The sequence below is a fragment of the Streptomyces sp. AcH 505 genome (assembly GCF_000818175.1).
Lineage (GTDB): Bacteria > Actinomycetota > Actinomycetes > Streptomycetales > Streptomycetaceae > Streptomyces.
Genome location: NZ_JTIY01000002.1, coordinates 1,403,525 through 1,447,173, shown reverse-complemented (window position 1 = coordinate 1,447,173; position 43,649 = coordinate 1,403,525). Strand labels below are relative to the sequence as shown.

The 43,649-nt window shown below is 67.2% G+C and carries 37 protein-coding genes; 6 read left to right on the top strand and 31 right to left on the bottom strand.

Going from position 1 to position 43,649, the window contains the following annotated elements:
- Positions 1–17: 17 nt before the first annotated feature.
- The 6 genes from HY68_RS36355 to HY68_RS36330 all read right to left on the bottom strand — a co-directional run bounded on the left by HY68_RS36355 (position 18) and on the right by HY68_RS36330 (position 8,196).
- Positions 18–3,134, bottom strand: coding sequence for an RHS repeat-associated core domain-containing protein (locus tag HY68_RS36355; RefSeq protein ID WP_347560681.1), 3,117 nt, complete (start codon positions 3,132–3,134; stop codon positions 18–20).
- Positions 3,135–3,975: 841 nt separating this feature from the next.
- Complete coding sequence (locus HY68_RS36350) at positions 3,976–4,185, bottom strand: hypothetical protein (RefSeq protein WP_042000167.1); 210 nt, start codon at positions 4,183–4,185, stop codon at positions 3,976–3,978.
- Positions 4,186–4,861: 676 nt separating this feature from the next.
- Positions 4,862–6,334 (bottom strand): UvrD-helicase domain-containing protein, encoded by a 1,473-nt coding sequence (locus HY68_RS36345; RefSeq protein ID WP_241778885.1) that lies wholly within the window; start codon positions 6,332–6,334, stop codon positions 4,862–4,864.
- Positions 6,328–6,804: a hypothetical protein gene (locus HY68_RS36340; RefSeq protein WP_052457507.1), complete on the bottom strand. Its 477-nt coding sequence runs from the start codon at positions 6,802–6,804 to the stop codon at positions 6,328–6,330. The genes HY68_RS36345 and HY68_RS36340 overlap by 7 nt, the downstream gene beginning before the upstream one ends.
- A 112-nt stretch (positions 6,805–6,916) precedes the next feature.
- Complete coding sequence (locus HY68_RS36335; protein ID WP_157874530.1) at positions 6,917–7,762, bottom strand: DUF6083 domain-containing protein; 846 nt, start codon at positions 7,760–7,762, stop codon at positions 6,917–6,919.
- A gap of 170 nt (positions 7,763–7,932) precedes the next feature.
- A complete protein-coding gene (locus HY68_RS36330; RefSeq protein WP_042000162.1) occupies positions 7,933–8,196 on the bottom strand; it encodes a helix-turn-helix transcriptional regulator in 264 nt (87 codons plus the stop codon).
- Between the two features lie 666 nt (positions 8,197–8,862).
- Between HY68_RS36330 and HY68_RS39850 the strand changes: the two genes are divergently transcribed.
- Positions 8,863–9,252 (top strand): hypothetical protein, encoded by a 390-nt coding sequence (locus HY68_RS39850; protein WP_052457506.1) that lies wholly within the window; start codon positions 8,863–8,865, stop codon positions 9,250–9,252.
- Positions 9,253–9,394: 142 nt separating this feature from the next.
- On the opposite strand, the gene HY68_RS43140 is transcribed toward HY68_RS39850, so the two are convergent.
- Both HY68_RS43140 and HY68_RS36320 read right to left on the bottom strand, forming a co-directional pair.
- Positions 9,395–9,823, bottom strand: coding sequence for an SsgA family sporulation/cell division regulator (locus HY68_RS43140; protein WP_157874528.1), 429 nt, complete (start codon positions 9,821–9,823; stop codon positions 9,395–9,397).
- A 1,142-nt stretch (positions 9,824–10,965) separates the two neighbouring features.
- Positions 10,966–11,931, bottom strand: a complete 966-nt coding sequence (locus HY68_RS36320; protein ID WP_241778884.1) for a hypothetical protein — start codon at positions 11,929–11,931, stop codon at positions 10,966–10,968.
- 111 nt (positions 11,932–12,042) lie between these two features.
- Here HY68_RS36320 and HY68_RS36315 point away from each other — a divergent pair, with 111 nt between their 5' ends.
- Positions 12,043–12,228: a hypothetical protein gene (locus tag HY68_RS36315; RefSeq protein WP_241778883.1), complete on the top strand. Its 186-nt coding sequence runs from the start codon at positions 12,043–12,045 to the stop codon at positions 12,226–12,228.
- Positions 12,229–12,943: 715 nt separating this feature from the next.
- Here HY68_RS36315 and HY68_RS36310 read toward each other — a convergent pair.
- The 6 genes from HY68_RS36310 to HY68_RS36280 all read right to left on the bottom strand — a co-directional run bounded on the left by HY68_RS36310 (position 12,944) and on the right by HY68_RS36280 (position 16,642).
- A complete protein-coding gene (locus tag HY68_RS36310; protein ID WP_042000157.1) occupies positions 12,944–13,669 on the bottom strand; it encodes a hypothetical protein in 726 nt (241 codons plus the stop codon).
- A complete protein-coding gene (locus tag HY68_RS43135) occupies positions 13,666–14,496 on the bottom strand; it encodes a hypothetical protein (protein WP_157874527.1) in 831 nt (276 codons plus the stop codon). Before HY68_RS43135 ends, HY68_RS36310 begins: the two co-directional genes overlap by 4 nt.
- A gap of 221 nt (positions 14,497–14,717) precedes the next feature.
- Positions 14,718–14,939, bottom strand: a complete 222-nt coding sequence (locus HY68_RS45930) for a winged helix DNA-binding protein (protein ID WP_042000149.1) — start codon at positions 14,937–14,939, stop codon at positions 14,718–14,720.
- Positions 14,929–15,129: a hypothetical protein gene (locus HY68_RS45925; RefSeq protein WP_042000146.1), complete on the bottom strand. Its 201-nt coding sequence runs from the start codon at positions 15,127–15,129 to the stop codon at positions 14,929–14,931. Before HY68_RS45925 ends, HY68_RS45930 begins: the two co-directional genes overlap by 11 nt.
- Positions 15,130–15,413: 284 nt before the next feature.
- Positions 15,414–16,097: a hypothetical protein gene (locus HY68_RS36285; RefSeq protein WP_042000143.1), complete on the bottom strand. Its 684-nt coding sequence runs from the start codon at positions 16,095–16,097 to the stop codon at positions 15,414–15,416.
- Entirely contained in the window at positions 16,094–16,642 is a 549-nt protein-coding gene (locus tag HY68_RS36280) for a sigma-70 family RNA polymerase sigma factor (RefSeq protein ID WP_241778882.1), read from the bottom strand. The genes HY68_RS36285 and HY68_RS36280 overlap by 4 nt, the downstream gene beginning before the upstream one ends.
- 1,514 nt (positions 16,643–18,156) lie before the next feature.
- On the opposite strand from HY68_RS36280, the gene HY68_RS36275 reads away from it, so the two are divergent.
- On the top strand, positions 18,157–19,014 hold the full coding sequence (locus HY68_RS36275) for a helix-turn-helix transcriptional regulator (RefSeq protein ID WP_042000141.1): 858 nt from the start codon (positions 18,157–18,159) through the stop codon (positions 19,012–19,014).
- A gap of 47 nt (positions 19,015–19,061) precedes the next feature.
- A complete protein-coding gene (locus HY68_RS43130; RefSeq protein WP_157874526.1) occupies positions 19,062–19,658 on the top strand; it encodes a hypothetical protein in 597 nt (198 codons plus the stop codon).
- 260 nt (positions 19,659–19,918) lie between these two features.
- On the opposite strand, the gene HY68_RS41365 is transcribed toward HY68_RS43130, so the two are convergent.
- The 12 genes from HY68_RS41365 to HY68_RS36205 form a co-directional block, all read right to left on the bottom strand.
- Positions 19,919–20,116 carry a DUF397 domain-containing protein gene (locus tag HY68_RS41365; protein ID WP_198533523.1) on the bottom strand — a complete coding sequence of 66 codons (198 nt, stop codon included), beginning with the start codon at positions 20,114–20,116 and terminating at the stop codon, positions 19,919–19,921.
- A gap of 454 nt (positions 20,117–20,570) precedes the next feature.
- Positions 20,571–21,281, bottom strand: a complete 711-nt coding sequence (locus HY68_RS36260) for a hypothetical protein (protein WP_042000138.1) — start codon at positions 21,279–21,281, stop codon at positions 20,571–20,573.
- Positions 21,281–23,449: a hypothetical protein gene (locus HY68_RS36255; RefSeq protein ID WP_042000136.1), complete on the bottom strand. Its 2,169-nt coding sequence runs from the start codon at positions 23,447–23,449 to the stop codon at positions 21,281–21,283. Before HY68_RS36255 ends, HY68_RS36260 begins: the two co-directional genes overlap by 1 nt.
- The gene (locus HY68_RS36250; RefSeq protein ID WP_042000971.1) at positions 23,449–24,084 is read right to left on the bottom strand and encodes a helix-turn-helix domain-containing protein; all 636 of its coding nucleotides are present in this window, start codon (positions 24,082–24,084) and stop codon (positions 23,449–23,451) included. Before HY68_RS36250 ends, HY68_RS36255 begins: the two co-directional genes overlap by 1 nt.
- Before the next feature lie 659 nt (positions 24,085–24,743).
- Entirely contained in the window at positions 24,744–25,388 is a 645-nt protein-coding gene (locus tag HY68_RS36245) for an HNH endonuclease family protein (protein ID WP_042000134.1), read from the bottom strand.
- 589 nt (positions 25,389–25,977) lie between these two features.
- Positions 25,978–27,402: a hypothetical protein gene (locus HY68_RS36240; RefSeq protein WP_157874524.1), complete on the bottom strand. Its 1,425-nt coding sequence runs from the start codon at positions 27,400–27,402 to the stop codon at positions 25,978–25,980.
- Between the two features lie 54 nt (positions 27,403–27,456).
- Positions 27,457–28,035 carry a hypothetical protein gene (locus HY68_RS36230; protein ID WP_042000127.1) on the bottom strand — a complete coding sequence of 193 codons (579 nt, stop codon included), beginning with the start codon at positions 28,033–28,035 and terminating at the stop codon, positions 27,457–27,459.
- Positions 28,036–28,045: 10 nt separating this feature from the next.
- Complete coding sequence (locus tag HY68_RS36225) at positions 28,046–29,056, bottom strand: hypothetical protein (protein ID WP_052457504.1); 1,011 nt, start codon at positions 29,054–29,056, stop codon at positions 28,046–28,048.
- A gap of 140 nt (positions 29,057–29,196) precedes the next feature.
- Complete coding sequence (locus HY68_RS36220) at positions 29,197–29,868, bottom strand: ATP-binding protein (protein ID WP_052457503.1); 672 nt, start codon at positions 29,866–29,868, stop codon at positions 29,197–29,199.
- Between the two features lie 134 nt (positions 29,869–30,002).
- Positions 30,003–30,812 carry an ATP-binding protein gene (locus HY68_RS36215; protein WP_042000124.1) on the bottom strand — a complete coding sequence of 270 codons (810 nt, stop codon included), beginning with the start codon at positions 30,810–30,812 and terminating at the stop codon, positions 30,003–30,005.
- A gap of 338 nt (positions 30,813–31,150) precedes the next feature.
- Positions 31,151–32,746: a Mu transposase C-terminal domain-containing protein gene (locus HY68_RS36210; RefSeq protein ID WP_157874523.1), complete on the bottom strand. Its 1,596-nt coding sequence runs from the start codon at positions 32,744–32,746 to the stop codon at positions 31,151–31,153.
- 71 nt (positions 32,747–32,817) lie between these two features.
- The gene (locus HY68_RS36205) at positions 32,818–33,390 is read right to left on the bottom strand and encodes a hypothetical protein (RefSeq protein ID WP_157874522.1); all 573 of its coding nucleotides are present in this window, start codon (positions 33,388–33,390) and stop codon (positions 32,818–32,820) included.
- Positions 33,391–34,555: 1,165 nt separating this feature from the next.
- On the opposite strand from HY68_RS36205, the gene HY68_RS36200 reads away from it, so the two are divergent.
- Positions 34,556–35,527 carry a hypothetical protein gene (locus HY68_RS36200; RefSeq protein ID WP_241778881.1) on the top strand — a complete coding sequence of 324 codons (972 nt, stop codon included), beginning with the start codon at positions 34,556–34,558 and terminating at the stop codon, positions 35,525–35,527.
- Between the two features lie 118 nt (positions 35,528–35,645).
- On the opposite strand, the gene HY68_RS46135 is transcribed toward HY68_RS36200, so the two are convergent.
- The 5 genes from HY68_RS46135 to HY68_RS36180 form a co-directional block, all read right to left on the bottom strand.
- Entirely contained in the window at positions 35,646–35,777 is a 132-nt protein-coding gene (locus HY68_RS46135; protein ID WP_277816787.1) for a hypothetical protein, read from the bottom strand.
- Between the two features lie 93 nt (positions 35,778–35,870).
- The gene (locus HY68_RS36195; protein WP_042000118.1) at positions 35,871–36,152 is read right to left on the bottom strand and encodes a DUF3892 domain-containing protein; all 282 of its coding nucleotides are present in this window, start codon (positions 36,150–36,152) and stop codon (positions 35,871–35,873) included.
- Between the two features lie 129 nt (positions 36,153–36,281).
- The gene (locus tag HY68_RS36190) at positions 36,282–37,304 is read right to left on the bottom strand and encodes an ImmA/IrrE family metallo-endopeptidase (RefSeq protein WP_042000115.1); all 1,023 of its coding nucleotides are present in this window, start codon (positions 37,302–37,304) and stop codon (positions 36,282–36,284) included.
- Complete coding sequence (locus HY68_RS36185) at positions 37,301–38,221, bottom strand: hypothetical protein (RefSeq protein ID WP_042000112.1); 921 nt, start codon at positions 38,219–38,221, stop codon at positions 37,301–37,303. Before HY68_RS36185 ends, HY68_RS36190 begins: the two co-directional genes overlap by 4 nt.
- Before the next feature lie 69 nt (positions 38,222–38,290).
- Positions 38,291–39,214 carry a hypothetical protein gene (locus tag HY68_RS36180; RefSeq protein ID WP_241778880.1) on the bottom strand — a complete coding sequence of 308 codons (924 nt, stop codon included), beginning with the start codon at positions 39,212–39,214 and terminating at the stop codon, positions 38,291–38,293.
- Between the two features lie 870 nt (positions 39,215–40,084).
- Here HY68_RS36180 and HY68_RS36175 point away from each other — a divergent pair.
- Positions 40,085–43,384 carry a HEAT repeat domain-containing protein gene (locus HY68_RS36175; RefSeq protein ID WP_042000109.1) on the top strand — a complete coding sequence of 1,100 codons (3,300 nt, stop codon included), beginning with the start codon at positions 40,085–40,087 and terminating at the stop codon, positions 43,382–43,384.
- Positions 43,385–43,649: the final 265 nt, after the last annotated feature.

Below are 43,649 nucleotides of genomic sequence, written 5' to 3'. Positions count from 1 at the left end.
TATCTGAATGAGATTTTCTAGACCTTGGGAAGGGAGACTAGGACCCCTGCAGCCACTGCGCCGACCCCACCCCAAATTGCGCATGACTGGAAACTCTGGCCCACACTACTGCCGGAGTTCATTTCGCTGGCGAAAGCCCCAAGGCATCCTCCGGCGCCACCTCCTACGACGGGGCCGCCCAGGAGTGTCCCTACCACCAGTGCTGAACCACCGATAAGTGCAGCGCCGAAGTTTCCACCCAGACTGAAGAGACCCGTCGGATCCACTCCGTTGATGGGGTCGGCGGCGGCGTAGAGGTAGGGGTTGGTTTCCTGGCCCGAGGGGTCGGGCTGGGTGAAGCGGGCGAGGGTGGGGTCGTAGTAGCGGGCGCCCATCTTGTACAGCCCGGTCGGGTCGACGTAGGTGCCGGCGTACCGGTAGGGCTGGGGGGTGGATTCGGTGGGGGTGGTGCGGAGTGTGCCGGTGGGGCTGTAGGCGTACGTATGGGTGCGGGTTCCGGCGTCGTTGACGAGGCCGAGGACGTTCCCGGTCGCGTCGGTGAGGTAGTAGTAGCTGTTGCCGCCGGCTCGCATGGAGTTGAGGGTGCCCGCCGGTTCCCGGATGAATCCGGTGTCGGCGCCGCCGGTCGTCGTGCCGGTCATGCCGAGGGCGGTGGTGTGGAAGGCGGTGGTGCCGAGCTGGGTGCGCTCGCTGCTGTCCGTCCCGGCGTACTGGGCCGGGTAGGAGGTGCCACCCGTGGTCAGGGTCTTGAGCTGGTCGTAGTCCGTCCAGGTTTCCCCGGTGCGCGGGGTGGTGGAGGCGGCGGCGGTCTCGTTGCCGGCCTGGTCGTAGCTCCAGCCGGTGGTGGAGCCGTCCTTGGCGGTGAGTTCGGAGGCGTCGTTGTAGGTGTAGGTCGCGGCGGGGCAGGTCGTGGACGCTCCGCTGGTGGCGGAGAGCTGGTTGCCGGCCTTGTCGAAGCAGTACAGCCACGAGGCGAGGCGGGTTCCGGCGGTGTCGGTCTCCTTGGCGTAGGAGAGCCGGCTCTGGGAGTCGTAGGTGTAGCTGATGGTTTTGTTCGTGGCGTGGTCGATACGGGTGCGGATCTTCGTCCCGTCCGTCGCGGCGCCGGTGCCGTATCCGTAGGTGTAGCCCAGGTCGACCAGGGTGGTGCTGCCTGAGACGGCCTTGATGGCGGTGGGGCGGCTGGACTTGTCCAGGGTCACCGTCTGGGTGGTGCCGCCAGGGTAGGTGGTCTTGGTCCGCGCGTCGTTGTTGTCGTACGTGTAGTTGGTGGTCTTGTTCGCCGGGTCCTTCAGGGTGGTGAGGCGGCCCGCGTCGTCCCAGGTGTAGTCGGTCGTGCCGTTGGGGTCGCTCGCGTAGTCGAGGTCACCGCGCGGGGTGTAGGCCAGGACCGCCTCGGTGCCGTCCTGCAGGGTCCGCACGCTCTCGCGGTTGAGCGGGTCGTACTCCCAGGCCGTGGTGCCCGTGGGGTCGGTGCGCGAGGTCAGGTTGCCGTCCGCGTCGTAGGTGTAGCGGACGGTGGAGTTGGTCGAGGAGACCGTCTTGACCCGGTCGCGCTTGTCGTAGACGTAGACGCTCTGGATGCCGCGGCCGTCGGTGACCGTCTCCGGGCGCCCGAGCGCGTCGTAGGTGTAGGTGGTCTTGCCGAGCGGCGTGGGCGGGGTGACCTCCTTGAGGTTGCCCTTGGTGTCGTAGCTGAAGGACGTCGTCTTGCTGTTGGCGTCCTTGCTGGTGCACCGCTGGCCCTCGAAGCCGCCGCAGGTCGGCGAGGCCGGGTTGTACGTGGAGGAGCGGGTGGCACCGGCCGTGCCGGTGGAGGCGACGGAGAGAGTGTTGCCGCTCGTGTCGTAGGTGTAGTTGTCCTTCTCCCCGTCCGGGGAGGTGAAACTGCCCGGCAGATCAGCCCCGGCCACCGTCTGATATCCGGTCAGCGCGGAGGTCGCCCCGGTGGGGAGTTTCGCGGAGGACGGGTTGTTGCGGGCGTCCCAGCCGTAGGTGGTGACGTTGCCACCGGTACCGCCGCTGCCGGTGCCCATGGCGTCGCTGGCGGTCTGCACCAGGTGGTTCATGTAGCTGCTGGAGCGGATATGGCCCAGCGGGTCGGTGACCTTGGTGACCTCGTTGTCCGCGTTGTACGTGTACACGGTCTTGTCCCGGTCGGGATCAGTTTCCGTGGTGGTGCCCGCGTCCGAGGGGGTGGCGCCGGAGTAGTCGTAGGTCCACGTCGGACCGTAGCCGAAGCCGTCGGCGACGCGGCGCATCGAGGTGACGCGGCTGTCGCCGTCGTAGGTGAAGGTCGTCACCCGGCCTCCGGGCGTGGTGACCTTCGTGATCCGGTCGTTACTGTCGTAGGCGAAGGCGGTGGCTTTGCCGTCGGTGTCGGTCGACTTGACGAGGTTGCCGTCACCGCCGATCTCGTACACCTCGGTGCGCCCGGCACTGTCCGTGGCCCGCCAGTGCGTCGCGTCGCTCTTCACCAGGTCGATGCTGCGCCCGGATCGGGTCTCGACGGCCTTGAACCCCTGGTAGACGCCGCCCACTTCATGCTGGGTGATCGTCAGGGCACCGTGGTTGCGGTCGGTGATGCGGGTGAGGGTGCCGCCGGCGTCGAAGGTGTCCTTGGACCCGGACTTGCGATCCGTCAGGGTGAACGTGCCGTCGGTGTTCTTCTTCAGGTCCTTCGAGTACCCGGCCGGCGTCGTGTACGTACCCCCCGTGGCCAGCGGGAAGCGGATCGCGTCACCGGTGGTGTCGTAGAGGACGACCTCGTCGGAGCGCACGTCCGCGTACTCCTCGAAGCCCTGCAGCCAGCGCGGCGTCATCACCCCGTACGGCGCGTCCAGCGAGTTGTACGTCCGGGTCAGTTGCAGCTTCTGCCCCACCCCGGCGATGTCGAAGTCGGTCGCCGCGAGCATCAGGTTCCCGTCGGACAGATCAACCCGCGCCACCAGCGCATCACTCAGCCGCGTGTCGGAGAACTTGTGCCAGGGCACCTCCCCCTGACCCTCCGGCACATACTCCGACGTCGCCGGCGACACACCCGACCGGGAATTGCCGGCAGGAGCCTTGGTGAAACGTTCCTTCTGCGCGGCGCGCCACTGCTCCACCGCCGCCGACGGTGCCTCCTGAGCCACCGACGGGCCGGGAGTGTTACTGCCCGCCGGCACTACGGGCGGCTGGACGGGGTGATCGCTCTTGCCCCACCCCGACGACGCGGTCGCAGGGTGCGGGTCGGACGGCGCGGCCAGCGCCGGCAGCGCCGTCGCACCGAGCGCCGCCACCACCAGAGCGGCCAGAGTCGAGCGTCTTACACGAGTGCGGGCACGCCGAGACGGCGCGCCAAAGGCACGGGAGCCCATCAACTTCCCCCCAAGGAAGACCAGAACCAGCAGCCACACCGACCACCAGAAACCCACACACTGTCACGGAACCTTCACGGAAAACGCACCTCGTGCGCGATGTTCATCCGCGCACCGACCGGAATAAGCCCCACCGCGCCGCACAAAACCCCCTGGAATAGGTGCCGATGGCAACAGTTTCCCTACAGCACCAGGTCGAACGGTTATGCAAACTGGCCTGAAAACACCTCTGCCTCACAACTCACGCACGCCTCAGTACACCCAGAGGCAACCCGCCATTCATCACGTCGTGGCTTTGGACGCAGGGTCACTCAGTCAGTGATAACGAGCTGGTTGAGGTCGCCGCCGAGGTGGTCCCAGAAGCTCGGTCATCGGCGCCAGGTGCCACGCGTCGTCGTCGCATCGGCCACGGGCACGGCGCGCTTGGTCTCCAGCGAGACCCGCTCGCGCTCCTGACCGGTCGACTACTCACCGGCCGGCGCCACGAACCAGGTCGCGGTGTTCGTGCTCGTTCCGTCGCCCATCCGCACCTGGGGTCGCTGTCACTTTTGGGCAGGCCCCACCTCTTAGCGCGAGCAGAGCCGCAATCTGGGCTCACCCGAAGTACCACGTCGCCTCAGTGACTCGACTGGGTGATACCGGAAGCCAACTGCCCCAAGACGTTCACGATCCCCTCCCCCAGCCGTGTGGGCGCGATCAGTACACCGAGAGCCAGAACGATCACCACGGTCAGCTGCTCGTCTACCCGACTCCTGGCCTGCGTACGGCGCCGTAGACGCACAAAGACGATGACCGCCAGCAGCACCGCTACGTTGATAGTCAGCACCGACCTGTCCTCCCCGACCAGACGACCCCGTGAACGAGCAGCACTGCATACGCTCACCTCCCCTCCGGTGTAGCCAGCACCTCAGGGCCAGGGCAGCAGATCGGCGAACTGCGGCGGAAATCGCCCCCCGACCGGCTGGGAAGGCGCCATTGCGGATCGTCAGATCGCAGCTTGCTACTACGCGCTCCGGGTGGCGAGTTCAAGCAGGTACGTCGAGCCCGGGGCGCCCGGCACCCGCAGAAAGCGCACGAATGCGTCCAGCAGACCTTCGCCTGCCTCCGCCGGCCGGCTGCACACCGCCGCGGGGGCAAGCGCGGGGATCCCCACCTGGCCCTTCCCCCAACCGCAAGACCCGGGTGCGTGGCTACGGCGGCCGCTCAACCGCTGAAAGAACCCCGTACCGTCGCGTCGCCTTCGGCGACTGGCGTCGACGACAGAGAACGCAGCACTCACGGACAGCACGGCACCGGACAGTGACTACGTCACGCTGCAGGTCAAGGGCCGGGCGCCGCGCGACGTCCGCAGAACGGTCAGCTCGCCGAAGAAGCCCGACCGAACCTGTCTCATGTCCTGGCATCCGCTGACGTCGGGGAAGCTGGTTGGTTGCGCCGACGTGCGTCGGCACAACCAACCACCCAGATGCCATCAGCCCCAGGACGGGGAGTGGATCCCCTCATCACCCGCCTGCGGGGTTTCCGTCAGGGTGATCGTTGATCCAGTTGATGCCTTGGGTGTCGAGGCGGTGGCGGGCGCGGGTGACGGCGACGTAGGCGAGTCGTGCCTCGGTGTTCTCGACGGGTCCGGGTACCGGGCGGCCGGCGGGGTCGCGCTCGTCGGTGTCCTTGGGCGGGCTGAAGTCGTCGGCGATCTGCACGCTCGCCCATTCACGCCCTTTGGCTTTGTGCGCGGTGGAGACAGTGACCTCGGCACTGGTTTCGTCGGCGAGCTGGTCCACCGCGGCGAGAATACTGTCGGTGCCGTGCTGGTCGATCAGATCGACGAACGGCCGAAGATCCCCGCCAGCGGGGTCGTGTTCCGCGTAGTCCTGCAAGTCGCCCCAGGTAGGGAACAGGAGCAGTTCGGGATGCCAGGTGCGGCGTCCCTCCTGCAGGTCGCGGGCAGCGGTGGCCAGAGTGCGCAGGCTTCGCCCTCCCCCGGTCAGTGCCACCTTGCGGCCGTCGGCAAGGTGGTCCATGACGGCGCCTATGGCGCCGACGTTGGTCCGGCACAGCACCGCGTCCGGAAGGTCGACCGGTCCCAGTTCTGTGGGGATGGTGTCGGTGCCGGCCAGCCGCAGAGGTGCGCCGGCGATGCGCAGCCACCGGTTGGCTTCCTGGGCGAGGCGGGGGCCGAAGCGGAAGGACTGTGACAGGGACAGGGCGGTACCGTCGAAGCCGGTCATGACGTCGCGGGCGCCGCGCCATCCGTAGATGGCCTGGGCCGAGTCCCCGACCATCACCACCTGGGCGTGGGCGCGCTGGGCGAGGACGACCTGTTCGAGGACCGGATTGGTGTCCTGGGCTTCGTCGAGGAGGAGGAAGTCGGTGTCGATCCGCGGCTCGGACAAAGCCCAGATCTTGAGGTAGTGGTCGTGCTCGAAGCGCACGACCCCTTCCTCGGGATGCTGGAGATCTGCCCATGCCTTGCGTGCGAACGGCAGGACGGTCCGAGCCAGTTCGGCGTGGAGGTCTGGGTCTTCGAGGCCCCGCAGGCGCGGGACATGGTGGCGGGCCAGGCTGCGGTCAGCAGAGTTGCAGTAGTGGGCCACCGTGCGCAGGACAGCGTGGGACAGGGCGGTCTGCGAGACGTCCCGCTCGCCGATGCGGACGGCCCGGGCGATGCCCAGGGCCTGGCCAGTCCTCCAACCGGGCTGGCGGGGGCCGCCCAAGCGGCGGGCGTAGCGGTGGCCGGTGGCTGCGAAGGCCAGGGCGTGGGCGGTGGTGCAGCGCACCGTGGTCGGAAAGCGGGCGGCCGCGGTCCGTGCGAGGTCTTTGTTGTAGACGAGGTAGCGACCACGACGCCCCGTGCTGTGAGCGAGGAGGGCCAGGGTGCTGGTCTTTCCGGTACCGGCGCCGGCCTGCAGGGCCAAATGCCGTCCGTGACGGAAGGCGTCCGCGGCGTCAGCCTGTTCACCGGTGGGCCTCAGCATCCGGGCATCCCAGGAGCGGAGTTGAGCCTGCGGGCGGCCGCTGCCAGCAGCTGCTGAGGCGTATGCGTGGTCAGCACATGGTCGAGTGCCCTCTCGAGATGCCGGGTGTTCTCTCGATTGACCTGATCCGTAGCCCGGGTCACGGCGTCGCGGACATAGCTGGCGGGCGGTTGCCCGGCACGGGTCGCAGCGTCCTGGACAAAGGCGTACTCGGCGGGGGGGAAGGCCACGTTGAGCAGCACTCTTCCGGCGGCGTCGGGAAAGTGGGTGCTCAGCGTGTCGAGGGGCAACAAGGGCTCCAGAGCTCGGCGTGTCTGCTGTAGGGCGCGGTCAATGGTTTTAGCCCGGACCACGGCCAGCAACCGCGTGCGGTCATGGTTGGTTGCGAGCCGCAACACGTCGACCGTTTGGGCCAGTTCACGCCGGGTGACGGAGCGGGACAGGGTGATGTCGACAGCATGGCTGCGCATTCTCATCCCTTCCTTCGTAGGTACGGCAGTCCGACGGAAGTCGCAGGAGAGGCCCGAAGGTGGGTCTTCCGGTGTACGCGGGTGGAGTGCACGGGGCGCCTGGGGGCGGGGTTCATGCGTGTCCTCGCGGAGTACGGAAAGGGTGGGCGGGAGCGGGCAGAAGGGAGACGGAGGCCTCCCAGTCCGCGCGGACCAGGTCCGCGGCCGCCGGTGCGGAGGCGTGCCGGGCGCAGCGCTGGATGCACCGGCGCTCCCGCTCCTTCTCCAGCAGTTCACTGAGGTCGCAGACGGCCATGAGGATGTCGGGCAGGGTGCGTTGGCCGGTGAGCGGTCCGGTGGACATCAGGCTCCAGATCCCGGGTGTGTCGGGGTGGAGGAGGAAACGAGTACGTCGGCAGCGGGTCTGGGCCACGCAGCAGATGTCCTCGACGAGACGGGCCGCAAGGTAGCGGGCGTTGCGGAGTTGCGCGACGGGGCGTGCCGGCCGGCATCCGGCGGATGCCGCTGGGGGGACGAGCGGGGCCTCGTCGGCACTCAGGGCGGTTCGTGTGTCGATGTGGCGGCGGGTGCGCGGGGCGAGGTGGCAGCGTAGGTCGGCCAGTTGCTTGGTCAGTCCGGGCGGGTGGGGGCGAGTGGGGCACAGGAGCGGGTACGGGATGCGGCACCAGGGGGTGCCGTCGCCTTGGGGGTGGGTGATGCCGGAGCTGACGTGCCAGCGCAGCGGTGCGGGGACCGCGGTCGTGGGCAGTTCGTGGGGGTGGAGGCTGATGGGTGAGTGGCCGGTGCGGTCGAACCAGTCGATGGCGTTGCCGCAGCCGGTGCAGCAGGCGCGTAGCCCAGTGTGCGGGAGGCGGGTCGGGCTGGTGGAAGCGACGCCCAGCGGCCGGGTGTGGTGGACGCGGGTGCGGGAGGGGGAACCGTCCCAGCGGCGGGAGTTCGGGGCGGGTGTGGGGTGCATGGCGGCGAAGGTGCCAGGCGGCACGCCGGTATCGGGGTGTCAGGGCCGCGGGTGTCCCCCGGACAGCCGCTTCGGTTGCAACACGCGTGCGGGAGGCGGGTGGCATGTTCGGGTGTCGTCACCGGTTGGGGTGATCTGTGTTGCAGGTGCCGCAGGGGTCGTCTGGTGGTTCAGGTGCCGGGTTTGCTGGGTGGGGTGTGGCCGGTGCACAGGGTGCCGAAGAGCTCGTCGAGCGGGGCGTCGAGCGCATGGGCCAGAGCGTGCCAGGTGGCCAGGGATCCGATGGTGCGGCCCTGTTCGATCTCGATCAGGGTGCGGCGGGACAGGCCGGTACGGCTGGCGAGTTCGTCGTAGGTCCAGCCGCGCTCGCCCCGCAGGCGTGCGAGCTCCAGGCGCAGCGCATCCAGGTTCGGGTCGGGCGGCAAGATCGTCACCCCACCATCCGACGGTGCAGAACCCTGCCCTGTCAGTGCAGACCTCTGCCCTATTTGCGAGGGTGCTGGGCCGAACGAGGGGGCAGAGGTCTGCACTACCGTGTGCCGACTCGCCCTCTCCCTCACCCGCCCACGGGCCGGACAGGGAGCGGGGATCCGCGCGGCACAGGCAGGAGGAACCCACGGCCCATGAGGCTGTGCACCACACCCACGACAACGGTGCGACGCACCTGGACCGTCGAACTACGCCCCCAGCACGACGGGCCGGCGCTCCACTGCCCGCACTGCCCTGCAGACCACCGGGCTGTCGCTCCCGGCATCTCAGGCAGGTCCGCGGCGCTGGCCCACCTCGCCAGCCACGCGCGCAGGGACATCCTGTCGCCGTATCTGAGGACGTGCCAGTGCCACGAGAGCGGCTGCCGCTGGCACTCCCGCCGCCGCAGCTGCGACGGGCCGATCCTGCTCGTCCTCACCTGCGAACGAAACGGACGTCTCTGGCGTCTCGCCGACACCTGCGCCGCATGCGCCCGGGCAACCGCACACGCCGCGGTCGTGCCCGATACGCTGCTCACCCCTTCGTCGACCGAGCTGCCCTCAGGCGCTCCCATCCTGGGCAGGGCGGGGCAAAGGAGACGGTCCGGTAAGCCTTCCGTCCTCGTCGAGGGGATGCTCTCCTACCTGGCCGTTTCCCTGCCCCCACAGACCAGCCCCACAGCACGGCTCCTCGCCCTGCAATGCGCCCTGCGAACCAACAACCGAGGCCGCGTCGCACTGCCCAACGGGCTGCTGTGCGCCATGCGCCTGCTTCACGACCCCTCCCCCTGGCAGGACCTCGAGCAAGCCCACTGGCTCCACCGCCCGCCCCTCATCAGACAGTTGCCCTTTCGCGGGGTCGAGATGCAGCTCCTCGACCCGACCGTCCTCTCCCAAACAAGCAGCCGCAACCACCGGATCCAGGCAGCCGACTGGGCGCTACGAGCCTCCTACGCGAAGCGGCTACGCCACCTCGATGAAGCAGGCCGGTTACTCACCCTCTCTCTCGCCACCCGCCGCTGACCGGCCGGCCGCGCCGAGTATGGCCGGTTCAGCCGATCCGCGGTCTTACAACATCAAGGCTGGACGCCACATCCGATCGCCTCACCGATACCGAAGGCATCCTCTCCGTACGAGTCGATCCGGTTTCGCGAACCTCCAGCCATCAGTCACCCAGGCCCCCACAGGTCAACTGCACAAGTTCACCGTCGAGATCGTTGAGTTCACCGTCCAGGAACTCATGCTCGGTTCCCGTCGCAACAGCCCGGAGTGTCACAACGACATACTCCTGAAGATGCGCTCGTGGCGCCGAGAGAAGAGCTGTTCCTTCATCGGAAACCAGCCGGATGAATATGCTCGACTCCCGTGTTTCGCAAGAAGGACGTCGATCGTGCCACACCATCACGTCCCCCTCGCCGGCGCTTCCTTCGAGTCCATCCACAAGCAGATCGCGAGCGAAGTGCCATACCTTTTCGCTCGGGTCCCCCGGATGAAAGACCGCTTCGATGGCATAGGGATCGTACGGACGGTAAGTGAATCGCGCAGCAACCGCGTGCCCGAGGTCCGTTTCAGATCGGTGGACTCGCATGCGCATGTCTGCGTGCCGAATTGTGTGCCCTCTGTGCTGCTCGGCCCACATGCGCAGTTGCGGGAACTGCGCGGACTCGCGCGAGGGACTAGCGGTCCCACTTCCCAAGAAGACAGGGAATGACACTTCTCCTTCTGCGATAGACCGAGATGTGAAGAGTTCCTGCAGACTGCAGGCTCGCCGAAACTCTCTGTCCGCAGATGCCACGGCACTCGATGCGGGCCGCCTGAGAGCGCGCGGCAAGCAAATACCGTCAACGGAGACAGGGGATGCAAGCCTTACCAATTCGGCCCGATCAAGTCCTACTGGTAGCCACAAACAGAACGGCTCTCCTACAGAAGGGGATGACACTCTGCCCGGATCGAAGACCCCTGCGGCGTTCCAATACGACTCGAGAAGGTGGCGGCCACCAACCGAAGAGGCGCTCAACCTTTGCGGCAGTATGGGCACGGTGCGCTCATCAAGCAGACGGTTGTGCCGGCGGACGATATCCCTCATGAGGGCTGCCGTCCTCAGAATGCCCCTCTCTATACCAGGGGGTACGGCAGGGTGCGGCCCGAGGCGAGGGGGTGTAACGATCGGAACTGCCGACCGGGACAGGTCGGACAGTGCCGAACCGCTCCAGCGTGGCAGCGCGACACCGGGCCGTGCACAAACAAACCAATTGCCGATCCGCGCAGGCTGAGGAGAAAGCAGGCGCGGCACTCTCGGCACGGCCGGGACATGCGGCCAGGTCGAGTCGCTGCAGCGCAGACTGCTGCGCCAGAGCATGGGCCCGGAGGGTGTATTCCGCGAGCAGGAGTCGCTGGTGTCGAAAGTCGGCCCCGTTAGCAAATACAGCTCCGTCCCAAAGCCGTCCCGCCCCCACGTCGGCGTTCTCAAGGGACGCGGAAGTCCAAGGAAAAGCGGCAACAGACCATGGTCAGCGGCTGGTTCGGCCGCGTTTTCCGACCGCCCGGCTTCCACTGCGGACCGCGTGTTCCGCTCTGGGGCCGTCGCCTTCGCCAGTCGACGGAGCACGTCGGCCGGCAGTGACGCGTTCTCCGCCAGAACATGCGGGGCGCCGAGGCTGGACGCGTCCAGCAGTGCGTCGAAGTCCTGGTCGTCAGTCGCGGCGACGTTGCTCATGATGTCGTCCTTCCGGACCGTCATCGCGCTCCTCCCTCCCCCAGTTCGAGCTTCCACATTCGGTTTTCAGTGATCTTGACGCGGATCCGGCTGAGCCGACGCTCCAGCGCCTTCTCCGTCAGGCCGGCCCGCTCGGCGGCCTCGGCCTGGGTGTAGCCCGCGGCGCGCAAGACGAGGCCCTCGAGGGCCTGGGCGTCGGTGACGAAGGGCAGGAGGCGGGCGACGGCATCGTGGGTCGCCGCGGTGCTACACGGGTCGAGGGCGCGCTGGTCCGGGATCTCCCCCGGCATCGTGTCGTGTGACACGTCGGTGACCAGTTCGGCCTGATGTATCTGCCGGGTGCGGTACCACGTCTTGTACACGGGCCGGAACGTGCGGATGGTCGCGCCGACGAAATACGTCGTGAGGCTGGCGCCACCGTCCGGGCGCCACCGCCCTCGGACAAGGCCGTACTCACGGAAGAGCTTCAGTCCCTCGATGATCGAGTCGGTGGCGATCTCTCTGCGGTCGTCGGGGGTCCACAGCGTCGTGATCATGTCTGCCGGGACCGGGCGGCCCGCGAGACGTGCCTTGCGGAAGATCTCACCTGTGCCGGTCCACTTGATGATGACGGGCCAGCCGTACTGGACGAGGCGGGCGGCAAGCTTCTGGTAGTCGGGGCCTTCGAAGTTCTCGTCGGCCAGCAACTCGACGATCCGCCGATCGCGCTCGAGTCGTCCCGCACGGACCTGGATTGGTTCGCTCTGCGGGCCGCGGGCTGCGAGGTCGTCTTCGAGCGCGAGGAGCCCTGCGGGGGGCAGCTCTGCGATGACCTGCTCCCTCTCGTGCAGGTCATCCGCTGAGGGGCATCCTCCCCCGGCCTCATCCGGCACATCCGCTCCCTGCCTCGTCGCCGCGTGTGGGCGTTCGCCCTGTTGCCTCACATCTCCCTCATAGACGGCCCGCACCGTCCTCCCCCCGCTCCCCGACAAGATTCTTTTCTGCACGGGGCGTGATTCACATCACGCGGGGGGAATCGGGGGCCCTGCCGCTACAGCATCAACGACACACCGTCACCTGCAGCCCGGCGGATCCCCTTAATGAACAACGGAGTTGACGTGACCCAGAACAATCCCCTGCTCTCTCAGCGCACCGCGGTCATTCTTCTGCTGGGTGCGCTGGTCGGCACGGCGGCGGCCGTCCTGACCGTCATGGGCGGCGCCGCTGTACCTGGCGGGCTCCTCGCGGGTGGCGCCGCGTTCGGCGCCGGCGTCCTCTTCTTCCACACCATCATCGCGCCGTAAGCGCGGTGCGCAGCCGGGGTCGGGCTTCGGCTGGCCCCGGCTGCGCATAGGGAAGCACTTCTCACCGGGGCGCGGCGTGGCGGTACGACCTCCGCTCTCGCCCCGTACGAGGGGGTTAGCCGGACGGCGATGTCCCGGAGCACCGTCCGCGGGCTTCGCTGCGTCCGTGCGGAGGGAGGAGTTCTCGCGGTGGCACCGGTCCTGGAAGTGCCGGTGAGATGCCTGAAGACGTCGTCGAGGCGGATCGCAACCCTGGTAGCACGATCGCCCTTGGGATGACATGGAATAGTTGACGCCGCCGGAATCGACCTGCACGAAACAGTGTGCGTCGACGACGTCCTCGATCGGCACCGTGCCCGCCCCCGGACATCGCGGCTGGGGCAGTCGTGACTGTGATGGCCGGGAGTCCCGCTAGTCGACTCGCGGTCCTCGGTCTAAAGGGCTGCGCGACGCGATGCGGAGCGTTGGGACCAGACACCGATCAGGCAGCCCCGGCAGCCGGCATGTCGCAGGCATCCGTCGGAGCGCTCAGCGTCTACGGGGAACAGCGAGGGGCTCCTCACCGGGACCGAGCTCCGCGCCGACAGCTCCAGTGACTCGCGATCCTCGGAGCTGACCAGGCAGCATCAAGACTGCGGAGCCCCAGAGTTCCGGGGTCACAGCAAGCACGGCCGGGGCGGTCGCTGCGGCGACCGTTCACAAGGGCCGAGGCGGTTCACATGCCCGATATCCACGGAAAGACGCGTCGTGTCGTTTTGCCGATCTCGGCGCGCGCCGATCCGTGCCGATCCGCGACGGCAACGGGGGCGGTGACCGTCACGGAGGAGTTGTCGCCGGTGATGATGCTGATGTTCTGAAGGGCTTGAGCGACCTGGTCCGGTGTCGGGTCATGCTGGCCGTACGGCATCGCGGCCCGCAACTCCCCGACCAACTCGACAAGTCGCGTGCGCACTTGGTCGAGGACGCCTTCCAGCGCCGAGGGATGCACAGCCCAGTACAACCTGAGCACCTGTCGGGAAGGGTCCTGGCTCATGATTACGGCGAGCTCGGCTGCCATGGCAGGCGCGAGCTGCACACTCTGGTCTGGCCGTCTGGCGCTGAGCGACTCGATTTGGCCCACGCTCTGGCCAAGACGCAGCACATCGCCCAGGGCCTCGCGGGCAAAGTCCGGCAAGTCGAACACGCTGACCGGCTGTTGCCGGAACCTGAATCGTCCTGCAAGGCCGTCCATCACCAGAGGAGCTGGGATCCTGCGGTAGTCGGGGATGGGCACATCCGTGCCCTCGTAGCCTTGGAGTTCCCTCAACGCCCACGTCCGCAGCGGCTCGGAATGGGCGTGCCCGCCCAGGGCGATCACCTGCCTCAGGATCGGGGCGAGCGGGCGGCTGGCGTCGAGGACGTCGTCCTCCAGCCGGTCGACACGGCTTCGGCGGGGCCTCATTTCACGACCACGGTGGCGATGACGCCGGCGATCGTCCCCAGCGCGGCGACGGCGCCCCAGATGACCGAGCTCCGGTGCCACCAGGGCTGGGGGGTTGCGGCTGCTGGTTCGTTGATGTTGGCGCTGGCGGTGCCTCCACGCTCGGCCTTCGCGTTCGGCGCGACGATGTGGAAGGTGGACCCGTTACCTCCGGTGATGTTGAGGGCCTGCTGTGCGGCCGAGTCGATCTGGCCGGGGTTGGGGTTCTGCTGGCCGGGGGGCATGGTTGCTCTCACTTCCGCGACGAACTGGGTCAGACGTGTTCTGATGTGATCGAGGACGCCTTGAATGCCGGCGACGGAGACGTCCCAGTGCAAGGACGTGATGTCGGCGGCTTCGTTTCCCTCAGCGTGCTGTTGCTCCGTCATCTGTATGACGTACTCAGCTGCTCCGGGCGGGCTCAGGCGTACGGCCCCGTTGCCACGGGCGGCTATGACCTCGAGCTCACGGACTCCTTGCCGGATCGGTGCGCTCTCCCCGATCCCGCGGTCACGAGCGTGCTGGGGCAACATATGCGTGCTGATTCGCCGAGTGTTGCCCCGGACGATCTGGCCCGGGAGGTTGAGATCGACCGTCACTTCGAGTGCTGCCGGCAGCTTCCGGTAAGAAGGCAGCTCATCAGACGCCTGGTATCCCTGCAGTTCCTTCAGCGCCCAGTCGCGCAGTTCCTCGTGGTGAGCGTATCCGCCCAGCATGAGGCACCGCCGAAGGGCAGAGGCGAGAGATGCGGTGTCGTCCAGGACAGCGAGCTCAAGCTGCTCCAGTCCCTGAACGTCGGGAGGCGTCACGGCATCCAGTCTGCCTTGCCCCACTGACAACCCCAGCCATCCCGTCTTCAGCCACTGGCCGGCACCCCGCTGTGGGTGGTCACAGGGCCAGCGTGCGAAGGGCGACGCGCACCCGGCTGAATACCGCTTCCGCGACCGGCGTTGGCCACCGCGCCTAGCCTGTCCCGGCATCCCATCGATCGATGCCCCCGGTCCCATGGTGCTGGCCAGGTGCCCTGCGGTCAGCTGCCGAGGCGACAGGAGCACCGGCGACGGCCGGTGCGGCTGATGAGACCGCGCTCCTCCAGGCGTCCGAGGTGGTAGGCGACGGAGCTGGTGCTGGAGAGACGGACCCGCTTTCCGATCTGCCGGATGGACGGGCCTTTGCCATGGTCTTCGATCCAGGTCCGGATCACCCGACGGATCTGAAGTTGGCGATCCGTCGGAGCGCCGTCATCCTTCACTCGCCCCCACCTCCTGCAGGGCGGTGCCGGGCTGCTGGCGTAGCCGCAGGATGCGTGTCGACAGACGCAGCAGCCGACGGCGCAGGACCGTGTTGCCGTGCGGACTGGGGGACGCAACGAGTGCCCGGTAGGTGATGGTCCGCTCGCGTTGTGCCCGCGCCAGGGCCTCGGTGGAGGTGGTGCTGCCCATGACCGCATTAGATCACTTGTTCGAATCTCATGTCGGTGACCATCTCCACAGCACGAACGAGGCTCTGGGCCGTAGCCCGCTACGAGTCGATCCAGGGCGGGGCGGTGCAGTGCGTTACCTCCGATTGGTCGTCACCGCCCGGACCCGTCGGTCTGGGCCGTACAGCTCGACATGTGCCAGACGAGGTCTCCCGCCTCCTCACCCGCACCCCGGCCGAACCTCACATCGGCCACTGAGTAACCGAAACCGCGCCCTGCGGTGTGCCCGCGGCGCGTCCGCCAGTTTTACGCCCTCGCCTGGTCGGGGACCGGGGTCGGGCAGTCGGTGTCGTTGAAGATGTGGGCGATGCTGTCGAGGGTCCAGCTCAGGAGCAGGATCAGCTTTTCCGCAGTCGAGATGAGGCGTTCACCGACTTGCTGGGTCTTCGGATGGCTCGTCGTATTCAGGCATTGCTGGAATGCGTCGCGGAAATTGGTGATGTTCGCGACGGCTCGATTGTGCAGAGTCATGGCTTCTTGGCGGCTGAGGTCCTGACGGAGGAGCCCTAGCTTGAGCCGAGCCAGATCAGCGTTGCAGTCGGCGAGAAAGTCTGAGGCCAGTCCCCAGGGGATGCGCAGGCTGTCGGGCAGCAGCGCCCGGCCTACGACGGTCATGGTGCGGGTGGTGGTGATGGCCTTATCGAGTTGGTGGGGCAGGGCGTACAGGCTTCTCAGGGCGAGCCAGGGTGCGATGCTGTCGGCGGCCTCGCGCAGGGCTGTGTCGAGGTATCCCCAGTGCTCATTGCCAGCGTCTTCATCGCTGACGGTTTCGGGTACCACTGCGGCCGCGAAGATTGCTGCGCAGCCTGCGTCGAGGTCGATCGCGGTTTCGGTGCGTTCCAGCGTCGCGGTATTTACGGCGGCCAGCCAGTCGTCGAACGCGGCGTCGTCGTCCGCGTCGGTCTTCGGAGTGGGGGTCGCCTTGCTCACTCTGTGCCTTCCTTCATCAGTTGCCATGTCTGCTTGAGGTGTTTGCGGGCCCGGGCCAGGTTCTGGCGTACCGCTTCGGCGCTGACGCCCAGGTGTTGCGCGGTCTCGTGGGCGGAGAAACCGTCGTACACCCAGGCGAAGGCCTGACGCTGGCGCATCGGCAGGGCGGCGAGGACACTCAGCACCAGGACTTCCTGTGCTTCCATTTCCACCGCTTCAGCGGGACACCGGCCCCCTGGGCGGTCGGGAAGATCCTCATGTGCGTGTTCGCGCTGGTCTCGTTGCTTCAGCAGCTGGCGGTATGCGACGCGACGCAGCCATGCCTGTGGATGATCGATGGTTTCCCAGCTTTCCCAGGCGAGTGCGAAGGCGGCTTGTGCGGCTTCGAGGGCCTCGTGTCCGTTGGCGCCGTGCCGCATGACGAAGACGGTCAGTCGGGGCATGAGGTCGCGGTAGAGATGGGCGAAGTCCGCCCTGTCTTGCGAGCTGGAGGGGGACAGCGAGGCCGACGCCTGGACGAGCGGGCTGGCCTGGACCTGCGGCAACGGGGCCGCACCTGCCTCACTCATCGGCTCCGCCGGGTTGGGGGGCGGCGGGGCCGACGCGGATGGTGATTCGGCTGCGGTCGGCGCGTTGTTCGGACATGAGGCTGCCGGCCGGCAGCGCCCTCACCCTGCTGCTGATGCCGGACTCGCTCAGTCGGGCGAGTTGTACAGCTGCCTGCGCTCTCAGCCATACGTGCAGTACGCGTACTGCACAGGCGCCGATCCCTGTTATCAGGGAGGTCACCGCCATAGCGTCCATGATCGGCCTTCCACTCGCGCCCTTGCCGGGGAAAGGGGTATCGACAACTGACGGAATGTAGTGCGATCAGAGTGGCCCAGCGTGACGCCTGTCAGCACATCCATCTTGGCCAACATGACTGCACGCAGGACCAGTTACAAAACCTGCAGCTCAACCACACGGCTCACTCTTCGCAAAGCACCGAAGGTGATGCAGAGCACATTGGCTTCGTGCCGACAACGCCCCCGGCACGGGAGGAGGAGGCCACTGCCGATCTGACACGGATGCGACGGAGGTGCCCCAGTCAATCTCACTGTCCGCGTCGGTCACATCGCCGGGAAGCCCCTTCGCGCCGATGAAGTGAACGGCCTCCCGAAGCGCCGGCGGAGAGGGGGCTGCAGGAGCACTTCCCCACCATTCAGTTCACCGCCTCCAGCCACAGTCCCTACATCTGCCAGGCTGCTGACGAGGGCGGCCTGATCCGGCTGCCCGGAATCGATGAGCAGCAGGCCCCGGAAGGGGTGGAGGAGGAGTCCGCCGACGGGTCGTTTACGGCAGCGGGGACGACGCCGCACTGTCGGAACTCTTCGATCTGAAGACGCCCCACTCCGATCGTGCAGAGCAGCAGCGCCACCACCTGGCGGCGCTCGAGCGCAAGGTGTACGCCGGATTGGCCACCGCCGCGGAAGTCATCGACGATCAGGGGCTGAGCAGGTTGGTGCACTACATAGCCCAAGGTCAACGAGTCAACCGATGACCTGAGGATCGGGTGCGGAAGCGAGTGCCATTCAGCAGACAGTCGCTCCCACCGGGATTCCCCCGACAGTCAAGAGCATCTCGGTGCCTCACAAGATGGGCAGTTCAGAACGGCGTAGGCCCTATCGAGTCCGCCCGCGGACTACTGGAACTGTCTCTGGCGGCAGCGGGTAGGAGTGTCATCTCGGGGGGCCAACTCACCTCGGGGGGCCAACTCACCTCGGGGCGGGTTGTGTGTCGGCGGCACCGTGGCGCGAGATCGAAGAAGACCGCCGACGGGCGGTCTTGTCTGCCGGGAGATTTTTCGCGCTATCGGGGTAGACGCGGCGCAACGCATCCCCCTTGGCGTCGGGGTGCGGGGGCTGCCCGTCGGGATCAAGTCCCGGCACGCGCATGACATATGTCGTTTCGCAGTTAGCCGATGAGCTATGCCATAATGACAGTCCCTGCTAGCTAACTTCCGAACGCGCTTATCGTATAGCGTACGGCTGCAGGGGTACATGCACCCCCAAGGAGCGAGATGCCTTACGCAGTGGACCCCAGTCTCAACCGTCGCAAGCTGCGCCTTGAGCTACGCAGGGCTCGCGACAAGATGGGTATGACGCAGCGTCAGGTTGCAGACGATCTTGAATGGTCCCTGTCCAAGTTGATCCGGATCGAGACGGCGAGCGTCAGCATGTCCGTCACCGACCTCAGGGCGATGCTGCAGTTGTACGGGATCGACGACCCCGGTCTTGTCGCCGAGCTCGAGGAGGCGGCGCGGGGCAGCAAGGGCACGAGCTGGTGGACGGAGTTCAACGACGTCCTCAGCGCTCAGTACACCCAGTACTTGGGGTATGAAAGCGCCGCGTCGTCCATCCATTCGTATCACCCGATCATCATTCCCGGGCACTTGCAGACACAGGACTACGCCCTGGCGCTGCTGGAACCTCGCGTGGACGAGGCCCGCGCACGCCGGGTGGTGGATCTCCGTATGGCACGTCAGGAGCGGATCTTCGAAACGGCGCCCGTCCCTGAGACGTCGTTCATTCTCGACGAGGCCGCTCTGCGCCGTCAGATCGGCTCGCCCGCGGTGATGAGGAATCAGTTGGAGCAGCTTGTCGTAATGGGCCAGCGGCCGGATGTGACGATTCAGGTACTGCCCTTCTCGGCCGGCGCTCACTACAGCACGCTGGGAAGCTTCGTGGTGTTGGGATTCAAAGATGACACCGACCTTCTCTACCTCGAGCACGCCACGGGCAGCTTGACCAGTGGTAACGACCTGGATCTGCTGGCGCGGTACCAGGAGTGCTTCGAAACGATCAGCAGCGTCGCCCTGAGGGGGGAAGCTGCCGTTGAGCTGATCGAACGCGTCAAGGAGGAATTCAGCACTCGCTGAGACCGACGGCGCGTAGCGCCTGCGGCAGAGTCAGGGGAGGGCCAGCCATGGTCTTCAAGTGGTTGCAGCAGGCGTTCATCTCAGGCGTGCAGGAAAACTCGGTGTTGCCCCTTTCCGGGGGAGGCGAGGACAGCCCCGGATCCTCCGACGACCAGCTCAAGCGTGAGGCGATCAGTGATCCGGAGAGCGTGACCGAGCTGATACGCCTGGAGGGATCTCGCTCGCAGGCAGCTGCCGATGCGGCACGGGATGAGGCTCGGCGAGTTGCGGAACTGGAGGAAATCCGCGCGCGGATAGCTGCTGAGGCTGCCGGGGCGGAGGCTCGGCGGGTTGCGGAGCTGGAGGAGCAGAAGACCACGCTGTACATCCGGCGTCTGAAGGCGAATGTGCTCTACGGGGCGATCGGTCTCGTCGTCGTCGCCGGCTGTATCGTCCTGGTACTGCATGCCCTCAAGGGGATGCATCTGCCGCTACCTCGTGGCGTGCAGGCCGTGGGCAGCCTTCTGGGAGCCTCACTGCTTACCGGTGTATCGGCGTGGATAGTCCCGAAGATCCGGGGTCGGCGACAGGGGTCTTCTACCGGTGGAACTCCGCCCGGCGGTCAGGAAGCGGGCCGTGATCGGCCTCGTGCTGATGCTCCGTAGGCGTCGCGAAACTGCGCCAGATACCGGCGCCGACCGAGACACCGACCGTCACCGTCAGCCATACCACCCGTTTGGCCAGGATGCTCTCGACGAGCAGCGAGAAGGCTGCCGCCGTCACCGTGGCGCCGGCACCGACAGCCAGGCAGTACACAACCATCCCGCGCCACGAGGAACTTCGTCGGCGCGCCTCTCTCACAGAGCGCTGCGCCGCCGCGGTATTGGCAACCATGTGCCTCACCTCCCAAGCTCCGGCAAGAAGGTCATAGACCGTCTAACCCCGTGGACTGCAAGGCCGGAAGGAACTCACCCCACGCACTGCGGGAGAAGGCAACCTCCGGTCCTTCACGGTCCTTCGAGTCGCGGGCCAGCACCTCCCTGGCACACACGGCAACTTCAACGCATTCATTACCGCCTTCGCTGAAGCTGCTTTTGTGCCATAAGGGCTGCACCCCGTACATCACCGTCTGCCTCCCCATGGTGCGCCTGCCCAGCCGCACCCGCAGGATGATCCCTCAGACCCTAGCGCCCGTCCAGGTACCCACGCAGGAGGGTGGACACATACGTCTGGAAGCCAGATGCAAGGAATCGACCACTCGCTCACTGTGCGCTACTGATCACTCATTGTAGGAGCAGGTCAGTCACGGTCACCAGACACGATCCGGCCTCCCGGTAACCGCCTCCGCCGCCCGCCTCACTACACGCGCCCCGAGCGGCCGGTGGCCCTCCGCACGACCATCTACGCATATTGAGGTAGCAGTAACTACTCGAGTGCCCCACGGGAATCGGACGCCGAGAGGACCGCTCGCTTCCGGGCGAAGCCCGGTGCCCAGGCGTATGCGACCGACCACCGAACCGGTCCACCAGGGCCAAGCCGCGGTCACGCGGCGACGGGTCTTGTGGGCAGGGCTCAGGTCAGCGGGAGCGCCAGGTGCGGATTTCGAGGTGGATGATGTGGGCGTCCTGGCGGATGCGGCCGGTTTCGACGAGCCACTGGTGGACGGCGGTGGTGACGTCACCGCCGACGGCATCGACACGTCGGGCGAATTCGGCGGCGTCGAACCCGCCGGTTGCTGCGGATCCGTAGGAGCGTTCCTCGGTGTGGTCGGCGCGTTGGATGACGTCACGGCGGATGCCGGGTGAGTCGGTGCGGCTGCCGGAGGCGAGGACGTAGCCGGATTTGAGCAGGCGGACGGTGAAGGCCAGGCGTAGGGCTTTGCGGGCGGCTTCGGCGATGAGAGGGCGTAGGCGGGCGGAGCCGGAGGCGATGGCCTGGGCGCCGACGCGGCCGGTGCCGGTGCCGGTGGGGGTGATGAGGACGGCTTTGGTGCGTACGCGTGCGCGGGTGCCGGCGGCGGTGGTGCGGCGGGTGACGTACGGGGCGGCGAGGGCGGCGAGTTCGGGGATGTCGGTGACGCCCGCGGTGCGCAGGGCGTTCAGGGCGTGGGTGAGTGCGGGGACGAAGGCGGCGCCTTTGCCTCGTGTGTAGAACTGGGAGACGAGGGAGGGGTCGCGGTTGATGATGCGGGCGATGTCCCGTTTGGTCAGGCCTGCGGCCTGGAGCTGGTCGGCGAGATTGGCGGCTTCGTTCAGATGCCGTGCGGCGGTGCGGCGGCGTGGGGGCATCAGTTCTGGCCGTCCGGGGTGCGGGAGTTGGTGAGGGCGGTGCGTCCGGTGTCGCGCAGGGTGAGGAGGGCTTCTTCGCTGGTGGGTGCGGGGATAGGGCCGGTGAGGTGGCCTTTGGTGAGGTAGTCGCCGGGCTGTCCGTGGTAGGGCCAGGGGTGGTGTTCGGTGAGGTAGACGGCGTCGGTGCGGAAGGCGACGACGCTGCCGGCGGGGACGTGGAGGGCGCCGACGTAGGTGTTGTCGTCGCGCATGCGCTGGGAGAGCAGGGCGGCGCGGGCGGCGGACCAGATCCCGGCGGCCCATTCGGGGTGGGCGTAGGGGTCGCGGGTGAAGCCGGTGGGGCGTTGCCAGGTGATGGTGGTGTCGTTGAAGTTGATGATTTCGGCGTCGGCGGGCAGGTCGCGTTCCATGGTGCGGGGGGTGGTGCCGGTGACCATGCGGGGGCGCTGGGCGAAGGCTCCGATGCCGTACAGGAGCAGGGAGCGGACGGCGCGGGAGGCGAGGTGGGCGGCGGTGCGTTGGAGGGGGTCGCCGTGGAGGTCGGCCTGGGCGGCGAGGGCGGCCCAGGCTTCTTTGAGTTTCTTGGACCAGTCGTCGAGGGGTTTGCCGTCGGTCCAGAGGATGCCGTCGAGGATTTCGATCTTCCACGGCTGGACCGGGTTGGTCAGGGCGGTGTAGATCTCGGGTCCGCCGGCCCAGGTGGTGAAGGTGGTTCCCGGGTGGTGGGGGTAGTGCCAGGCGCGGTCGCCGGGGGCGGCGGCGGGGAGGATCCCGACGTGGTTCCAGGTGTCGGGGACGGTGACGCGTACGTGCCAGTGCCCGCAGCCGAAGAGGGCTTTGGTCTGTTCCTTCTGCGACCAGGAGGAGAAGGTGTGGGCGGTGACGCGCCGGGGGGTGCCGACGCCGGACTTCCAGGTGTGTTTGGCGTAGGCGAAGGTGCGGTCGTACTCGACGAGGGCGGGCAGTTGTTCGGGAACGCGGGGTGGGGTGATCAGTTCGGTGCGTCCCTGTCCGGCGGTGGCGTGCAGCAGGCCGCGTAGTTCTTCGGACAGGACGGAGTAGCCGTCGGCGAACTGGCCTTTGGTGGGGATGGTGCGGGTCCACAGGTCGCGGCCGGTCTGTGAGGGGGATCCCATGACGACGGCGTCGGGCCAGTGGGCGCGCAGGGCCTTCCAGAGCAGGACGAACGCGTCGCGGATGGTGGCGGGTTCGGCGCCTTCGGTGTCGAACCACTCCCCGACGGAGCGGATTTCCACGTGCTGTTCGCCGTGGTCGCGCTGGTAGCGGCCGACGGGGTTGCGGGCGTGGACGAAGTGGCCGGCCATGCGGTCCTTGCCCCGGCCGGTGTCGGTGCGCCACCCGGGGGTGGGGGCGTTGAGCCAGGCGGCGACAGCGTCCCTCAGGTAGGGGTGGCGGTCGGCGTCGCGGTGCCAGGGGTCGCCCGCGGTGATGTAGATCCGCTCGGCACCTTCGGGCACGGTACGGAAGACAGCGTCGAGGATCTCTCCCGCCGTGCCGTGGGGCAGGTCGAGGCGGGTCACCTGGTCGCGGTGGACCAGGATGCCGCTGACCGTGTCGAGGAAGACGGTCGAGCGGGCCTGCTGGGTGAAGTTCGGGTGGGCAGAGGAGAGGTTCGCGGTGTGGGTGAACCAGCCGTCCCCCTGGGGGCCTTCGGGGATGGACGGCAGCGCGCGGGATTCTCCCAGCACGGCAGGCGGCGGGACAGAGGTCGTTTCCGGTGCGCGGGCGGGAGGTGGCGTCGAGATGGCGGCCGGCTGGGCCGGGCGCCTCATGTCCGGGGCGGGGGCGCCTGCCGTCTCAGCCGCCGTCGGAGCGGGCGCAGGTTCGGCGGACCCGGCCTGGGGCTGAGGTTGGGAGGAGGGTGATGTCGCGCCGGAGACGGTCGGGGCGGGGGCAGGGCTGGTCGTGGTGGGAGGGGCAGCGAGGCGGTCGGGGGCCAGGATGGGGGCGATCGCGACGACGTCGGCCAGGCTCAGCCCGGCGGCGGGGGCGATCCGGTCGGCCTTCGCCTTCTCATATCCGGCCAGTGCGGTGATCTGCCGGGCCCGGTCCGTCTCGAGCTTGGCCAGAGCCGCCTGCGTCTTCTTGATGTCGTCCCGCAGGGTACGCAGGTCGGCCAGCTGAGCAGTGTAGGTCTTTGCGTCCATCACGATCCCTCGTGCGCGGGTCGTTCAGCTGGTGGGCGGGTGGTGACGTAGGCGATCGTGCCGCCGGAGTGCGAGGCAAGGCGGGTCCCGAGGAGCAGGTCTGCCACTGTCCGGTCGGCGGCCCGGGGTGCGCTCAGGTGCCTCACCGGCTCTACAAGGTCGGTGAGATGTCCGGCAAGGACGGCGTCGGGGAAACCATGGCGCCCGCGCTCATCTCGCTCCCACCGGTCCAGGCCGGTCAGGACGGCCACCACGTATCCGGACAGGGTCACCGGCAGCACTCCCCCGGCGGCCACGCTCGCCGGGTCGCAGCGCCACCACCCCCGGAGCGCCTCCACCAGCGTCTCGGCCGGCAGCTTGGCAGAGAACCCGGTCCGGTCCCCGGGCGTGGTGATCCTCCTGTCCCCGTCGTTCTGCTTGGCGACGTCGACGCGCAGCACGGCGATCTCGTCCGCGCCGAGCCGGTCCACGGGGGCCGGGGCGCGGTCTCTCAGTGCCTGGACGACTTCGAGCGGCACCATGACACGCACCCCGCGCCGGGAGAGCCCGGGCAGCAGCTCCGCGTGCACCAGGCGCCGGAAGGTGGTGACCGCACAGCCCAGCTCGGCAGCCGCCTGACCGGTTGTCAGAAGCAAAACCCAAACCCCCACTCCAATATCTGATCTGGGATCAACATACTGGACGCCCGCACGCCCCGTCAAAGCCACCTCCGATAACAGACTCCGCCTAGATGGCGATAGACGGGCACCCCCTGCCCGAAGGCTGGACGGGGCGAGGGGCGGCATCGGCAGGTCGGCGACGCATCCGCCGTTCGGCCGCAAGGTGCGGACACGGGGAGCCGTCGGCTTCGACCAATTGATCTAGCAGAGCGTGAAGGTGGAGCTGCGGAAGCCGCTCGATGACCGCATCCTCCTGGAGGTCGGCCAATACCGTACGGAGAGCCCACCGGACCGTGGCCGAGTTGGACCTAGGACCTGCAACCCGTTGGAGTCACGAGCGCGCCGGATGAACGTTCTCACGCCTTACGCACGATCCACACCACCAGACCGCAACTGCGGATGACCCCGCCGGGTCACTGGCTCGCGAGCCTGAGCAGACAAAGCGTAGGGCCCGCACCCGCCAAGGGGTGCGGGCCCCTCACGACGCGGCCCGACCGCTCCAGCGAAAGGACGGCCGCCCGATGCATGGTCATGGCGATCCACAAGGCAGCCGGCCCACGACGTGCCCGCCCCTCCCCCCTCCCCGTGCTGGCTGGCCGACTGGCCGGCCGGCCACGCAACGCAGTGACCGTCGATCAGATCGCGCTCGTGTCGATCGTCGTGCTCCCACAGCCCTCAGCCTGGCCCGTCAGCGCATCGCGCTCCGCCATGTCGACGCTCAGACCCCAGCGGAACTTCGTGGACACCCAATCCGCAAGGTACGCACAGTGAGCTTCGGCGGACGGCGGCATCCACTCCGCCGGATCCTGGTCGCTCTTGCTCCGGTTGGTCTTCGCCGTCACCGCCACCAACGAACGGCTCGAACCGAGATCGTTGGCGTACGCCTCACGCCGCTGAGCCGTCCAGCCCGAGGCCCCGGAATCCCAAGCTTCGGCGAGCGGCACCATATGGTCAATGTCCAAGGCGCTCGGTGTGGTGATGGTCTGCTGGTCGTAATACGAGAACCACGTCCCCGAGACAACCTTGCAACCGGCCTCAACCACGGGCTTCGTACGGGACTCCTCGATGAGTACCTCGGCACGCGTCGAGCAACCGTCCCGGTCCTCATCCACCCAGTGCTTGAACTTGGTCCGTTCGTACCCGGCCCGCGACTCCGCGGCGAACGGCAGGGCCCGGATGCCCTCGGCAAGCGGCATCTCGGCCGCGTGCGCGGGAAGCGCGGTCAGCAGGGGCAGGACAGTCAGGGAGGCCAGGACACAGGCCCGCAGAGTCTTGATCACACCCTCTTGCTACCGGCACAACCGTCGGCAGCGCGGGTGAAACGGGCCTGGGTCACCCGCACGGAGGGAACAGTCGTACCACTACGCGCCGGATCCCCCAGTGCTGCACCGCCGGCCAGGCGCACAGTTCGTTACACACGGTCGCAGGAGAGAGGCACGCGTATGCAGTGCGCCTCCTCTAGGTGGAGCCCGGGGCGGTCAGTTGTCGATGATGGCGCAGAGTTCCTTACCGTAGGAGGCTTCAGACGGGACTCACAGCTTCGCCTTGTTCGCGAACCGCCGGTTCAGCTGCCAGTCCACGTCCACGTTGCGGGTCATTGCCGCCGCCCGCACCCGCATCTCCTTCCAGGCCGTGACCATGTATCGGCCGCCACCCGACCGGTACGCCACCAACCGGGCATCGCCCGCCCGGGCGACCATCGAGCGACCCACCTGCCCGCTTCACCACCCGAGCCGTGCCCTTCGCGACCAACGTCACCGGGCGACATGCTTCGACGCGTCCCGCCCGCGCCGGCACCACCGAACCCATCACGGCCACCGGACCGCCACCATGTAGATCGACTTCCTCATGAACAGACGGCGTCGATCGTCACATGCCCTCATCCAGATCTGTCGCCTGACAGGCAGTAAGGAGGCTCCGGGTGATGTCTTCGTACACGCCGGGCCGCAGGCCGGGAGGTGGCGCGAGGTAACCAGCCTCGATCAGCAACGTCGACACCACGCGCATATTCACCCCGGCGAGGCCCGATAACGCACTGCGGTCCGGAGTTGCCACGGTGGGCGGGCGTTTCGCCGAGCGCCAAGCCATCTCGCGGAGTGCGTCACCTGCCGACACTCCCAACTGAGCGACGAGTGCCGGCAGTACGCGAGCTGTGGTGCCCTCGGGCAGTGAGAGCCTCTCGTCGATGCCTGGCGCGACGTCGGGTCCCAGGGTTTGCAGAGCGTTGCCGTCCAGCCGCAGGAGCAGGTCGGCCATGGGCTCTGTCAGACCTGGTGCGACCATCAGTCCGCGCAGAACCCGGATGATGTCGCCGTGCAGTGCTTCAGGCACCTCAATAGCGCAGTGCGCAACTGCCGTTGCCACCATGGCCGTAGCGCTGTTCCAGCCCACCGCCATCCCGGCGTGGCTGAGTACACCCTGCAGCCAGAATCCTTCTTCTGCGATCAGATCCAGCGCACGGGCCGCCGGATGGTCACCGAGCCAGGTGACGAACTGCTCAACGCTGTGGACCAGTCCTCCCGCTGTGGCCATCTGGTACCACGGCGCAACAGAAATCGCACACCAGGGAATGAGGGCGCACAGCGTGCCGAGATACTGGCGGTCATCCCTTCGGCGCCCGACGGCCACACTGCCGACGTGCGCGGCGACCTCACGCCCTACGTTCCCTCCATACATATGCGTCAAGTCCGGCCAGAACGTCTGCAGTTCGCCGATCAGGGCATCAGCCAATTCGAAGGCCGCAAGCTCCGCTTCGACGACCGCGAGTCTTGCCGCCTCCTGCCTCTCGTATGGAAGGTCGGCCGCTTGCTCCACCGACGGATGAGGCAGATGCTCGATCCGCGCCCACGCCGCGTCGGACAGGGCAACCGTCGAACCCGTAGGAGGATGCAACGGGCCCCCCAAATGCTCGCGCAGGGCTTCGGCCACCTGTGCCCAGGCTTGTTTTCTGTCCTTCTCCTTCTTCATCCGACGGCGGAGGGCCAGATGCGGCGGCACAAGGTCGTTGAGCAGACGTATGCCCTGGTCTCGGTGGCGCGCCAGTTCTTCTCGCAAACTGCCGCGAACGCTCCCGGCGGCCACGCCTTCCTGCAGAATCTGGACTCTGGGGCGCTCGCCGACTTCGGCGAGTTCACTGTGCCAGGCGTCCACCGCCGGGGGCATCTTGCCTCGGCGGATGGCCTCTTCGAGCGAGCGTGAGCGGGGCGGAATGATGTAGCCGACGTAGCCGGTGTTGCCGTCCTCAGGGTCCAATAATGCATAGATGACCCGGGTGGGAGGTGGGATGCGCTGCATGCCGGAAGGACCATCTTTCTTCGAAGTAACCATGCGGAAGGACGGATGAAGGGCTCAGTACGCGAACTCGACGAAGTCGATCTCGGTGAGCCTCACCTGGTTCAGCCTGCCCACCGGTGAGACTTTGAAGTAGGCCTCGCCGACGGCGTTCCCGAGGATGTCTCGCAGTTCCTCCTCATCTGCGTTGCGGTACCGGGCGTCGAACAGGCGGGCCGGGTAAGGGGGGTACAGAGCATGCGATAACTGGCGGACTCGGCCTTCGTCTGACGAACCGGCTGAGCCGGTGAACCCGAACCAGGCGCGGAAGTGCACCATCATGCCAAGGTGCTGGCCGGCGAGGACTTGCTGGTGAATGCGATGGCGCACTCTGGGCTGCCACAGACGGATGAGGTCTTTGACGATTGCCCTGTGCAACAGGCCGCCGGGCTTGGGGGTCTCCCGCCGGGCGAGGATCTCCTCCACCGTGGCGGGGGTGGTGTGTAGGTGGGCGGCCAGCGTGTGGATGTTGGTGTGGTGCCGCAGGAGGAAGCGCAGGCGCGCGTGGTCCGAGCGGGGTGGCTGACGCGTCCAGTGGTGGGCATCTGCAATGTCGATCGCGTCGGCGATGGAGTTGGTGTGTAGGTCGTTGAGCATGAAGGTCCCTTCACAGGGCGCTGGGATTTTGTGGTGTGCGTGTGGTAGCCCGGGCGGCTGGGGGCTGTCGGGTTGGCGGGGGGCTGCGGCGCCCGCGGATGGGCGGGGAGGGAAGGAGCCGGCATGCCTGCAGGGCCTGGTCGATGTCGGGGTGTTCCCACGTTGGGGTGGCCAGCGGATTAGGGGCGTCAGGGTGGCCTCGCAGTTCGGCCAGGTGACGGGTTGCGTCCATCAGGATGGACGCCCATGCGGGAAGTGAGGGCAGCGCGTCGCCTGGTTGGGTGCGCAGGTTGGTGATCTGGGTGTTGCTGTAGCCGGTCAGGGCCCGGAGCGCGACGCATGCGGCGTGGACGGGGTGGGCGATGCGGCTGTGGATTCGGCTGGCTACCTGGGCGATGTGCGGGTGGGGATAGTCCTGGTGGGCGCCAGGAGCGGGCAGCCGCAGGATGTGCCCGGGTAGATCGGGCAGTGGCGCGAACCGTTCCCCGGTTCGTGGTAGTGCGGGCTCGGTGGGCATTCGGAACCAGCGTTCGCTCTCCAGGGGCGGGTAGCTGGCGGTCTGCTGCCACCATCGGTAGCCGGTGAATTCCTCGGGGCTGGGGGGAAGCCGCCAGTGCGCGGCTGCGGCTGGCAGGTCATCGTCGATGTACTGGTGGGTGATGGTGGCCTGTAGGCGGGCCGTTGCGTGTGGGATCGGCGCGTTACACAGGAGGGTCAGGTGGGTGCCGGTGCGTGCGCTGAGTGCCAGAAGGTATTCCCATTGGGGGGCGCTGATGCGATGGGCACGGCAGAGGGTCAGGTGGGTGATGCCCAGCGTCAAGATCCATGCGGCAGCGATACGCCAGCTGCGGTCGGTGTGGTTGATCCACATTGGCTGGTCGTGGTTGGCGCTGGGGATGGGCAGGTGTTTGCCGAGGGCGCGGATCAGGTCGTGGGCGAGGTAGGAGCCTGTCCCGAGGGGCGTGGGGTGAACGGTGATGTGCCCGTAGCGGGGCTGGTGGGCGGCGAACGCCATCTGCATGTAGTGCGGTTCGTCTCGTGGGGTGAAGACGACGGTGACAGAGGGATGCGTCGGGTACGCCTCCGGGAGCCATGAAGGGACCCATTGCTCGGTAGCTGCGTGTTGGGGTGATGGTGTCGGCAGATCGGCCGGAGGCGGTGTCATGCTGCCTCCAGGTGGGGGCCGGCTGTCAGGCGACGCATGAGCACTGCGGGGTCGTGAGCGGTGTGGCCGGTGCGTCGGGCGATGCTGATGCTGCGATGAGTGAGGGTGGCCCAGCGGCGGAAGTTGCCGTGCGCCCAGCCGTGGTTCAGATGGAGCAGTACGTCAGGGCTCGCGGTCCTCCAGTGCGGGTGGAAGGCGGGGATGACCGTGGGGATCTCCTCCTCGGTGAGGGGGTGTAAGTCATGCCAGTTGGCGACACGGCTGGCTAGTACGGGGGTGGTGCGCAGGGTGCGCAGGCGATGGCTGCTTACGGCAAGGACAACGGCAAGTTGGGTGCGCGGATCGTCGTAGAGGTAACGCAGGTATTCCTGGCAGGAGGCGGACAGTTGGTGGGCTTCGTCGACGATCAGCAGCCGTGGGGGGTGGTGGAGGGTGTTGCGGATCAGGTCGTCGCTGATTCCGGGATCTTTCGGGGGCGGGCCGGGCAGGTCGAGGGCGTGATGGAGGCTGCGGCGTATGTCGTCGGGGCGGGCTTGGGGCCGTGGCAGGAGCCGGATGGTCTGCCAGGTGGGGTGCTGGTCCAGGACGGTGTGAAGGGTGAAGGTCTTGCCGGCTCCTGGGGGTGCGGCCAGGCACATCATGCTCTGGTCGGTGACGGTGGCTTCCATAGCTGCGGCGGCGGCTGTGACCTGGGCGGTGTGCACTGTGCGGGCGTGTGTGAGGTTGAGGTGGTGGCGGGACTGGCGGGCTGTTCCGTATGCGGTAGTGATTGTGGTGGTCCGGCTGGCCCGGTAGGCGGCGGTCACCGGTCTTCGTCACGTCGCACCGAGCGGGGCGGCCGGGCACGGCGCAGCGCCCAGCGCGCGACGGTCTCGTCCACCTCGGTCAGGCCGCGGCGTTTCATGCCTTCGAGTACGTGGTGAGTGATCTTGGACCACATGCGGAAGGTGCCGCCGCCTGCTTCCAGGTCGATGTAGTTGATCAGCTCGGGCGGGGCGGTGGCCCATACCGGATGGAAGAGGGGAATGTTCTTGACTACCTCGTCGGGTTCCATCGGTGTGAACTCCTGCCAGATATAGATGCGGGAGGCCAGGGCGGGCTCGTTGTAGAGGGTCTTGTAGCACTCCTCGCCGCCGACGAAGAGCACTGCGGGCCTGGTCTTGCCTCTGCCGGTGTCCCACAGGTGCCGGACGAACTCGAAGCATTCCCGGCTGAACTGCTGGGCTTCGTCGCAGACCAGTACGTAGGGGCGGCGGGTCAGGGACTGCTTGAGGAGTCGGTCGAACTCGCTGGGGTGGGCGGGGGGTTTACCTTCAAGGTGGAGGGCGTCGAACAGTTCCATGCGGATGTCGCGCGGGGTGGGGCGGGAGCGGAACTGCAGGAGCAGGACCAGGTCGGGGGCGACTTCTTTGAGGGCTGCCAGGACGGAGAAGGTCTTGCCCAGTCCGGCGTTGCCGTAGATGCAGCTCATGGCGCGGGCGTCGATGGTGTCGGTGATGTTCTCGCCTGCTTCCAGCAGGGCCTCGGTGGCCACGACGCGCGCGTCGGCGAGGTTGAGGTAGAAGTCGGGGTCACCGTTGTCGTCAACGACGGCAGTTGTGGTCGTGTTCATTGGGGCTCCCTGGGATGCGGGTGAAGCGGGCACGTGGGGATCTGCGGCCCGTGGAGCTGGGCCGTCACCTGGGTCGGGGTCCGTGACGGCGTCGGGGACCGGGTCTGGTTGTGTCGCAGCGGAGGGGCTGGTGGTGGGCTGGGCGGTGCAGATGTGGCCGCCGCCGGCCGGGTCATACACGTCAAGTCCTCCGCCCTGGCGGGGGTGGGGCCGTACGGTGACGCGGGAGCCGGCACGGGCGGCGGTGAGGGGGTGGGCGTAGGTGTGGCCCTGCCAGCGGATGTGTCCTTGCGTGTTGATGGTGCGCTCGGTCCCGGTGGGGCCGGGAGTGGTGGAGGTCATGAGGTCTCCGGGGGTGTTTCGGCGGGCCGGGAGGGGATGGCCCAGCGGGCGCCGGGGATCATCCGGCGGGGCATGTAGTCGGCAGGTACACCGTCGTCATCGGGACGCCTGGATTGGGTCGCGCGCAGTTCTTCCGCGGCTTGTTTGCGGGTCATGGTGCCCGCGGTACGTGCGGGACCTGCTTGGGTGACAGCCTGATAGCGGCGGCGGCGCAGCCTCTTCGCTGCGGTCAGGTCGCGGCGCAGGAGGCGTACGCGTTCGTCGCGGGCCTGGTAGACGTCGTTGATCTCTTCCTCGCTGGCCTCGTCTGCCAGGTGGGCGGTGCCCAGACGTTCGCCGGTGCGGGCGTGGAAGACCTCGACGGTCCGGGTGTGGTGGGGCTGGTAGCGGACCCGGATTTCGGTGCCGGCGCGGCCGGTCATCCAGGCTCCTACGTAGTCGCGGTTGTCCCAGCGGATGCCGTGGCCGCTGATAATGCGGGTGGAGCGGGCGGCTTCCAGCAGGAATGTGTCCAGATCTTCGCGAGGTGGTTCGTTCAGAGGGGTTTCGTCGCTGTTCCAGTTCTCCAGGGCGCTCTGGTCACCGTGTTTGTCCATGCGGTGTTCGGCGTTGCGGGTGCGGACCCATCGCTCGAAGAGCTCGACGAAGGCCTCGAATGTCAGAGCCGGGTCGTTCTCACCCACGCGGCGTTTGGTGTCGAGTTTCTGGGCTTTGGTGTAGCGGGGCAGTGTGGAGAAGAACATGGTGGTGGCGGCGAGGTTGAGGTTTTCGATGCTCCCTTTCAGATGGGGGGTGTAGGGCGGCAGGGCCTGGACGTGGACACCGAGACTTCCCATAGCCTCAGTGACGGCGCGGGACAGGAAGTCCTTGCCTCGGTCGATGCGGATGCGGGTGGGAAGACCTCCGGCTGGGCCGTGGACGTCGCCGGTGAGGATGCAGGCGCGCAGTGCTGCAAGGATCGATCCGCGATGAGGGTAGTGGGGGGTGACCGCCCAGCCCATGACCATGCCGGTGTGGCAGTCGCAGAACCATGTCACCCAGGGCTTGACCAGCCGTCCGTCCGCCCAGACCAGCACGGGGGCCTGTTTGTGATCGCCTTCCCACTCCTCGTTGCGGCGGGTGGGTGGTCGGCTCAGGTATGGGTCGAAGGCGCGGGAGGCCGGGATGCCCTGCCGCAGACCGGCCAGGTCGCCCGGAACCATGTCCCGGTGTATGGCTCGGTGCAGTGTGGACAGGCTCGGTACATCCTTGCTGTCGGCGGCTTCCTCTTTCAGTTCATCGTGGACACGTTTGACGTTGCCGCGGTAATAGGCGAGTTTGACACGCAGTTCGTCGGTGACCGTGAAGCGGGAGCGCTGAGAGAGTTCCGCGGTGCCCGAGGCGCTCGCCTTTTCCAGGCGCCGCCACACGGTTCGCGGATGGACCCCCACAGTGCGGGCGACCAAATCCACTTCGGCGCTGGACAGTTCGCCACGTTGCCGCAGGACCATCAGGGACCTTACTCCGGCGGTCAGCAGCGCCTTCTTGTGGTGTCGGCGGGTCCGGTCGCAGTCCTCGTCGGTTGACGGAGTGCTGGGGGGTGCCCGGTGCACGGGCGGCTCCCTTCATCATGTTGCGGGGGGACAAAAGCGGCGCCGTTTCGGTCGCGCTCCGGCGCAAGGGGTCAGCCGCAGATGCCGATGTGTCCCACGTATTGGTACGAGCGGTAGTCGGAGTCCATGTCGCTGATGAGCTCCTGCCACAGGTCCTCCATCACCAGGGAGTCCTGGGCCGCCCATGCCTGAACGATCGGCTTCCACCTCCAGATGTTCTTGTGCCGCACCCGCAGGTCGCGCCGGTGCGAAGGTTGCACCCCCTCCTGGTAGACGGGATGGATCTCGATCCTGGTGCCGCGCCGGGCGCCGCGCTTCCGGTCGAGCACACCTGTCAGATGTGGAGCGACGTTGTGGCGGCGCAGTGCGCGGAAAGCCTGTTCCAGACGCTGCTGTTGGCCCGGGACAGGAGTCTGCTCTGCTGACAGCAGGGCGGTGAGGGTCCCGGTGTCCGCGGTGATTCCGTACGCCCGCAGAGTGTCAGGTCCGGACTTCTTCGTCATCAGGTACTTCACTGCCTGCGCAAGGCGTTCCTCCTCGCTGCGGCGCCAGCTGACGTCGTACTCAAAGGTCCGCCTGTCCAGACTCTCGGCCAGTGCGCGCCCTCCCTCGATGCCTTCGGCACCCAACTGTCCAAATCCCATTGGCTTTTCTCCATGTGCCGGTAAGTCGGTGGTGGTGATCGGGCACCGCCCAGATGTCGCGTCGGCAAGCCCCGCCGTACCAGCCCTGCGGACTGCCGGCGGCTGCTGCCTGTTTCGTAACTGCCTGGGCGAGCGCATGCCGGCCGAGGCGGACCGGGCCACGTCGCATCTGGGTGTGACGGCGGGAGCCGGATGCCATCCGCGCAGAAGGGCCTGATCGCTGAGGGCACGGGGTGGATGCCGACAGGGAAGGGCTGATGGGGGTGTTCCGGTGTGTCGGACCGGATGGCATGAACCTATGACGGGCATCGAACAGCCTGTCTATTTCTGGTCTTTCCCTCGCTCGCGGATGCAACGCGCGTAGCCCGGACGTAGGACATGTCAGGCACATGCAGACTGGGGTACGCCTCTCCCTTCCTGTGTCGTCTCCGCGTTGTATGCCGGCAGCAGCTCACCCTCACCGAGGAGAACCCCGTGCTCATTCCCGTCACGATGCGGCAGGGCGTCGGAGCGGTGACACCGGCTCCCCCAGCCGTGCGGCCACCTGACCCGCACGGAACAAGGTGCAGGTCACGGGGTTGACCGCCCGACTTGCTGCACATCGGGGATCGGGCCGGACGGTGGACGCACTACGCGAGGGCCGATTGCCGACGTCCGTATCGGACCACAGCACTCGATGGCATGAACACGACAATGTCAGGGCCGACGTGGGCGCAGGCCTCGGTGCGGCGCGGAGCATAGCGTCGGGGTATGACAGTCCCCTGGGCAGCGAGACGATATTTGTCCGCTGACCGCAGGCCGGTTGGCGGGAACTGACCGGATCGGCTTCTTTTGAGCCCGCAGGGATTCCAGCCACGGTCAGGTCGACACTCATACGGTGGGTTCGGGATATTCGTCCGCCTGTGCGCTGCGGGAGCTCGGCGGGCCTACGGGGGGTACCGACTGGGCGGGAGCTGCGTCCGTGAGGCGCAGTTGGCCGGGCCGTAGCACGTGGGCGCACAACACCGCGGCCGAGGTTGCCCCACCCCTTAGGTGCGGACCGGTTCGTGGCCTGGTTCGACGATGCCGTACGCGCAGGCCGCTTGACGTACTCGACCACGTTTTCCCTCAACCCCGGCGCGCCGCCCTCGTCAGAGTGACGGCTGGCCGGTGAGATGCTGACGGCATGCCGCCTACGCAGCCTTTCGCACACGACTGGGATCGCGTCGCAGTGCTGCAGTCCGAGCAGTGGAACTGGCTCGCGGTCGAGATTGCTGAGATTCAGCGGTGTGCCGCGGCAGGAGACCAGGCGCACGACAGGCTCGCTCTCATCCTGCTCGATCATCTGGCCGAGGTGGTGATGGGCCGTGAGGTCAACACCAGGCTCGCTCTGCAGGTCGCAGACAGCGTCGTCGAGGAGATGCGCGAGTTCCGTGCAAGCGGAGGGGAACTCGACGGGGAACTGAGCCGACGGGTCGACGAACACGTGGGGCCGGATCGGCGCCGGAAGATGGACAAGCATCTGCATGAAACGACCAAGTACCTCGTGCAGGTGGGTTATCTGAGCTTCCAGGAACGCGAAGTCCTCGACCGGCTCCATGAATACCGTAACGGGGCCTACCACCAAGACGAGTTGGAGCCGGACCTGATTGCCGATCTGGTGCTCGCCTACAGGTTCTTGGCCAACGAGCTCCTTGCCCGCCACAGACCCCTCGCCTGGGCGATGCGGGCCTCCGGTACGGCTACGGTCGTGACCCCACAGCAGCTTGTGGGCCGGCTCGTTGAAGGCATGGACTTGGATCTGAAAGCAATGGGCCGCCGATTCTGCGACCACGCGACGCGGCGCGTCCAGGCCATCTCCGCGGCCGTGTCCACTGCGCAGGGACTGCTGAGGGGTTTCGAGGGGGCGCACGTGCCGGTCCCGGACGACGCCGTCGGCCGCCTCCTCAGCGAAATCAGCGCTGCCTCCCGGCATCTGCAGTCCTGGTCACGGCAGGCGGAGGGACTGAGGTCGAAGACGTCATCGCTCGCCGCCGTGATGGTCCCCTTCATCAACCTGGACCGGATCCTGCGCCCCGTGGAACCCTCCGTGAGGCGACTGGACATGCTCGAGGACTGGTGGGAGCAGGCTCGGATCGACGAGATTCGCGGCAGGTAGCCCCTACCGGGACCGGCGGGCGGAGCGTCAGATACGCAGAGACGTGGTGGAGAGGGGTCCGCCGGGCGGCCGACGGACCCTCTCGTCGGACTGCGGGGACAAGGTACCCGCGGCACTCTTACTTCTTCTTCTTGGTGGACTCCGTCACGGTGGTCTTCGGGTGCCGCTTGACGGTCGACTGCTTCACGAACTTGCCGGTGATCGCGCTGCGTCCGCTGCCGCTGTCGGATGTTGAGGTCTTCTTGGGCATGCCGGTCTCTTTCTGCAGGTGTGGATCCACGCATCTCTTCGAAGCGCGGGGGTGGGGTGTCTGGTCGGGGGCCGGTCTTCCGGTGCGGTCGGCTCAGTAACGCGGAAGGGCGAGCAGGTTGTTGGTCCAGACGCCGTCGGCGTGGGTGCGCAGGTACTTCGCGCCGCGGGCGGGGGTCACGACGAGCACGTCGGCCCGGTGCCCAGTAGAGTCCTCGGTGTATGCCTTGCCGTTCTTGTCCTCGATCCAGGTCACGAGCGCTGCCCGGGAGCTGTCGCCGGTGTTGCCGTCGGCCGGGTTCGTCCACCGCAGGCTGGCGATGTGCTCGTGGTCGGTGCCGCCCACGAGGTGGACGGCGGTGATCTTGATGGTCATGGTGCTGCTCCTGTCGTCATGGGGTGCGCCTCGATCGGGCGAGGGCTTCCCCGTGTGGCGCCCGGGGCGGGTGCCTCACCTGGGACAGACGACGTAACTCGCTGGTAGCGAGGCGGGAGTGACGTGGGTTCAGCCGCACTCGTCGCAGCGGCTGTTGTCGCCGGTGTACATGGCGGCAGGATGCACGACGAAGCAGTTGGTGCACTGGCGTTCGACGACCTGCGGGGCGCAGCCGCAGCGCTTGCAGTGCGGGCACGGCGCGCTCTGGCACCGCGGGCACGCACGGTCGAAGGAGGTGAAGTCTTCGAGGCAGCGCTCGCACGTGTACTCGGCGCCTTGGGGGCCGGTGTCGGGGGGCGTGGGGGCGAACGCTTTCCACGGGGCGAGGTCCGTGACGGTGACGGCCAGGAGGTGGCCGCCCATCGGTGCGGTCTGGGCGTAGAGCTCGGCGCCGAGGAGTCCGTCGCGGTACTTCAGTCTGGTGTGCCCCTCGGCGCGTCCGCGGCCGGCCAGTGCGGAGCGGATGACAGGGATGTCTGCCTGGTCGCTGCCACGGCGCAGTGGGGGCAGTCCGCTGGACGCGGCGAAGGTCAGGCGGCCGTTCAGGTCGAGGAGGAGGATGTGGCCGGGTGCGGGCAGGTGCTGGCTGGCCTTGACGCAGACCGCCATCCGTGAGGCGCCGGCCGCGCGCCACAGGTCGACGATGTCCGACGCTGTCGGGCCCGTTGCCGGCAGGTTGGCTTCGACGAGTGAGGCGGGGAGCAGGATCTCCGCGGCGAATGCGTCGCAGGCGGCGTCTTCCAGAAGGAGACCGCCGTCAGGTTCGTTGGCGAACGGCTCCATCAGCTCGAGGCTGTTCTGCTGCAGGTGGTGGCCCAGTTCGTGCAGGGCGGTGAAGTCGCGGCGGGGCAGGCTGCTGGAGCGGGCGACGGCCAGCTCGGGCGGTGGGCCGGCGAGGTAGGTTCCGGCGACACTGCACGCTCCGCCGGTCTGGTCGTCGGGGACGAGCCTGACCGTCAGTTCCTGCCACGTCTGCAGTGTGGCAAGGGCGGAGGTGGCCAGGTCGTCCTGGGCGCCGGGCCGGTGCTTCTCCAGCTCCTTGAGCATCGCGGCCGCCTGGGTCCGGGCAGCGGCTGAGCGCAGATAGTTCATCCGTGGTGGTCCTCGCCCAGGCGGACCTGGAAGTAGCGCTCCACCCGTGCCTCCCAGTCGGTGTTCCGCCCTCCGGGCTGTCTGGCGGCCAGGGCGAACACGTCGAAGGCCGCCCGCCTGCGTACCTCGTCCTCGCTCTCGTCCTCCTCTTCGGCCAGGTGTCGTAGCTGCCGACGGCGCAGCGGCCGGCCGAGAGCCCGTATCACCGGCGGGGGCACGGCGGGGTTGGCTGCGAGGAGGGTGCTGGGGGGCAGGTGGAGAAGTTCGGCCAGACGCTGTGCCTGTTCATGCGTCAGTGGGGCCAGCCCTCGCCACAGTGCCAGTGCACGCGCCGGCGGCACGTCCAGGTGGTCGGCCAGCTGCGCAGTGGTGACGTGGTGCTCCCGGAAGAGCTGGCCCAGGCGCCCGGTTCCCTCCGGTACCCAGTGGGCCGAGCTGAGTTCGTTGATCGCGTCGGCCACAGAACCGCGGTACTCGACTGGCTGCGCTGCGGTGCTGGGTGCTGGTGCCCCCCAGCGGCCGGCTGGGAGAGCGTCGGGGTTGGTGAGGTATCCGTCGACGGGCAGCGGGATGGTCAGCTCGCCCATCTGCCGGTCCAGCACGCACCAAGGCACTGTGCCTTTGAGGCCGCACCACAGGGCAAGGGGCACTTCCAGGGTGGAGGCGCTGCCGGGCAGTATCAGTGTCTTCTCGTCGTGGAAGGCCTCCATCGATACCGGGATCACGTGCACGGCATCGTCACCGACCGCGGTGACGGCGAGCAGCTCGCTCACCGTGCCCCAGGCCGCACGCCAGATCTGGCCGGGTTCGGGATCACTCGGCGTCGCGGTGGCGACCGTCCGCACGGCCTCGGGCACTTTCAGCTGGGCGGCTGCGGCTAGGAGCCGCTCGTACGCGGTACCTGGTGGATGGTTCATCCCCGTCTCCCCCATTCCTCGCTCTGCGCTCCACGGTCGGACTGTGCTGTTCACTATGTACGGACGACGTCACTCGACGGGCGCTGGGGGCGGATCTTCACAGCGTCGCAACAGCGCGCCCATCACGGCTATCTGCTGATCGTCGTCGCTCAGGGCGAGCCGGAGCCTCTCCCGCAGCCCCTCCAGAACCGCAGTTGCCTGGACGGGACCGGTCCCCAGCAACAGCGCCGCTTCGTCAGGCCGTTGGCCCAGGTAAGGCAGCAGGATCCGCTCGTCACGGCTCAAACTGCTCCAGATCTCGCCGGCCTGCGCCTCGGACTCGCCCGGCACTGTGCCCGGCGGGATCTGCGCGCTCGTGGTGGGATCGCGCAGAGTCCCGTCGTCCGTGTGCAGGGCAACGAACTGCGCCGGAGCCAACAGCTCGAACCGGGCCTCCAGCGCCCTGGCCAAGTCCTCCTCCCTGACCGATCCCTCGGCATGTTCCAGGATCGCCGTCAGGACCGTCATCAGCGCATGAACCGTTCCGGCCGGCGTCGGTCCCGAATGGTTCCAGCGGGTGATCCCCACACCACGCACCCGCCAGGCCACCTCAACCAGCTCGTCCAAGCCCCCCTGCCAGACGGCACCGTCGGGACGAGATGTAAGAGTCCATCGTGGTGAGGGACCCGGAACCTTCCAGAAACGGTCATCCGCGGCAAGCCGCGCGGAGAATCTCCGGCGCAGCTTCCCCCGGTCGGTCATCTTCGCCTGATCGATCAAGAAGTTCCTGATCGAGGTGAGGAACAGCCGTTCCAGGGAAGCCTCGTCCACAGCTTTGAAGAAGCACGTCATGAAGAACCGCTGTCCGGCACCCTGCCGGGACAACATGTCCGTCAGGAGATCATCGACCGCGTCATCAGACCAGTGTCCGTGAACCTGCGGCGGGGGGAAACTCGAGGTGCGGGTCACTTGCCGGCCCAGACGACGCAACAGCTCAAGCGTCTGTCCGCCCAACTCCCCACTGTGGGCAAGCTCTTCGTACGCCCCATGTCTCACAGACCACCCCCGGCTCATCCCGGGCAGCACCACCCAAGATGACTCCGATATACACCCTTTCGGCTCTCTTGACGCGTAAGCCACACCGACAACGGGCCGCAATCCACTCACGACCGGTAAGGCAGGCGCACAAAGCCTGGCGGCCACCCGACGGCGTCCGACTCTGTCTACGTGTGCGCGCAGAACCGCGCGATGGCCGGGCTCCTTCTAGAATGACGACCGGCGGTTCGAGACAGGACCGCATGCCCAGGGGGAGTACAGCTACATGGGGCACGTGGTTCTGCGGACGCTGGCAGGGGCGTTCGCCCTGGCCGGCCTGGTGCTGGCATCAATACCGGCTTGGGCAGATCTGGATACTGCTGACAAGATCGCGAGTGCGGCCGGGGCGTGCGGCGGCTTTCTGGGGTGCGCGCTGGCTATCTATTTCGAGGTACGGCGCAGCGCTGTTAGCGGGCATGTCATCCAGGCGGGTGGGCATGGCTCCGTGGCAGCGGCCGGCAGTGCCGTGGGCAATGCGACGGGCGCGAACGCTAAGGTGACCCGACCGGCGACTCCCGCGCCAGCCCAAGCACCGCCCGGGAACAATCAGCATCAGGTGAGTGCCTCGGGGCCGGGCAGTGTAGCTGCCGCGCAAGACGCAATCGGCAACGCGACAGGTGAGAGCAGCGAGGTCGAAGAGCGATGAGCGCTGGTCCCTCTGCCCCGGCGGCGAGTGAGGACGGGCCTCACAAGTCCTCAGCGTCGGCGCAGCAGGTAACCGCTCGCGGTGGCGGTGCTGTCGCGGCAGGCAGCACTGCTTCGCACAACGCCACGGCCAAGGGCGCAACAGTGATCGACAGTCGCACCTTTGTAACTGTCGCTGCGGCGGATGCGGCAGCGGAGGCTGAGCTGTCGCTCGACGAGGAACGCGCCCATGTTTGTTCCTACGCGCAGCAGTTGTCTGCCCTGTACGGTCGACTCGACCTTGAGGTGCTCATCCCGACCTCGGAGGGCGAGTACCCTCGCATGGAGTTGCGTGAGGTGTTCGTGCCGCCTTTGCTGCGAGTCGATCCGCCGCGCGTGGAGCTGCCGGTCGAGCTGTATCGAAGGCTCGTTGAGCACGGCGAGTTTAGCTCCGTGGAAGGTGAGCACCCCCTCCCTCCCGGGCTGGATCAGCGCCAGTGGGAACAAGCGCGGCATGCCTATCGTGAGCGCCCCGCTGTTGCACTGCTGGAGACCGTGGCGTCGGCAGATGCCACGCGCATCGCGCTGTTGGGCGACCCCGGCGCGGGCAAGTCCACGGTGGCCCGCTATCTGGCTCTGACGCTGCTGTCGGAGAACCTTGCGGGCCCGCTGCAGGGCCTGGCTGGGGTACTTCCGGTGGTGGTCGAACTACGCCGCTATGCGGAGACCGACTGGCGTGAGCGGTCGTTCGAGGATTTCCTGGCGCACCTGTACGAGCATGAAGGACATGCGCCCTCCCCAGCTCTGCTGCACCAGCGGTTGCGCAGCGGGTGTGCGTTGGTCATCTTCGACGGCCTTGACGAACTGTTCGATCCTGAGGTCCGTGAAACCGTCACGCGCCGGATCTCGGGCTTCACTGCCCGGTATCCGCGTCTGAGGACGGTCGTCACGTCCCGTGTCATCGGCTATCGGCGGCATGTGCTCGACAGCGCCGGTTTCCGGCACTACATGATTCAAAGTCTCAGCGACGAGCAGATCGAAAGGTTCGCCAAGCAGTGGTACGCGGCGGCGGGTCTGGCCGGCAGGGACGAGCCTGAGCGGCTGCACGAGCGACTGCTTGAGGCCATCACTCGTTCACGGCCGGTGCGGGAGTTGGCGGGCAATCCTCTGCTGCTGACCATCTTGGCGATCATCGCGCGCAGGCAGCGGCTTCCGCGGGACCGGGCGGGCGTCTACCAGCACGCGGTCAACGTGCTGATCGCGCACTGGGACGAGGACACCAAGCACCTCGACCTCGCTCCGGGCATCCGGGCCATCGCCGACCTCGACGACCGTGACCGCCGCGAGATGCTGGAACGCCTGGCGCGCCACATGCAGGCCGGTGAGAAGGGTATTGCCGGCAACCATGTGCTGGCCGAGAACGTTGAGGACGTCTTCACGAACTATCTGCAAGAGACCCTGCAGCTGCGGCCGGCGCCCGCCACGACCGTCGCCCGGGCCATGGTCAACCAGTTCCGGGAGCGGAACTTCATCCTCAGCCGCTACGGCAGCGAGGTGTACGGCTTCGTCCACCGCGCCTTCCTCGAGTACCTGGCTGCCTCCGACTTCGTCCGCCGCTACGAGCAGCGGGAACTGAGCGACGAGGACCTCCTTAATGGGGTGTTCAGGCTGCGGGCTGCGGACCCGCACTGGCATGAGGTGCTGCTGCTGATCGTGGCACAGACCGGCGAGCGCTTCGCCGCACGGGCCGTGGACACCCTCCTTGGTCTCCCGGACTCCGGCCAGAATGCCGCAGCGGCACCATCTCCCGTTCTGGCGCTGCACGCCCTGTCCGAGATCCGCAGGATCGGCCAGCTCGGCGACCTCAGTGTCCGCACCGCGCAGGCCCTCGTCCGTCATCTGGAAGACAGCCGCCGCCCACTCGAGAGCGACCTGGATCTCGAGACGCCCCTGAGCCTGCTCGGCCCGGTATGGATCGGTGCCCGTCACCTCCTTCGCTGGCTTCACTGCGATGCCTCCGGTGGCTCGTATGCCCTCTATACGCTGCTCACGGACAAGGAGGCGTTGAAGGCTGTGTCCCTAGCAGCGCCTACTGGCCAGGGTCGGACGTCGGCCCTACTCCACCTGGCGATGCGCTGGGCAGAGGATCCGGCCGTGCGGTCCTTTGTCCAGGAGCGCGCCACCCACGACCCCGACCCTGATACGCGCTTCGACCTGCTCTACAGCATGACGGACGTCTGGCCGGACAATTCCCAACTGGACTTCCTGCATGAGCGGATGACGCACGATCCCCACCGGACGGTCCGGTCATCAGCCGCCACGGCCATGACTGCTATTCCGAACGAAGCACCGCGGGTCCGAGCACTCCTGTCGGACATCCTCACCGATCCGGAACAGCAGGATGATACGCGCGTCACGGCCATGGAAGGCCTCACCGAGATGGACGGGGCCGGTGCCGACAGCGACCTGAGGCAACTGCTCATCAGACATGCTCTCAGCGACACTTCCGAGGATGTGCGGACCGCAGCACACGAGAGGCTCGCCATCCTGTTCGGCCACATCCCCGCAATACGGGAGTGGCTCATGGAAAGAGTCGCAGCAGCTCCCGAGGAGCTCGGCAACTGGAGAGCCCTGCGCTCGCTCGCGGCTGCGGACACCGACGCCCCGGAGATCCGCCAAGCCGTACTCGCCTACGCTGGCGGCAACGGCGACAGTGAAGAGATACGCCAGCAAGCTGTACGCGCCTTCACCGCCTCCTACTGGACCAAAGGGGAAGACGCCCGCGCGGTAATCCGCACATGGGGTTCCGAAGATTCTGACATCGGTACGCGGGCTGCAGTGCTCCTCGAGCTACCTCTCCATCACGGAGATAACGCAGAAGCCCGCGATTACATGATCACCAGCCTGTCCCGCGACCCCAGTACGACGCTGCGCAGCGTGCTGCTGCGACAACTCGTACACACCGACGAGAACGACACCATCCTGCTGCGCGCTCTTCAACATAGCGCCGTCAAAGACCAGGAGGAACAGTGCCGCGCGGCGGCTCTTGAGAGTCTGAGCCGGCAGTGGAACCACAGCGAAGACGTGCGCTCCTTCGTCGAAACGCGGGCCGTCACCGACCCTCACGATTATGTCCGTACAACCGCCCGAAACTACCTCGCCCGCTACTGGCCGACACAGCACACTCCCGCCATGTCCGCAGCGGCCCTTCGCCGCCGCGTCCTGGAAGACACATCACACGCCTGCTTCGACCATGTCCGTGAACAGCTGCAGCGATCGCCCGACCCTTTCGTCCGGCTGACAGCCGCCCGCTTGCTGAGCACCTGCTGGGCCAACGATCCCCGCACCGTCCCCGCCCTCACCGCGCAAGCCAGCAAAGAAGACGACGCGGACGACCGTGCCCACATCGAAAACGCCATCATCACAGCAGTTACCTACGCCCCCGTCTACGAGCGCTTGTTCTGAACCGCAGAAACTCGAACTTCCCCTGCCTTCCCCTTGCCGACAGCAACTTCCCAGCCAGAACGACCGTAGAGAACTGCCTGACTGCGGATGCTCCTAAAGGAAGTACCACGAAGCTGTCCTGCTGCAATGCCGCTACATGCCAGTACCAGTCCTCGTGAGACGCCAGTAAACCCAGGGCTGTCTGACCAGGTCAGAAGATGCTCGGCAAGTCTGCCGATGGCATGGAAATGACACGTAGTTACTGGCACTGAAGCAGCACTTCACA

Coding starts and splice junctions, on each gene's coding strand:
- HY68_RS36335 (WP_157874530.1), bottom strand. CDS start 7,762: ATGCACCCCACACCCGCCCCGAACTCCCGCCGCTGGGACGGTTCCCCC.
- HY68_RS36310 (WP_042000157.1), bottom strand. CDS start 13,669: ATGAGGCCCCGCCGAAGCCGTGTCGACCGGCTGGAGGACGACGTCCTC.
- HY68_RS43140 (WP_157874528.1), bottom strand. CDS start 9,823: ATGCGCATGCGAGTCCACCGATCTGAAACGGACCTCGGGCACGCGGTT.
- HY68_RS36345 (WP_241778885.1), bottom strand. CDS start 6,334: ATGCTGAGGCCCACCGGTGAACAGGCTGACGCCGCGGACGCCTTCCGT.
- HY68_RS36260 (WP_042000138.1), bottom strand. CDS start 21,281: ATGCCCCCACGCCGCCGCACCGCCGCACGGCATCTGAACGAAGCCGCC.
- HY68_RS36230 (WP_042000127.1), bottom strand. CDS start 28,035: ATGCTCAACGACCTACACACCAACTCCATCGCCGACGCGATCGACATT.
- HY68_RS36255 (WP_042000136.1), bottom strand. CDS start 23,449: ATGGACGCAAAGACCTACACTGCTCAGCTGGCCGACCTGCGTACCCTG.
- HY68_RS43130 (WP_157874526.1), top strand. CDS start 19,062: ATGGTCTTCAAGTGGTTGCAGCAGGCGTTCATCTCAGGCGTGCAGGAA.
- HY68_RS45925 (WP_042000146.1), bottom strand. CDS start 15,129: ATGGGCAGCACCACCTCCACCGAGGCCCTGGCGCGGGCACAACGCGAG.
- HY68_RS36185 (WP_042000112.1), bottom strand. CDS start 38,221: ATGAACCATCCACCAGGTACCGCGTACGAGCGGCTCCTAGCCGCAGCC.
- HY68_RS36190 (WP_042000115.1), bottom strand. CDS start 37,304: ATGAACTATCTGCGCTCAGCCGCTGCCCGGACCCAGGCGGCCGCGATG.
- HY68_RS36225 (WP_052457504.1), bottom strand. CDS start 29,056: ATGCAGATGGCGTTCGCCGCCCACCAGCCCCGCTACGGGCACATCACC.
- HY68_RS36220 (WP_052457503.1), bottom strand. CDS start 29,868: ATGGAAGCCACCGTCACCGACCAGAGCATGATGTGCCTGGCCGCACCC.
- HY68_RS36275 (WP_042000141.1), top strand. CDS start 18,157: ATGCCTTACGCAGTGGACCCCAGTCTCAACCGTCGCAAGCTGCGCCTT.
- HY68_RS39850 (WP_052457506.1), top strand. CDS start 8,863: ATGCTCTCCTACCTGGCCGTTTCCCTGCCCCCACAGACCAGCCCCACA.
- HY68_RS36200 (WP_241778881.1), top strand. CDS start 34,556: ATGCCGCCTACGCAGCCTTTCGCACACGACTGGGATCGCGTCGCAGTG.
- HY68_RS36205 (WP_157874522.1), bottom strand. CDS start 33,390: ATGGGATTTGGACAGTTGGGTGCCGAAGGCATCGAGGGAGGGCGCGCA.
- HY68_RS41365 (WP_198533523.1), bottom strand. CDS start 20,116: ATGTACGGGGTGCAGCCCTTATGGCACAAAAGCAGCTTCAGCGAAGGC.
- HY68_RS36195 (WP_042000118.1), bottom strand. CDS start 36,152: ATGACCATCAAGATCACCGCCGTCCACCTCGTGGGCGGCACCGACCAC.
- HY68_RS36240 (WP_157874524.1), bottom strand. CDS start 27,402: ATGCAGCGCATCCCACCTCCCACCCGGGTCATCTATGCATTATTGGAC.
- HY68_RS36215 (WP_042000124.1), bottom strand. CDS start 30,812: ATGAACACGACCACAACTGCCGTCGTTGACGACAACGGTGACCCCGAC.
- HY68_RS36340 (WP_052457507.1), bottom strand. CDS start 6,804: ATGCGCAGCCATGCTGTCGACATCACCCTGTCCCGCTCCGTCACCCGG.
- HY68_RS46135 (WP_277816787.1), bottom strand. CDS start 35,777: ATGCCCAAGAAGACCTCAACATCCGACAGCGGCAGCGGACGCAGCGCG.